Source organism: Isoptericola aurantiacus (assembly GCF_044769875.1).
Taxonomy (GTDB): domain Bacteria; phylum Actinomycetota; class Actinomycetes; order Actinomycetales; family Cellulomonadaceae; genus Isoptericola; species Isoptericola aurantiacus.
Genome location: NZ_JBJBAE010000006.1, coordinates 55,573 through 111,165, shown reverse-complemented (window position 1 = coordinate 111,165; position 55,593 = coordinate 55,573). Strand labels below are relative to the sequence as shown.

Annotated in this window: 58 protein-coding genes (1 of these 58 only partly in view); 24 read left to right on the top strand and 34 right to left on the bottom strand. The window is 73.8% G+C overall.

Annotated elements, in window-relative coordinates:
- On the bottom strand, nt 1–11 hold the 5' portion of the coding sequence (locus ACIQLL_RS15680; protein WP_402469101.1) for an Rne/Rng family ribonuclease. The gene continues 3,628 nt to the left of window position 1, outside the view; only the first 11 of its 3,639 coding nucleotides appear in the window; it begins with the start codon at nt 9–11; its stop codon lies off the left edge, out of view.
- Nucleotides 12–499: 488 nt separating this feature from the next.
- Here ACIQLL_RS15680 and ACIQLL_RS15675 point away from each other — a divergent pair, with 488 nt between their 5' ends.
- The 6 genes from ACIQLL_RS15675 to ACIQLL_RS15650 all read left to right on the top strand — a co-directional run bounded on the left by ACIQLL_RS15675 (nt 500) and on the right by ACIQLL_RS15650 (nt 8,442).
- Nucleotides 500–1,999 (top strand): cytochrome ubiquinol oxidase subunit I, encoded by a 1,500-nt coding sequence (locus tag ACIQLL_RS15675; protein ID WP_402469098.1) that lies wholly within the window; start codon nt 500–502, stop codon nt 1,997–1,999.
- A gap of 24 nt (nt 2,000–2,023) precedes the next feature.
- On the top strand, nt 2,024–3,073 hold the full coding sequence (cydB, locus tag ACIQLL_RS15670; RefSeq protein WP_402469096.1) for a cytochrome d ubiquinol oxidase subunit II: 1,050 nt from the start codon (nt 2,024–2,026) through the stop codon (nt 3,071–3,073).
- Nucleotide 3,074: 1 nt separating this feature from the next.
- Nucleotides 3,075–4,787, top strand: a complete 1,713-nt coding sequence (cydD, locus tag ACIQLL_RS15665) for a thiol reductant ABC exporter subunit CydD (protein WP_402469094.1) — start codon at nt 3,075–3,077, stop codon at nt 4,785–4,787.
- A complete protein-coding gene (cydC, locus tag ACIQLL_RS15660) occupies nt 4,784–6,493 on the top strand; it encodes a thiol reductant ABC exporter subunit CydC (RefSeq protein WP_402469091.1) in 1,710 nt (569 codons plus the stop codon). The genes cydD and cydC overlap by 4 nt, the downstream gene beginning before the upstream one ends.
- A gap of 192 nt (nt 6,494–6,685) precedes the next feature.
- Complete coding sequence (locus ACIQLL_RS15655) at nt 6,686–7,624, top strand: ABC transporter ATP-binding protein (protein WP_402469088.1); 939 nt, start codon at nt 6,686–6,688, stop codon at nt 7,622–7,624.
- Nucleotides 7,621–8,442 carry a hypothetical protein gene (locus ACIQLL_RS15650; RefSeq protein WP_402469086.1) on the top strand — a complete coding sequence of 274 codons (822 nt, stop codon included), beginning with the start codon at nt 7,621–7,623 and terminating at the stop codon, nt 8,440–8,442. The genes ACIQLL_RS15655 and ACIQLL_RS15650 overlap by 4 nt, the downstream gene beginning before the upstream one ends.
- A gap of 20 nt (nt 8,443–8,462) precedes the next feature.
- Here the strand turns inward: ACIQLL_RS15650 and ACIQLL_RS15645 are convergent, their stop codons facing one another.
- The 4 genes from ACIQLL_RS15645 to ACIQLL_RS15630 form a co-directional block, all read right to left on the bottom strand.
- On the bottom strand, nt 8,463–9,575 hold the full coding sequence (locus ACIQLL_RS15645) for an FtsX-like permease family protein (protein ID WP_402469084.1): 1,113 nt from the start codon (nt 9,573–9,575) through the stop codon (nt 8,463–8,465).
- Nucleotides 9,572–10,228 carry an ABC transporter ATP-binding protein gene (locus ACIQLL_RS15640; protein WP_402469082.1) on the bottom strand — a complete coding sequence of 219 codons (657 nt, stop codon included), beginning with the start codon at nt 10,226–10,228 and terminating at the stop codon, nt 9,572–9,574. Before ACIQLL_RS15640 ends, ACIQLL_RS15645 begins: the two co-directional genes overlap by 4 nt.
- Nucleotides 10,225–11,355 (bottom strand): peptidoglycan-binding domain-containing protein, encoded by a 1,131-nt coding sequence (locus tag ACIQLL_RS15635; protein ID WP_402469079.1) that lies wholly within the window; start codon nt 11,353–11,355, stop codon nt 10,225–10,227. Before ACIQLL_RS15635 ends, ACIQLL_RS15640 begins: the two co-directional genes overlap by 4 nt.
- Nucleotides 11,356–12,421: 1,066 nt before the next feature.
- Complete coding sequence (locus tag ACIQLL_RS15630; protein WP_402469077.1) at nt 12,422–14,047, bottom strand: phytoene desaturase family protein; 1,626 nt, start codon at nt 14,045–14,047, stop codon at nt 12,422–12,424.
- A gap of 36 nt (nt 14,048–14,083) precedes the next feature.
- Here ACIQLL_RS15630 and ACIQLL_RS15625 point away from each other — a divergent pair, with 36 nt between their 5' ends.
- Entirely contained in the window at nt 14,084–15,028 is a 945-nt protein-coding gene (locus ACIQLL_RS15625; RefSeq protein WP_402469075.1) for an NAD(P)-dependent oxidoreductase, read from the top strand.
- On the opposite strand, the gene ACIQLL_RS15620 is transcribed toward ACIQLL_RS15625, so the two are convergent.
- The 10 genes from ACIQLL_RS15620 to ACIQLL_RS15575 form a co-directional block, all read right to left on the bottom strand.
- Nucleotides 15,029–15,313 (bottom strand): hypothetical protein, encoded by a 285-nt coding sequence (locus ACIQLL_RS15620; RefSeq protein WP_402469073.1) that lies wholly within the window; start codon nt 15,311–15,313, stop codon nt 15,029–15,031. It abuts the gene before it with no gap.
- Nucleotides 15,314–15,374: 61 nt separating this feature from the next.
- Nucleotides 15,375–16,310 carry a bifunctional DNA-formamidopyrimidine glycosylase/DNA-(apurinic or apyrimidinic site) lyase gene (gene mutM, locus ACIQLL_RS15615; protein ID WP_402469071.1) on the bottom strand — a complete coding sequence of 312 codons (936 nt, stop codon included), beginning with the start codon at nt 16,308–16,310 and terminating at the stop codon, nt 15,375–15,377.
- Nucleotides 16,303–17,100 (bottom strand): ribonuclease III, encoded by a 798-nt coding sequence (gene rnc, locus ACIQLL_RS15610; protein ID WP_402469069.1) that lies wholly within the window; start codon nt 17,098–17,100, stop codon nt 16,303–16,305. Before rnc ends, mutM begins: the two co-directional genes overlap by 8 nt.
- A gap of 1 nt (nt 17,101) precedes the next feature.
- Nucleotides 17,102–17,296: a 50S ribosomal protein L32 gene (gene rpmF, locus ACIQLL_RS15605; protein WP_402469066.1), complete on the bottom strand. Its 195-nt coding sequence runs from the start codon at nt 17,294–17,296 to the stop codon at nt 17,102–17,104.
- 2 nt (nt 17,297–17,298) lie between these two features.
- Nucleotides 17,299–17,850: a YceD family protein gene (locus ACIQLL_RS15600; protein WP_402469477.1), complete on the bottom strand. Its 552-nt coding sequence runs from the start codon at nt 17,848–17,850 to the stop codon at nt 17,299–17,301.
- A 215-nt stretch (nt 17,851–18,065) separates the two neighbouring features.
- Nucleotides 18,066–18,623, bottom strand: coding sequence for an ATP synthase subunit B family protein (locus ACIQLL_RS15595; protein ID WP_402469063.1), 558 nt, complete (start codon nt 18,621–18,623; stop codon nt 18,066–18,068).
- Nucleotides 18,624–18,633: 10 nt separating this feature from the next.
- Nucleotides 18,634–19,125: a pantetheine-phosphate adenylyltransferase gene (coaD, locus tag ACIQLL_RS15590; RefSeq protein WP_402469060.1), complete on the bottom strand. Its 492-nt coding sequence runs from the start codon at nt 19,123–19,125 to the stop codon at nt 18,634–18,636.
- A 22-nt stretch (nt 19,126–19,147) separates the two neighbouring features.
- Nucleotides 19,148–19,750, bottom strand: a complete 603-nt coding sequence (gene rsmD / locus ACIQLL_RS15585) for a 16S rRNA (guanine(966)-N(2))-methyltransferase RsmD (RefSeq protein ID WP_402469057.1) — start codon at nt 19,748–19,750, stop codon at nt 19,148–19,150.
- 35 nt (nt 19,751–19,785) lie between these two features.
- Nucleotides 19,786–22,050 carry an ATP-dependent DNA helicase RecG gene (locus tag ACIQLL_RS15580; RefSeq protein ID WP_402469055.1) on the bottom strand — a complete coding sequence of 755 codons (2,265 nt, stop codon included), beginning with the start codon at nt 22,048–22,050 and terminating at the stop codon, nt 19,786–19,788.
- Nucleotides 22,047–23,768 (bottom strand): DAK2 domain-containing protein, encoded by a 1,722-nt coding sequence (locus ACIQLL_RS15575; RefSeq protein ID WP_402469052.1) that lies wholly within the window; start codon nt 23,766–23,768, stop codon nt 22,047–22,049. Before ACIQLL_RS15575 ends, ACIQLL_RS15580 begins: the two co-directional genes overlap by 4 nt.
- A 154-nt stretch (nt 23,769–23,922) precedes the next feature.
- Between ACIQLL_RS15575 and rpmB the strand changes: the two genes are divergently transcribed.
- On the top strand, nt 23,923–24,114 hold the full coding sequence (gene rpmB, locus ACIQLL_RS15570; protein WP_402469050.1) for a 50S ribosomal protein L28: 192 nt from the start codon (nt 23,923–23,925) through the stop codon (nt 24,112–24,114).
- A 142-nt stretch (nt 24,115–24,256) separates the two neighbouring features.
- Nucleotides 24,257–24,784, top strand: coding sequence for a GNAT family N-acetyltransferase (locus ACIQLL_RS15565; protein WP_402469047.1), 528 nt, complete (start codon nt 24,257–24,259; stop codon nt 24,782–24,784).
- Between the two features lie 474 nt (nt 24,785–25,258).
- On the opposite strand, the gene ACIQLL_RS15560 is transcribed toward ACIQLL_RS15565, so the two are convergent.
- The gene (locus ACIQLL_RS15560; RefSeq protein WP_402469045.1) at nt 25,259–26,302 is read right to left on the bottom strand and encodes a thiamine-phosphate kinase; all 1,044 of its coding nucleotides are present in this window, start codon (nt 26,300–26,302) and stop codon (nt 25,259–25,261) included.
- 51 nt (nt 26,303–26,353) lie between these two features.
- Here ACIQLL_RS15560 and ACIQLL_RS15555 point away from each other — a divergent pair, with 51 nt between their 5' ends.
- A complete protein-coding gene (locus ACIQLL_RS15555; RefSeq protein ID WP_402469043.1) occupies nt 26,354–26,821 on the top strand; it encodes a DUF3515 family protein in 468 nt (155 codons plus the stop codon).
- 33 nt (nt 26,822–26,854) lie between these two features.
- A complete protein-coding gene (locus tag ACIQLL_RS15550) occupies nt 26,855–27,283 on the top strand; it encodes a VOC family protein (protein ID WP_402469040.1) in 429 nt (142 codons plus the stop codon).
- Between the two features lie 3 nt (nt 27,284–27,286).
- Here ACIQLL_RS15550 and ACIQLL_RS15545 read toward each other — a convergent pair whose 3' ends face one another.
- Nucleotides 27,287–28,423 carry a D-alanine--D-alanine ligase family protein gene (locus ACIQLL_RS15545; protein ID WP_402469038.1) on the bottom strand — a complete coding sequence of 379 codons (1,137 nt, stop codon included), beginning with the start codon at nt 28,421–28,423 and terminating at the stop codon, nt 27,287–27,289.
- Between the two features lie 58 nt (nt 28,424–28,481).
- Nucleotides 28,482–30,062 (bottom strand): AMP-binding protein, encoded by a 1,581-nt coding sequence (locus ACIQLL_RS15540; protein WP_402469036.1) that lies wholly within the window; start codon nt 30,060–30,062, stop codon nt 28,482–28,484.
- A gap of 134 nt (nt 30,063–30,196) precedes the next feature.
- Between ACIQLL_RS15540 and ACIQLL_RS15535 the strand changes: the two genes are divergently transcribed.
- Nucleotides 30,197–31,351: an acyl-CoA dehydrogenase family protein gene (locus ACIQLL_RS15535; RefSeq protein ID WP_402469033.1), complete on the top strand. Its 1,155-nt coding sequence runs from the start codon at nt 30,197–30,199 to the stop codon at nt 31,349–31,351.
- A 12-nt stretch (nt 31,352–31,363) separates the two neighbouring features.
- Here the strand turns inward: ACIQLL_RS15535 and ACIQLL_RS15530 are convergent, their stop codons facing one another.
- Nucleotides 31,364–32,101, bottom strand: a complete 738-nt coding sequence (locus ACIQLL_RS15530; protein ID WP_402469031.1) for a TetR/AcrR family transcriptional regulator — start codon at nt 32,099–32,101, stop codon at nt 31,364–31,366.
- 74 nt (nt 32,102–32,175) lie between these two features.
- Between ACIQLL_RS15530 and ACIQLL_RS15525 the strand changes: the two genes are divergently transcribed.
- The 5 genes from ACIQLL_RS15525 (at nt 32,176) to ACIQLL_RS15505 (ending at nt 37,798) form a co-directional block, all read left to right on the top strand.
- Nucleotides 32,176–32,868 carry a DUF4386 domain-containing protein gene (locus tag ACIQLL_RS15525; protein WP_402469029.1) on the top strand — a complete coding sequence of 231 codons (693 nt, stop codon included), beginning with the start codon at nt 32,176–32,178 and terminating at the stop codon, nt 32,866–32,868.
- Nucleotides 32,869–32,918: 50 nt separating this feature from the next.
- Nucleotides 32,919–34,331 (top strand): MFS transporter, encoded by a 1,413-nt coding sequence (locus tag ACIQLL_RS15520; RefSeq protein ID WP_402469027.1) that lies wholly within the window; start codon nt 32,919–32,921, stop codon nt 34,329–34,331.
- Entirely contained in the window at nt 34,328–35,836 is a 1,509-nt protein-coding gene (locus ACIQLL_RS15515) for a pyridoxal phosphate-dependent decarboxylase family protein (RefSeq protein WP_402469024.1), read from the top strand. The genes ACIQLL_RS15520 and ACIQLL_RS15515 overlap by 4 nt, the downstream gene beginning before the upstream one ends.
- Nucleotides 35,837–35,912: 76 nt before the next feature.
- Nucleotides 35,913–37,070 carry a trans-sulfuration enzyme family protein gene (locus ACIQLL_RS15510; RefSeq protein ID WP_402469022.1) on the top strand — a complete coding sequence of 386 codons (1,158 nt, stop codon included), beginning with the start codon at nt 35,913–35,915 and terminating at the stop codon, nt 37,068–37,070.
- 47 nt (nt 37,071–37,117) lie between these two features.
- Entirely contained in the window at nt 37,118–37,798 is a 681-nt protein-coding gene (locus ACIQLL_RS15505; protein WP_402469019.1) for an AMIN-like domain-containing (lipo)protein, read from the top strand.
- Between the two features lie 30 nt (nt 37,799–37,828).
- Here ACIQLL_RS15505 and ACIQLL_RS15500 read toward each other — a convergent pair whose 3' ends face one another.
- From ACIQLL_RS15500 to ACIQLL_RS15475, 6 genes are all read right to left on the bottom strand, one after another.
- Nucleotides 37,829–38,839 carry an NAD(P)H-dependent glycerol-3-phosphate dehydrogenase gene (locus ACIQLL_RS15500; RefSeq protein ID WP_402469016.1) on the bottom strand — a complete coding sequence of 337 codons (1,011 nt, stop codon included), beginning with the start codon at nt 38,837–38,839 and terminating at the stop codon, nt 37,829–37,831.
- The gene (locus tag ACIQLL_RS15495) at nt 38,836–39,591 is read right to left on the bottom strand and encodes a lysophospholipid acyltransferase family protein (protein WP_402469015.1); all 756 of its coding nucleotides are present in this window, start codon (nt 39,589–39,591) and stop codon (nt 38,836–38,838) included. Before ACIQLL_RS15495 ends, ACIQLL_RS15500 begins: the two co-directional genes overlap by 4 nt.
- A gap of 93 nt (nt 39,592–39,684) precedes the next feature.
- Nucleotides 39,685–40,380 (bottom strand): class F sortase, encoded by a 696-nt coding sequence (locus ACIQLL_RS15490; RefSeq protein WP_402469012.1) that lies wholly within the window; start codon nt 40,378–40,380, stop codon nt 39,685–39,687.
- Nucleotides 40,380–41,168 carry a hypothetical protein gene (locus ACIQLL_RS15485; protein ID WP_402469010.1) on the bottom strand — a complete coding sequence of 263 codons (789 nt, stop codon included), beginning with the start codon at nt 41,166–41,168 and terminating at the stop codon, nt 40,380–40,382. The genes ACIQLL_RS15490 and ACIQLL_RS15485 overlap by 1 nt, the downstream gene beginning before the upstream one ends.
- A gap of 107 nt (nt 41,169–41,275) precedes the next feature.
- Nucleotides 41,276–42,592, bottom strand: coding sequence for a UDP-N-acetylglucosamine 1-carboxyvinyltransferase (gene murA / locus ACIQLL_RS15480; RefSeq protein ID WP_402469008.1), 1,317 nt, complete (start codon nt 42,590–42,592; stop codon nt 41,276–41,278).
- Between the two features lie 174 nt (nt 42,593–42,766).
- Nucleotides 42,767–44,446 carry a DHA2 family efflux MFS transporter permease subunit gene (locus tag ACIQLL_RS15475; protein WP_402469005.1) on the bottom strand — a complete coding sequence of 560 codons (1,680 nt, stop codon included), beginning with the start codon at nt 44,444–44,446 and terminating at the stop codon, nt 42,767–42,769.
- Nucleotides 44,447–44,533: 87 nt separating this feature from the next.
- Here ACIQLL_RS15475 and ACIQLL_RS15470 point away from each other — a divergent pair, with 87 nt between their 5' ends.
- The 4 genes from ACIQLL_RS15470 (at nt 44,534) to ACIQLL_RS15455 (ending at nt 47,337) form a co-directional block, all read left to right on the top strand.
- The gene (locus tag ACIQLL_RS15470; RefSeq protein WP_402469004.1) at nt 44,534–45,730 is read left to right on the top strand and encodes an NAD(P)/FAD-dependent oxidoreductase; all 1,197 of its coding nucleotides are present in this window, start codon (nt 44,534–44,536) and stop codon (nt 45,728–45,730) included.
- A gap of 142 nt (nt 45,731–45,872) precedes the next feature.
- Nucleotides 45,873–46,313, top strand: a complete 441-nt coding sequence (locus tag ACIQLL_RS15465) for a hypothetical protein (RefSeq protein ID WP_402469002.1) — start codon at nt 45,873–45,875, stop codon at nt 46,311–46,313.
- Nucleotides 46,314–46,318: 5 nt separating this feature from the next.
- The gene (locus ACIQLL_RS15460; protein ID WP_402469001.1) at nt 46,319–47,059 is read left to right on the top strand and encodes a DUF4389 domain-containing protein; all 741 of its coding nucleotides are present in this window, start codon (nt 46,319–46,321) and stop codon (nt 47,057–47,059) included.
- Nucleotides 47,056–47,337 (top strand): DUF1876 domain-containing protein, encoded by a 282-nt coding sequence (locus ACIQLL_RS15455; protein ID WP_402468998.1) that lies wholly within the window; start codon nt 47,056–47,058, stop codon nt 47,335–47,337. Before ACIQLL_RS15460 ends, ACIQLL_RS15455 begins: the two co-directional genes overlap by 4 nt.
- A 25-nt stretch (nt 47,338–47,362) precedes the next feature.
- Here the strand turns inward: ACIQLL_RS15455 and ACIQLL_RS15450 are convergent, their stop codons facing one another.
- The 5 genes from ACIQLL_RS15450 to ACIQLL_RS15430 all read right to left on the bottom strand — a co-directional run bounded on the left by ACIQLL_RS15450 (nt 47,363) and on the right by ACIQLL_RS15430 (nt 51,427).
- On the bottom strand, nt 47,363–47,839 hold the full coding sequence (locus ACIQLL_RS15450) for a hypothetical protein (RefSeq protein WP_402468996.1): 477 nt from the start codon (nt 47,837–47,839) through the stop codon (nt 47,363–47,365).
- A 202-nt stretch (nt 47,840–48,041) separates the two neighbouring features.
- Nucleotides 48,042–49,214: a MarP family serine protease gene (locus tag ACIQLL_RS15445; RefSeq protein ID WP_402468993.1), complete on the bottom strand. Its 1,173-nt coding sequence runs from the start codon at nt 49,212–49,214 to the stop codon at nt 48,042–48,044.
- 112 nt (nt 49,215–49,326) lie between these two features.
- A complete protein-coding gene (locus ACIQLL_RS15440; protein WP_402468990.1) occupies nt 49,327–50,112 on the bottom strand; it encodes an SCO1664 family protein in 786 nt (261 codons plus the stop codon).
- 43 nt (nt 50,113–50,155) lie between these two features.
- A complete protein-coding gene (locus tag ACIQLL_RS15435) occupies nt 50,156–50,725 on the bottom strand; it encodes a DUF3090 domain-containing protein (RefSeq protein ID WP_402468987.1) in 570 nt (189 codons plus the stop codon).
- Nucleotides 50,726–50,734: 9 nt separating this feature from the next.
- The gene (locus tag ACIQLL_RS15430) at nt 50,735–51,427 is read right to left on the bottom strand and encodes an MSMEG_4193 family putative phosphomutase (protein WP_402468984.1); all 693 of its coding nucleotides are present in this window, start codon (nt 51,425–51,427) and stop codon (nt 50,735–50,737) included.
- Nucleotides 51,428–51,568: 141 nt separating this feature from the next.
- Between ACIQLL_RS15430 and ACIQLL_RS15425 the strand changes: the two genes are divergently transcribed.
- Complete coding sequence (locus ACIQLL_RS15425) at nt 51,569–52,555, top strand: alpha/beta hydrolase (RefSeq protein ID WP_402468981.1); 987 nt, start codon at nt 51,569–51,571, stop codon at nt 52,553–52,555.
- 105 nt (nt 52,556–52,660) lie between these two features.
- Here the strand turns inward: ACIQLL_RS15425 and ACIQLL_RS15420 are convergent, their stop codons facing one another.
- On the bottom strand, nt 52,661–52,831 hold the full coding sequence (locus ACIQLL_RS15420; RefSeq protein WP_402468978.1) for a hypothetical protein: 171 nt from the start codon (nt 52,829–52,831) through the stop codon (nt 52,661–52,663).
- 62 nt (nt 52,832–52,893) lie between these two features.
- Between ACIQLL_RS15420 and ACIQLL_RS15415 the strand changes: the two genes are divergently transcribed.
- A complete protein-coding gene (locus ACIQLL_RS15415) occupies nt 52,894–53,508 on the top strand; it encodes a TetR/AcrR family transcriptional regulator (RefSeq protein ID WP_402468976.1) in 615 nt (204 codons plus the stop codon).
- Between the two features lie 375 nt (nt 53,509–53,883).
- Here ACIQLL_RS15415 and ACIQLL_RS15410 read toward each other — a convergent pair whose 3' ends face one another.
- The 3 genes from ACIQLL_RS15410 to ACIQLL_RS15400 all read right to left on the bottom strand — a co-directional run bounded on the left by ACIQLL_RS15410 (nt 53,884) and on the right by ACIQLL_RS15400 (nt 55,080).
- Entirely contained in the window at nt 53,884–54,342 is a 459-nt protein-coding gene (locus tag ACIQLL_RS15410; RefSeq protein WP_402468973.1) for a hypothetical protein, read from the bottom strand.
- A 140-nt stretch (nt 54,343–54,482) separates the two neighbouring features.
- A complete protein-coding gene (locus ACIQLL_RS15405) occupies nt 54,483–54,815 on the bottom strand; it encodes a hypothetical protein (protein WP_402468970.1) in 333 nt (110 codons plus the stop codon).
- Nucleotides 54,816–54,888: 73 nt separating this feature from the next.
- Nucleotides 54,889–55,080, bottom strand: a complete 192-nt coding sequence (locus ACIQLL_RS15400) for a hypothetical protein (protein ID WP_402468967.1) — start codon at nt 55,078–55,080, stop codon at nt 54,889–54,891.
- Nucleotides 55,081–55,226: 146 nt separating this feature from the next.
- Here ACIQLL_RS15400 and ACIQLL_RS15395 point away from each other — a divergent pair, with 146 nt between their 5' ends.
- On the top strand, nt 55,227–55,529 hold the full coding sequence (locus ACIQLL_RS15395) for a hypothetical protein (RefSeq protein WP_402468964.1): 303 nt from the start codon (nt 55,227–55,229) through the stop codon (nt 55,527–55,529).
- Nucleotides 55,530–55,593 lie beyond the last annotated feature (64 nt).

The window sequence follows — 55,593 nt, the reverse complement described above, 5'->3', positions numbered from 1 at the left end:
TCGGACGTCACGAAGTGCGCTCCTGCTCCCGGGTGCCGGCCCACACCTACCGGCCGCCGGGTGGTCGTCGTCGGGGTGGCAGCGCTGCTCAGCGCGCCGCCCGGACGGAAGTCTCGGTCGCGGTTGCCCCTCCCCCGTCTTCGCGGCCGCCGGCAGCCGGGCCCCTTCACGCCCGGCTGCGGCACCGCGTTCGGACGCGGAAGACGCAAGCATGTCGACCGTCCGGAGGATGTGGCCCCGGAAGGTCTGCCGTCCAGTATCGCACTGATGGGTGGGACCGCAGACCGAGCGCCCGGACGCGGCGTGGCGCCGCTCACAACGACCCTTCAGGACTTGACTCGTGAAGATCTTCACGAGAGCGTTCGTGAAAGTCTTCACAAGTCACGGATCGCGCCTCGCCGTGCGGACCCCCGACGGCGGACCTACCGTCGTTCTCACAGGTCCGCGGCCATGTCGCGGCCCCGTGCCGCTCCGGATCGCCCTCGAAGGAGTCTCCCCCGTGGACGCGCTCACCCTGGCACGTTGGCAGTTCGCCATCACCACCGTGTACCACTTCATCTTCGTGCCGCTCACCATCGGCCTGGCGCCGCTCGTGGCCGGCATGCAGACGGCGTGGGTCGTCACGAAGAAGGAACGCTGGCTCCGCCTGACCAAGTTCTTCGGCAAGCTGCTGCTCATCAACTTCGCGCTCGGCGTCGTGACCGGGATCTGGCAGGAGTTCCAGTTCGGGATGGCCTGGAGCGAGTACTCCCGGTTCGTGGGGGACGTCTTCGGCGCTCCGCTCGCCATGGAGGCCCTGGCCGCGTTCTTCGTCGAGTCGGTGTTCCTGGGCGTGTGGATCTTCGGGTGGGACCGGGTGTCCAAGAAGATCCACCTGGCCTCGATCTGGCTGTTCGCGCTGGCGACCAACCTGTCGGCGTTCTTCATCCTCGCGGCGAACTCCTGGATGCAGCACCCCGTCGGCACCGTCTACAACGAGGAGACCGGCCGCGCCGAGATGGAGTCGATCTGGGCCGTCCTGACGAACAACACGCTCCTGGCGGCCTTCCCGCACACGATCACCGCGGCGTTCCTCACCGCGGGGACCTTCATCGCGGGCATCGCGACGTGGTGGATGGTGCGGCTGGCGCGCAGCAAGCGGCCCGAGGACGTCGAGACGGCCCGCACCGTCTACCGGCCCGCCGTGCGCCTGGGCGTGTGGGTGATGATCGTCGCGGGCCTCGGCGTCGCGTTCACCGGGGACGTCCAGGGCAAGCTGATGTTCGAGCAGCAGCCGGGCAAGATGGCCTCCGCCGAGGCTCTGTGCGAGGGCGAGGAGTCCGCCGACTTCTCCATCCTGTCCGTCGGGCCGCTGTACGCCGGCTGCGAGGACGTCGACCACCTCATCACCATCCCCGGTCTGGCGAGCTACCTCGGCACCGGCCACTTCTCCGGACCCGAGTCCTACCTGCCCGGGGTCTACGACGTGCAGGAGGACTACACCGAGCGCTACGGCGACGTGACCGTCGACGGCGAGGCCGTCACCTACACCCCGCCGCTCGCGGTCGCGTACTGGTCGTTCCGGCTCATGATCGGGTTCGCCGCCTTCTCGGTGCTGCTCGCCCTGGCCGCGCTCTGGTTCACCCGCAAGGGTCGGGTCAGCGACAACGTCTGGTTCGGCAGGCTCGGCCTCCTGGCGCTGCCCATGCCCTTCCTCGCCTGCTCGTTCGGATGGATCTTCACGGAGGTGGGCCGCCAGCCCTGGGTCGTGGCACCCAACCCGAGCGGCATCGACCAGGTCCGCCTGCTCACCGACCGCGGCGTCTCCACCGCCGTCCCGCCGGGCGTGATCCTGACCTCGATGATCGTGCTCACGCTCGTCTACGCCCTGCTCGCGGTGGTCTGGTACCGCCTCATGCACCGCTACACGATCGAGGGTGTCCCCGACTCCGTGCGGGACGAGTCGCCGGAGGCGCAGGACCCCGACGACACCGACCGCCCCCTGTCCTTCGCCTACTGAGCCCCCGACCACTGGAGACCTGACGTGGACCTCGCGATCCTCTGGTTCGTCATCATCGCCGTCCTGTGGACGGGCTACCTCGTGCTCGAGGGCTTCGACTTCGGCGTGGGCATGCTGCTGTCCGTGCTCCCCCGCGGCGACGCCGAGCACCGGGAGAAGGAACGGCGCGTGCTCGTCAACACCATCGGACCCGTCTGGGACGGCAACGAGGTGTGGCTGCTCACCGCCGGCGGCGCGACCTTCGCCGCGTTCCCCGAGTGGTACGCCACGATGTTCTCGGGCTTCTACATCCCCCTGCTGATCATCCTGCTCGGGCTCGTGGCCCGCGGCGTCGCGTTCGAGTACCGCGGCAAGATCGCCGACGCCGCCTGGGCCCGCCGCTGCGACCTCGCCATCCAGGTGGGGTCCTGGATCCCGGCCATCATGTGGGGCGTCGCGTTCGGCAACCTCGTGCGCGGCCTGCTGCTCGACGAGGGCTTCCAGTACGTCGGCGGGTTCTGGGCCCTGCTCAACCCGTTCGCCCTGCTCGGCGGGCTGACCACGCTGATGCTGTTCCTGCTGCACGGCTCGGTGTTCGTGGCCCTCAAGACCGACGGGGACCTCCGCGAGCGCGCCGCCCGCCTGGCCTCGGGCCTCGCCGTCGTCGCGCTCGTGGTGGCCGGCGGCTGGGCGATCTGGGCGCAGGTCGCCTACTCGGTCACCTGGACCTGGGTGGCGGTGATCGTGGCGGCCGGCTCGCTGGTCGGCGTCGTCCTCGCGACCCGCGCGCGGCGGGAGGGCACCGCGTTCACGCTGTCGGCGGTAACGATCGTGGCGGCCGTCGTCCTCATCTTCGGGTCGATGTACCCGGACGTCATCCCCGCCGTCGACGGCGGCACGGCGCTCACCGTCGAGGCGGCGTCGTCCACGGACTACACCCTGACGATCATGAGCTGGGTGGCCGTCGTCCTGACCCCGCTGGTCATCGCCTACCAGAGCTGGACCTACTGGGTGTTCCGCCGCCGCCTGTCCACCCGGGACATCCCCGCGCCCGCCGGGCTGAGCTGGCGCAAGATCAAGGACGCGGCGTTCTGAGGTGAGACCGCTCGATCCCCGGCTGCTGTCGCAGGTCCGGGCCGCACGCTCGTACGTCGCCCTCACCGCCGCCCTCGGCGTCGCGTCGGCCGCTCTCGTGGTGGTGCAGGCCTTCGCGATCGCGCACGCCCTGGGCCCCGTCGTCGTCGCCACCAGCCCCGGCGGCGACGGGGTCGTGGACCAGGCCCAGACCGCCCGGTGGCTCGCCGTCCTGGCGGGGGCCGCCGTCGGACGCGCCGCGGTGGCCTGGGCGCAGGAGCGGTTCGGCCGGCGGGCCGCCGCGCTCGTGGTCGCGGACCTGCGCGAGCAGGTCGTGGCGCACGCCGTCGAGCTCGGACCGCGACCGCCCGCCGGAGCGGCGCCGTCGGACGTCGCGACGCTGACCACCCGGGGCCTGAGCGACCTCGAGCCCTACCTGGTGCGGTTCCTGCCGCAGCTGCTGCTCACGGCACTCGTCACCCCCGCTACCGTGCTCGTCGTCCTCGGGCTGGACTGGGTGCCCGCCCTGATCGCCGTCGTGACCCTGCCGCTGGTGCCGTTCTTCATGTGGCTGATCGGCACCATGACCGCCGGGACCTCCGAACGGCGCCTCGCCGCCGTCGAACGCCTCGGCTCCCAGGTGCTCGACCTGGTCGCCGGGCTGCCCACGCTGCGGGCGTTCGGTCGCGAGATCGGGCCCGGTGCGCGCGTCCGGGCGCTCGGTGAGTCGTCGCGGCGCGCCACCCTGGGCACCCTGCGCGTGGCGTTCCTGTCCGGTGCGGTCCTCGAGCTGCTGACCACGCTGTGCGTCGCGATCATCGCCGTGGGCGTCGGCCTGCGGCTGGTGGAGGGCGGCATCGAGCTGGTCCCCGCGATCGCGGTGCTCGTGCTCGCCCCGGAGATCTTCCTGCCGCTGCGCCGGGTGGGCTCGGAGTTCCACGCCTCGACAGACGGGCTCGCCGCCACCCGCCGGGCGTTCGCGGTGCTCGACCTGCCTGTCCCGCCCCGCACCGGGGCGCCGGTTGCGCCCGTGGCCGACGGCGAGCTCGTGCTCGACGACGTCTCCGTCCGCGCGCCCGGTCGGGAGGTGGAGGCTCCGGCGCACCTGTCGGCGCGCATCCCGCTCGGCACCGGCGCTCGGGGTGGTGGCCGCGTCGTGGCCCTGCGCGGGCCCAGCGGCGCGGGCAAGTCGACGCTGGTGCTGCTGCTGCTCGGTCTGCTGCGCCCCGACGCCGGACGCGTCGCGATCCGGACCGGGGACACCGCACCGTCCGACCTCGCGGACTCCCCGGCGTGGTGGGACCGGGTCGCCTGGGTGCCGCAACGGCCCGCGGTCGGCCCCGGCACCGTGCACGACGTCGTCACGGACGGCGTCGACGTGCCCCTGGCAGCGCTGGACGCGGCCGCGGCGACCACCGGGCTCGACGCCGTCCTGGCCGATCTCCCCGCCGGCTGGGACACACCGGTCGGGCTCGGCGGCGCCGGTCTGAGCGTCGGTCAGCGCCAGCGGGTGGCGCTGACCCGTGCGCTCGTCGGTACCGCCGACCGGCCCGTCGTCGTCCTGGACGAACCGACCGCGCACCTCGACGCCCGCGGCGAGCAGGTGGTGCTCGACACGGTGCGCGCCTGGCGTGACGCCGGACGGACGGTCGTCGTGGTGGCGCACCGGGCCTCGTTGCTGGCGTTGGCGGACCAGGTGGTCGACGTCGAGGCGAGGACGGCGGTGGGCTCGTGAGCGACCCGTTGGTGCGCATCGCACCGCTGCTGGAGATCCGCTGGCCCCGCGTGGCCCGGGCCGTCCTGCTCGGCACCGCCACGCTCGTGTGCGCGATCGGGCTGGCGGCGGCCGCCGCGTGGCTCATCGCCCGTGCCTCCCAGATGCCGCCGGTGCTCGTGCTGTCCGTCGCGACCGTCGGCGTGCGGGCGTTCGGCACCGGGCGGGCGTTCTTCCGCTACCTCGAACGCCTGGCCTCGCACGACGTCGCCCTGCGTGGCATGGCGGCCCTGCGCGCGAACCTCTACGACCGCCTGGCCCGTGGGGGCGCCGACGTCGTGGCCCTGCGCCGCGGGGACCTGCTCGCCCGCGTCGGGCGTGACGTCGACGACGTGGGCGACGTCGTCGTGCGAGCGCTCGTCCCCGGTGCGGTCGCCGTCGTGGCCGGGCTGGGCTCGGTGGTCCTGGTGGGGGTGTTCCTGCCCGCGGCGGGGGCCGTGCTGCTCGCCTGCCTGCTGCTGACCGGCGTGCTCGCGCCCTGGCTGGCATCGCGGGCGTCGGCGTCGGTCGAGCTGCGCGGCGCCGCCGCCCGCGGCGAGGTGTCCGCCCGGACGCTGGAGCTGTTGGAGGACGGTCAGCAGCTGAGGGTGGCCGGGCACCTGAACGCCCGGACCGCCGGGCTGCGGGCAGCGGACCGGCGCCTCGCCGCGGCCACCGACGACGGCGCCCGGATCGCCGGCGTGTCCGCGGCGATCGAGGCCGGCGCCCAGACCCTGGCGGTGCTGGGCTGCCTGCTGCTCGGCATCCCGGCGGCGCTGGCCGGCGACCTGGCCGCGACCGAGCTCGCCGTCGTCGTCCTGACACCGCTCGCGGTGTTCGAGGTGACGACGGCGCTGCCCGGGGCCGCGGTGCAGCTGCGCCGGTCCCGCGAGGCCGCTCGGCGCCTGCTCGAGCTGCTGCCCGCGGACGCCCCGCACCCCGCCGACCCGCCGGCGTCGGCGGCCGCAGACGCAGCGCTGCTGGAGCTCGACGACGTCGCCGCGGGCTGGTCGGGGACACCGGTCGTCAGCGACGTTGGTCTTTCGCTGCGTCCCGGCTCGGTCGTGGCGCTCGCCGGACCGTCCGGCGTGGGCAAGACGACGCTGCTGCTGACGGCCGCCGGTCTCCTGGCGCCGGTGAGCGGATGCGTCCGCGGCGCCGGGCTGTTCGTCGCCGAGGACGGGCACGTCTTCGGCACCACGGTGCTGGAGAACCTGCGGGTCGCCCGCGCCGACCTCACCGAGGCCGAGGCCCGCGAGGCCCTGGACGCCGTCGGGCTCACCGCCTGGCTGGCGGCGCTGCCCGAGGGGCTCGGGACGACGCTCGGCACGGGCGGGACCGACGTCTCCGGCGGGGAGCGCCGTCGGCTCCTGATCGCCCGCGCCCTGCTGGCCCCGCACAGGGTGCTGCTCGTGGACGAGCCCGCGGAGCACCTCGACGCCGCCACCGCCGACGCGCTGGTGGGGACGCTGGCCGCGATCGCTCGCGCGACCGGACGCGCCGTCGTCGTCGCCTCCCACCGGCTGTCTCCCCTGGCGGCTGCCGACGAGGTGCTGCTGCTCGGCCGTCCCGACGCCGACGGCCAGGAGGCACGCGTCGTCGCCCGGGGTCGCCACGACGACCTGCTGGCCGGCGTGCCGGACTACCGCTGGGCGACCGCCCAGGAGTCGCCCGCCGCCCTCGCCTAGCCCCACACCACGGCGCTGTGGGTGCACGACGCGCCGTCGTGCCCCACGGCCCGACGGCGCGTCGTGCACCCACAGGCGTCGGCAGGGCGGGGACGACCCCGAGGCCGGGCCCGGCGGGACAGCACGGGTTCAGGGTCACGACCAGGGTGTTCCCTGGTCCGCGCGGATTCTCGCGTCCGTAGCGTCGGCCCCATGATCAGGATCGACTCACTCGTCAAGCGTTACGGCGACTTCGCCGCCGTCGACGACGTCACGTTCACGGCGCTCCCCGGCCGCGTCACCGGGTTCCTCGGTCCGAACGGGGCCGGCAAGTCCACGACGCTGCGGATCCTCACCGGCCTGGCCGAGCCCACGGCCGGCCGGACGACGGTGCTGGGACGCCGGTACGCCGACCTGCCCAACCCCGGTCTCGACGTCGGCGTGCTCCTGGACGCCTCGGCCCAGCACGCCGGCCGGACCGGTCGCGAGACCCTCGTGCTCGCCCAGCGGACCATGGGCCTGCCCGACGCCCAGGTGGACGCCATGCTGGACCTCGTCGGGCTCACACCGGCCGAGTCGAAGCGCCGCGTGCGCGACTACTCGCTGGGCATGCGCCAACGCCTCGGCATCGCCACCGCCCTGCTCGGCGACCCGCAGGTGCTGATCCTCGACGAGCCCGCCAACGGGCTCGACCCGGCCGGCATCCGCTGGATGCGCGACCTGCTGCGGGGGTTCGCCGACGACGGCGGCACGGTGCTGCTCTCCAGCCACCTGCTGGCCGAGATCGAGATGATCGCCGACGACATCGTCGTCATCGGGCACGGGCGGATCGTGGCCTCCGGCACCCAGGCCGAGCTGCTGGCCGGTGCGGGCACCCTGGTACGGGCCGACGACGAGGCCTCGCTCGCCGCGGCGCTCACGGCGGCGGGACACCTGGCCGACCCCGGGCCGACGGGCGGCGTCGCCACGGACGCCGACCCGGCCGCCACGGGCCGGATCGCCCACACCGCCGGGATCCCCCTCACCGAGCTCCGCGCCGCCGACGGGGCGGGCCTCGAGCAGATCTTCCTCGACCTCACCGCGGACGACCAGCGCGACCCGGCCGCCCCGCGCGCCCACGCCCCCGCCACGACCGCCGGAGTCCCCGCATGAACGCCGCACCCGCCACGACCTCGCCCGCCAGGGCTCTGGCAGCCAGGCCCGCCCCGATCGCCCCTCGCCCGCCGATCCCGGTACGCCGGCTCGTCGACGTCGAGCTGCGCAAGCTGGCCGACACCCGGTCCAGCCGATGGCTCCTGGCCGCGGTGGGTGCCATCGTCGTCCTGGTCGTCGTCGCGCTCGGCGTCTGGGGAACGGACCAGGAGGTGGCGTTCTCCTCGCTGGTGAGCAACACCGCGTTCCCGCTGCAGCTCCTGCTGCCGCTGGTGGCCGTGCTCGCCGTCACCGGGGAGTGGAGCCAGCGAGGGGCGCTGACCACGTTCGCGCTGGTACCCCGGCGTGACCGGGTGATGGCCGCCAAGGCCGTCGCCGCGGTGCTGGTCTCGCTGGCGGCCACCGCCCTGTCGTTCGCGGCCGGCGCCGTGGGTACGCTCGTGACCGCCCAGGTTCGCGGCATCAAGGCCACGTGGGACCTTCCGCCCGACCTGGCGCTGCGCCTCGTGCTGGCGAACCTCGTCGCGGTGGCCTTCGGATTCGTCGTGGCCGTCGTGATCCGCAGCTCCGCACCCGCGCTGGTGTCCTACCTCGCGTTCATGCTCGTCGTGCCCATGCTGTCGGGCGTCGCCGCCGGACTGTTCGGATGGTGGGCCGAGCACGGCGCCTGGCTGGACCTGTCGTGGGCGATGCAGTTCGTCGGGTCGCCCGAGATCACCGGCGAGCAGTGGGCGCAGGTCGGGACGTCGGCCCTGCTGTGGATCGCCCTTCCACTGGTGCTGGGGATGCGGCGGCTGCTGCGCGTGGAGATCCGCTGACGAGCAGGCGCCGGGCCCCGCTACGGCACGCGCAGCTCGCTCAGCGGATCACGGCAGGCGGCCCACCAGGCAGGCACGGCACTGACGATCACGGGCGTCGTGGCCAGCACCATCGTCACCGATGCTGCATAGACGCCACCGGGAAGCGGGTGCCCTGCCTGCCAGAGCCAGACGGTACCGGCAGCGGCGCCGAGCCCGGCACCGACGACGGAGAGGACTGCGACCTGGGCCACGACCAGGGTGACGATCATGCGGCGTGTGGCGCCGAGTGCACGGCGGCGGCCGAAGTCCCGGCGGCGGATCAAGGCAGCACCCCAGACGACGAGGGTCACGACCGAGACGGCGGCGGCCAACGCGCCGAGCACCATCGTCCGGCTCTGCGCCGTCAGCTCACCGTCGACGACCCCGGCCGCCCGTGCCAGATCCTCGGAGGCCTGGATCATCAGGTTGGGCGCCGGAACCTCCCTGAGCTCCTGGGTGAGCAGATCCTTGACCACGGCGACATCGTCCGGGGTCCGAGCGACGACGACGAGGCTGGCGAGGCGGGCGTGCGGGGCGCTGGAGACATCCACCGTGCGGATCACCAAGGGGTCGTAGGAACGCAGCGCCTCGGGCAGTTCCTGCTCACCCACCACGAGGTAGTCGACACCGGTCATCGGTTCCCTCACGACCCCGCGGCCAGAGATGCCCAGCCCGGTGGCGGACGAGTCCGTCACGACGACCTGTTCGAGCCCCGCGACCGACGGACCGGCATGATTCGCTTGGAGACCGTAGACGGCTCGGAGCGCCACCAGGTTGCCGGCAGGATTCGCTGCTGCCCGGACGTCGACGGCGGGCCCCAGCCCGACCGCGGACTCGACGGCGTCGTACCCCTCCAGACGCGGCACGACGTCGGCGGTGAGCCCGGAAGCGTCGTCCCCACTGACCGCCGCCGTCAAGGTGCGCGTCGCGACCGTGTCGAGCCGCGCGATCACCTGGTCCTGTGCGCCGGCAGTTCGGCCGGCTGTGACGAGCACCGTGGTCGTCGCGCCGAGCACCACGAGGAGCGTGACCAGCGAGACGACCCGTTGAGCACGCACCGAGACCAGCGTCTCCCGAAGCATCGCAGCGGCGACGACGAACAGACGTCTCACCGCTCTTCGAACCTGACGTGGACGTCGGCCCGCGCCGCGACCTCCGCGTCGTGAGTGACGAGGACGACGCACCCCCCGGCTGCCGCGTGCGAGCGGAGCGCGGACAGGACGACGTCTGCGCTGGCCGGATCCAGGTTGCCCGTGGGTTCGTCGGCAAACACGATCTCCGGCGAGGTCAGGAGGGCCCGGCACAACGCGATGCGTTGGGCTTGACCGCCGGAGAGCTGACCAGGTCGGCGTCGCAACGGGACCTCGACTCCCACCGTGCCGAGCAGCTCCTGCGCACGTCGGAGGTATCGACGCGGATCCTCGTGACGGTACAGAGCGGACTCGACGACATTGTCGAGCACGCTGCGCGTCGGATCCAGAGCAGCGTCCTGGAAGACGAACCCGAAACGACGGGCTCGTACCCTGGCGCGGTCCGGGTCGGGGAGATGGTCGACTCGCCGCCCGTCGATCAGGACGCGCCCCCTCGCGGGCCGGGTGAGAAGGGCCAGCAGGTAGAGCCGCGTCGACTTCCCGCACCCGGACGGCCCGGTCATCGCCGTGAGAGTTCCCCGCTCGAAGGTCTGCGACCAGTTGCCCATGATGGGAGCCTGCGCGCCCGGGTAGCAGAACGACACGCCCTCGGCGGCAAGCGCTGCGGCGGTCACGGCGCGGCCGATCCCGAGACGGGCGCACGGTTCGAGGTGCCCTGGCCGACAGGTACGCGCATCCGTGTCCCAGGATCGATTCCCCCCACGACTGCTTCGCCACCCACGACCGCGTCGACCGTGACGTCGACGACCGTGCCGTCCTCCAGGGTGACGACCGTGGTCCCCTGCCCACCGACCGCGATCGCAGCAGCAGGCACCGTGGTGCCCGTCGTCGGCGGTGTCACCACAACCCGGGCGGGGACGATCTGATCACCGCCCACGGCCACGTCCTCGTACCACGTGTCACAGACGCTCTTGCGACCGTCGGCCGCTTCTATCCTCGCCGTGGCGGTGCCGGACGTGACGTCATCGCTGGTGACGATCTGCCCGATCACCCCGGTCAGCTCCTTCGGCCCGGAATCGATCTCGACCGTCATGCCCGGCTCCACGAGCCGCAACTGGTCCTCGGGGATCGTCAGGTCGAACCGCGCCTTGGAAGACAACACGGCAGCCACCTCGGTCCCTGGACCGACGTGAGAGCCGATGGCCCCCTCCTCCACCCAGTCGACCACGCCGGGCAGCCCCGGAACGAAGACGACCTGGCCGAGCGGCACATCACCCGTGCTGGGTAGCCCCACCTGTTCCTGCCACTCGCGGACCTCCTGCACGGTGCGCGCACCGAACTTCCCATCTGCCGGAGCTGACCGAATCCCGGCAGTGATCAACGCCTCCTGCAGCTGGCGAACGTCGGCTCCCTCGACGTCGCGGCGAAGCTCACGGAACGCCGGAACCCGCCCGGAGACGGCCACGACAGGAACGAGGTCCACGGAGTACAAGCGATCACCGGGCCGGACGATCTCACCTTGGCCCACGAGTCGTTCGGTGAGGACACCGTCCAGGGAGTTCGCCACCATGGCACCGACGTCCCTGCTCGCAGTGACATCGAGCCGGATCGACCGCGAGATGGTTCCCTCCGTGGCCTCGGCAACCGCGAATGCAGCATTCTCCACCGGAGCCGACGGAGGCGACAGGAGCACCGCGAGAGCCGCGCCGAGACCAGCACCCACCACGAGCAGGGCGACGAACAACAGCGCCGGGGGAAGGACACCCCGTCTGCGGAGCAGCCTTCGACCGAGCGTGCTCATGAGCGAGCCCCGCTCGCAGCGGGCGGTGTCACGGCTGCGGGCACGTCGCGGTCACCTCGCTCCAGTCGGCATCAGCGGGAAGCTCGGCATGCGGTAGCCAGGGTCCCCCGTCTCCGTAGTAGGAGTCGATGAAGACGTTCTCCGAGGGCGGATCGGAGATACTGAACCCCATGCCCTCAAGACACTTCTTCGACTGGAGCTGGGAGCGGTAGACCGCTCCCAAGTCCGCCCTGGACAAGGGAACCGCGCCCGGTTGCGAACCGGCCTCCTGCTCGCACGCGGCCAAGACGTCGTGGAATGCGTCGCGCTGCTCCGTCGGTAAGGAATCGACCGAGATGCTGTTCTGAGGGCCGACCTCGACACCTTCCCAGCCCTGGTCTCGGGCGCATCGCGCCACGGTCTCGACCCATTGCCCTGCGCCCGGTTCCTCGAGACCAGATCCGCATCGGCCCGCTCCGCCGAGACGTCCGCCTCGTCGTTCGCGACGAGCGAGCTTCCTTGATCGAGACCAGGGTCTGGCTGCGGGCTCTCACTCTCCGTGCTGGCGGCGCAACCCGCCACAAGAAGGAGGCCGACCAGGGCGGTCGCCAGGCGTCGCACTTATACCCTCACGCAGGTTCCGCTCGCGGACTGCATTCCACCGTCGGTCGTGACGCTCCACCAGGACTCCCAGTTCGGGCTGTCGCTGTGGCGAGATCCATACTTGCTCGTCGACTTGTAGGTCAGGCCGTTGTAGAAGACGCCGTACCCACCGCCGGGCGGGTAGTGATGGGTCGTGCCGTAGCTGGTGGCGTGTGTCCTGCCGATCTGGTTGTAGGCACAGTTCCTGGTACCGCTCTCGGAGGCGGCCTGGGTAACGGTCGCACCTCCGACGACCATGGCGATCGCCACGACGCCGGTCAGGATCCTTCGAGCACGCATGCGTAACTCCCACTACGTGGAATCACATTGCCGCACTCACAATACTGACAATACAGACAATAATCAATCAAGCAGGCAAGAAACCCCAGGTAGGGCGCCGAGGTGTGCCGACCCTCGCACCGGCAAGGAGGCGCTCCAGACTTCGTCACGCTCCCAGCAGCACCATCGCCGCCGACCGTCCCGGGATCCCGCTGACTCCCCCGCCGCGGCGTGCGCCGGCTCCGGCGAGCAGCACCCGCGGGTGCACGGTCTCGACGCCCCACGATCCCGGGGCGTCGAGACCGGCGTCGACCAGCCCCGGCCCGTCCGCGTCGTCGTGGGCCCACGGCCACGACAGGTCACGGTGGAAGATGTGCCCGCCCGGCAGCCCCACCGATCGTTCGATGTCCACCGGCGTGCGGGCCTCCACGCAGGGCTCGCCGCCGGGGCCGTGCCACAGCACGTCCTCGATCGGCTCGGCGAGCACGGAGTCCAGCGATCGCAGCGTCGCCGCGAGCGCCGCCTCCCGAGCGCCGTCGTCGTCCGCGCGGAAGAGCCGGGCCGGCATGTGCAGCCCGAAGAGGGTGAGCGTCTGCGCCCCGGCCGCGCGCAGCTCCGGTCCGAGGATCGAGTCGTCGGTCAGGGAGTGGCAGTAGATCTCGCAGGGCGGCACCTCGGGGATGCGTCCTGCCGCCGCCTGGGCGTGGGCGGCCTGGAGCTGGTCGTACGACTCGTTGACGTGGAAGGTGCCGCTGAACGCCGCGACCGGGTCGACGTCCTCGCGCAGCCGTGGCAGCCGCCGCAGCAGCAGGTTGACCTTGAGCTGGGCACCCTCGGGCACGGCGGCAGTGCTGCGGCCCGACGGCGCCGCACCGGCGGCGTCGAGCAGCGCGTCCAGCGTGGCGGGTGCCGCCCCGCTGAGGACCGCGCCGGCCACGGCGCCGTGCGTGACGCCGTCGTCGTCCGTCCAGCTCACCTGCGCGTCGGTCGCCGCCGTACCCGGGTCGACGGCGGTCACGGTGGCGCCGGTGACGATCGTCGCCCCGGCCGCGAGCGCCGCGTCCCGCAGCGCACCGGACACGGCCCCCATCCCGCCGACGGGCACGTCCCAGTCCCCCGTGCCGCCGCCGATGACGTGGTACAGGAAGCAGCGGTTCTGGATCAGCGAGGTGTCCTCGAGGTCGGCGAACGTCCCGATGAGCCCGTCGGTCGCGGCCACGCCCCGCACGACGTCGGAGGCGAACCGGGAGCGCAGGGTCTCGCCGAGCGGTTGCTCGACGACGGCGCGCCAGGTGGCGTCGTCGTCCACCCGCGCGCGGGCCTCGCGGCGGCTGAGCAGCGGCTCGGTGACGGACCCGAACAACCGGGCGGCCATCCGCCCGAGGTCGGCGGAGAAGGACTGCCAGGCCGCGTGGTCGGCTCCGGCGCCGAGCGCCTCGAACGAGGCCCGCGTGACGTCGTCGGACCCGGTGTCCACGAGCAGCCCGCGGTCTCCGACGGGGGTGTACGAGGAGTACCGGCGCCGGCGCAGGGTGAGGCCCAGGCCGAGCTCGTCGACGACCTGGCGCGGCATCAGCGAGACCAGGTAGGAGTACCGCGACAGCCGCGCGTCCACCCCGTCGAACACCCGCGCCGAGACGGCCGCCCCGCCCACGTGGCCCAGACGTTCCAGCACCAGCACCGAGCGGCCGGCCCGCGCGAGGTAGGCGGCGGCGGTCAGTCCGTTGTGGCCCCCGCCGACGACCACGGCGTCGTAGCGGGCGGCGGTGCGGGACGCGGTGGCGGGTTCCATGCGAGTCATCGTGGCACGGCGGGTAACGTCACCGGCGTGAAGATCCTCGTGCCGAGCAACGTGCCCTTCGACCTGACGATCGACGTCGAGGGGGTCGAGGTCGCGCCGTACGTGATGCGCGACCCCGTGCCCGAGGAGCACACCGACGCCGAGGCGATCGTCACCTGGGCGAGCCCGCAGCGCGTCATGGACGACGCGGCGCGACGGCTGACGGACCTGCGCTGGGTCCAGACCCTCAACGCCGGGCCGGACCAGGCGCTCGCCACCGGGTTCGCCCCGGGGGTCGTCATCGCCTCCGGCCGCAGCCTGCACGACGCCACCGTGGCCGAGCACACCCTCGCCCTGCTCCTGGCGTCCGTGCGGCGGATCGACCGCACGCTGGCGGCGCAGCGCCACCACGAGTGGGATCGGGACCTGGGCCGCGAGCAGGCGCGCGACGAGCGGGCGTTCACGCTGCACGGCGCGCACGTGGTGGTCTGGGGGTTCGGGTCCATCGCGGCGCGCCTGGCCCCGCTGCTGGAGGCGCTCGGTGCGCGGGTGTCCGGTATCGCGTCGTCCGACGGCGAGCGGTACGGCCACCCGGTGGCCGGCCGGGACCGGCTGGCCGAGGTGCTGCCCAACGCCGACGTGCTGATCTCGCTGCTGCCCGCCACCGAGGCCACCCACCACGCCCTGGACGCCGACGTGCTCTCGCTGCTGCCCGCGCACGCCCGGTTCGTCAACGCCGGACGCGGCGCCACCGTGGACGAGGCGGCGCTCGCCGCGGCGCTGCGCGCGGGGACGCTGGCCGGGGCGGCCCTTGACGTCACCGAGACCGAACCGCTGCCGGCGGACTCGGAGCTGTGGGACGCGCCGCACCTGATCCTCACCCCGCACGTGGCCGGCGGCCGGCCGCAGGGCGCCGCCGCGTTCGTCACCGCGCAGGTGGAGCGCTGGCTCGACGGCGGGGCCGCAGCGCTGGAGAACGTCGTCGAACGCTGATCAGGCGGCGACGCGGCGGCGCTTGCGGTGCCGGCGCTCCTGGACCGCCGTCGCGATGATCGTCACGGCGAAGAGCAGGCCGACCGACCGCAGCCGGTCCTCGGGCGAGGTGGTGGCCAGCACCATGACGAGCAGGCCGAGCACCACCCCGAGGTAGAGGACGAACCAGCCGTGGCGCCGCGGGTCGCCGTCGTCGTGGGCCGACCAGTAGCGGGTCGTGAGCGCCGACGCCGCCGTCGGGCCGAGGATGGTCATGAGGGAGCCGAGGCTGTCGGCGTCGAGCACGGGGTCTCCCGTCCGGCGCGAGGGGGGGAAGGGTCGCCGCCGAGCATAGTGGCCGGGCCCGCTACCAGCGGCCGTGGCGCGGGCGCGGCTGGCACCGCGGGCAGGTGAAGGAGGAGCGGTTCATGAACTCCTCGCGGCGCACCGGCGTCCCGCAGCGCAGGCACGGCTCGCCCGCCCGGGCGTAGACGGCCAACGACCGCGAGAAGTAGCCGGAGGAACCGTTGACGTCGACGTACAACGCGTCGAAGCTCGTCCCGCCCTGGCCCAGCGCCTCGGTCATGACCTCGGTGGCGGCGTCGAGCACGCGACGCACCACCGGACGCGTCATGGCGTCGGTGGCGCGGGCGTAGTGCACGCGGGCGCGCCACAGCGCCTCGTCGGCGTAGATGTTGCCCACTCCGGAGGTGACGGTCTGGTCCAGCAGCGCACGCTTGATGCCGGTCCGACGACGGCGGATCCGCTCCACGAGGCGGTCCCGGTCCAGCGCGGGGTCCAGCAGGTCGCGCGCGATGTGGGCCACCGGCTCCGGTACGGCGGCCAGCGGGCTGCCGTACCCGCCGGGCGCACCGTCCGGCGTCGGGGCCAGGTCCGCCACGGACAGGTGACCGAAGGTCCGCTGGTCGACGAAGTCGAGGTAGCGGGCCCCCGACGGCGCGCCGTCCAGGTGCAGCCGGACACGGCGGTGCGGGTGCGCCCACTCCCCCGCGACCGCCGGGTCGCGCACGAGGAGCTGCCCGGACATGCCCAGGTGCGCCAGCAGCGCGGACGCGGGAGCGCCGTCGGGGCCGGTGCCGGCCAGCGGGAGCCAGAGGTACTTCCCGCGGCGGGCGGCACCGATGATGCGAGCGCCGCGGAGCTGGTCGGTGAACGCGGCCGGGCCGCCGTCGTGCCGCCGCACCGAGTAGTCCCGGAACACCTCGGCGTCGCGCACCACGGCACCCACGACGAGTCGGTCGAGGCCGTCGCGGACGGTCTCGACCTCGGGGAGCTCAGGCACCGGAGGGCTGCTCCGCGCCGTCGTCGGACGTGCCGCCGTCCGGGGCACCGCTGTCCGGCGCACCGCCGGGGGCCGCCTCGCCCGGCAGGGGCAGCGCCGTCACGGCACGGTAGGCCTGCTCGGCCGCCGCCTGCTCGGCGTGCTTCTTGGCCGTACCGACGCCCATGCCGATGACCGGCCCCGCGGTGACCTGCGCACTGAACCTGCGCGCGTGCTCGGGCCCCTCGCCCGTCACCTCGTAGACCGGGGCGGTGAACCCGCGCTCGGCGGCGGCCTCCTGCAGGGAGGTCTTCCAATCCAGGCCCGCGCCGAGATCGGCCGCGGCGTCCATCGTCGCGTCGACCAGCCGGTGCACGAGCTCGCGTGCCGTCTCCAGGCCGTGCGACAGGTACGTCGCGCCGAGCAGGGCCTCGACCGTGTCCGACAGGATCGAGTCCTTGTCGAAGCCGCGCGTGCGCAGCTCGCCCTTGCCCAGCAGCACGTAGCTGCCCAGGTCGAGCCGGCGCGCGACCGCCGCCAGGGACCGCTGCGAGACCGTCGCCGCCCGCATCTTCGCCAGCGCACCCTCGGACTTGTCCGGGTGCCGCCGGTACAGCGCCTCGGTCACCACCAGTCCCAGCACCGTGTCCCCGAGGAACTCGAGCCGCTCGTTGGTGGGGATGCCGCCGGCCTCGTGCGCGAACGACCGGTGCGTCAGCGCAAGCACGAGAAGCTCGGGATCCAGGTGGACCCCGAGCTTCTCGAGAAGAGCGGTCGGCTCCGGACGATTCCGGGTGCCGCGCGGGTGCATGTCAGCCCGCGTGCTCGGTGCGCAGCGCCTCGGCGTACTGGCGGTCCTTGTACGCGCCGCAGGTGGGGCACGCGGCGTGGGACAGCTTCTGCCCCTTGCAGTTCGGGCAGGTGGCGAGGGGCGCCGCGGTGGTCTTCCACTGCGAGCGGCGCGCACGGGTGTTGCTGCGCGACATCTTGCGCTTGGGAACAGCCACGGTCAGCTCTCTTTCGTCTCGTCGGACACGCTCGACTCCTCGAGCATGGTCTGCAGCGCCGCCCAGCGAGGGTCGACGACGTCATGGTGGTGCTCGGGGTCGTCCTCGAGCCGCGCTCCGCACTCGGAGCACAGGCCGGGGCAGTCCTGCCGGCACAGCGGTTGAAATGGTAGTGCAGTCACGAGCGAATCCCGAACCACGGGTTCGAGGTCCGCCAGGTCGTCCGTCAGCTCGGGCTCGTCCTCGGCGTCCTCGTCACCGGCGTCGTCGGCCGCCTCGGCCCGCTCCGGGTAGACGAACAGCTCCTGGACGCGCACCGTGACCTCGTCACGGACCTCGTCCAGGCAGCGGACGCACTCGCCCACCGCCGTGCCGCGCACGACCCCGGTGACCAGCACACCCTCCAGCACGGCCTCGAGCCGCAGCCCGAGCGTGAGGTCCGCACCCTCGGGCACGCCGATGACCGCCGTCCCCAGGTCGGCAGGTGCGGCGACGACGCGCGCGACCTCCCGCATGGTGCCGGGACGCCGCGAGAGCTCGTGCGTGTCGAGCACGAGCGGCGAGCGCTTCTCGGTGGTGATGACGAACTCCTGGGATGACAGGCCGGGCGCGCCGATGACGGCGTGCGGCCGGTGGGGTGGGTGCACCGGTGGTTTCCGGTGGTGGGCGGCCCGAACGGGCCAACGCCACAGTCTACGCGATCGCCCGACGGCGTCCAACGGGCCGTGGACGTGATCTGTGCAACGCCGCCGCCGGCGTCGCGCGCCGCTCAGGCGGTGCGGCGGTCCGCGCCGTCGCCCTCCCCCGGCCAGTCCGGGTCGGGCACCGCGTCCCAGCGCACCCGCGGCGCGTCGCGCAGCCGCTCGGCGAGCCGGGCGCGCCCGGCCTGCACCTGGCCGCTCAGCCGGCCCAGGTCCGCCTCGAAGTCGGCGAGCCGGCTGTCGCAGTACTCGTCGGCGTCGGCCCGCAGACCCTCGGCCTTCTGCCGGGCCTCGGCGACGATCTCGGCGGCGCGGGACTCGGCCTGCACCACCACCTGCTCGTCCTGGACCAGCTCGAGCGCCCGGGCCCGCGCGGTCGCCAGGATCTCCTCGGCCTTGCGGTGCGCCTGCTCCAGCGTGTGCTCGGCGTCGGCGAGCACCTGGTCGGCGCGGGCGACCTGCGTCGGCAGGTTCTGGCGCAGCTCGTCGACGAGGCCGAGCGCCTGGTCGCGGTCGACCTTGACGTTCGTCGACAGCGGTGACGTCCGCGCGTTCTCGACCAGGGCGGACAGGTCGTCGATGATCTCGAGCAGACCGGCCGTCGGGTTCTGGGTGGTGTCGGTCATCTCGTGCTCCTCACGCTCGGTGCGCGATCGCGGCGCGCACCGCCTCGGCCGCGGCGGGCGGCACCAGGTCGTCGATCGGCCCGCCGTGCCGGGCGATGTCCTTGACCAACGACGACGCCACGTGGGCGTAGCGCTGGTCCCCCGGCACGAACACGGTCTCCACGCCGCTCAGGTGTCGGTTCATCAGGGCCATGGGCAGCTCGCCGTCGAAGTCCGCCCCGCCGCGCAGGCCCTTGACGACGGCGGCGGCCCCCACCCGGCGGCAGAAGTCGGTCAGCAGGCCGGGAACCTGCTCCACGCGGACCTCGGCGAGCTCGGGATCGTCGTCCAGGGCCGCACGGGCGAGCTCGACACGCTCCTCGGCCTCGAGCAGGGCGTTCTTGGCGGCGTTGCGGGCCACGCCCACCACCACGACGTCGAACAGGCGGTTCGCGCGCCGCACGACGTCGAGGTGACCGAGCGTGATGGGGTCGAAGGACCCGGGACAGACTGCGATGCTCACGCGGCCACCGTAGGCGGACCGGTCACGAATCGGCGGGATTTGTCTCGGCGTCGCGCGGTTCGGCGTAGTGCACCGTGGTGTCCCCGTAGGTCTTGGCGGCGAACGGTGCGAGGCCGGGCGGCCAGCCCGGCTCCCCGCTGCGCCGGGCCCGCTCCACGACCACGACGGCGTCCGACCCCAGGACGCCCGGTGCCGCCAGATCGGCGAGGATCGCGTCCAGCGCGGGGCCGGGCAGGTCGTAGGGCGGGTCCAGGAACACCAGGTCGAACCGGGGCGCACCGCCACCCCCGTCGGCGGCGAGCCGCGCCACGCAGCGTTCGGCCGGTTCGGCGAGAACCCGCACGGTGTGCCCGAGCCCGAGGGAGGACACGTTGCGGCGGGCGACGTCCGCCGCCCTGCGGGCCGCGTCCACGAGCACGACCTCGGCCGCGCCGCGGCTCGCGGCCTCGATGCCGAGCGCCCCGGAACCCGCGAACAGGTCGAGGACACGGGCGTCGGCCAGCACCCCGAGGTGCTCCAGCCGGGAGAACAGCGCCTCGCGCACCCTCTCGCTGGTGGGCCGCGTGCCCGACGGCGGGACGGCGAGCGAGCGCCCGCCGAGGGTTCCGGCGACGATCCTGGTCATGGCCACGAGGGTAGCCGCGCACCGGCGCCGCGCCCTCACGTCCGCTCCAGGAACTCCTCCTGCTCGGAGTCGAGCTGGACGGCGATCGCGCGGGCCAGCTCCGGGTGGCCTTCCAGGTCCGGGTCGGCATCCACGACGCCGGCAGCCTCCGTGCGGGCCTCGGCGATGAGATCGGCGTCCTTGACGACCCGCAGCAGCCGCAGCGAGCTGGTCCGCCCGGACTGCGCGGCGCCCAGGACGTCACCCTCGGACCGCAGCTCCAGGTCGAGCGTGGCCAGCTCGAACCCGTCCGTGGTGTCCGCGAGCGCCTCCACCCGGGCGGCCGCCGGTGTCCCCGGCCGGGCCGTGGAGACCAGCAGGCACAGACCGTGGTCCCTGCCGCGCCCGATGCGTCCCCGCAGCTGGTGGAGCTGGGAGATGCCGAACCGGTCGGCGTCGAAGACCACCATCACGGTCGCCTCGGGGACGTCCACCCCGACCTCGACGACGGTGGTCGAGACCAGCACGGGCGCCTCCCCCGCGGCGAAGCGGGCCATGGCGGTGTCCTTGTCGGCCGCGGCCATCTGGCCGTGCAGCACCCCGATCTCGACGCCGTCGAGCCGTGGGGTCGAGCGGAGCATGTCGGCCACCTCGAGCACGGCGCGCAGCGGTGCCCGGTCCGGCGCCTCGCCGTCGGAGATCTCGAGGAACTCGGGCACGTCGTCGAACTCCGCCGCGGCCCGGCGTGACCGCCCGGGTGCGCCGTCGTCCCCGTCGAGCGCGACGTCGTCGTCCGGGTGGATGCGCGGGCACACGACGTAGGCGCGCCGCCCGGCGTCGACCTCCTCGCGGACCTTCTCCCAGACGCGTTCCATCCAGCGCGGGTTGTCCGCGGGGACCACGTGGGAGTCCGTACCGGACCGCCCGGCCGGGATCTGGGTCAGGGTCGACGTCGTCAGGTCGCCGAACACCGTCATCGCGACCGTGCGCGGGATCGGGGTGGCCGTCATGACGAGCAGGTGCGGGGCCACGCGCGCCTTGGCCCGCAGGGCGTCGCGCTGCTCGACCCCGAAGCGGTGCTGCTCGTCGACCACGACCAGTCCGAGGTCGGCGAACTGCACCTGGTCGCCCAGCAGGGCGTGGGTGCCGACGACGATCCCGGCCTCCCCGCTCGCGGCCTCCAGCAGCGCGCTCTTGCGGGCCGCGGCCCCCAGGGACCCCGTCAGGAGCGCGACCCGGGTGCCGTTCGCGGCGCCGCCGAGCAGGCCACCCTCGGCCAGCGGACCGAGCATCGACCGCAGGGTCCGCGCGTGCTGGGCGGCCAGCACCTCGGTGGGCGCGAGCAGCGCGGCCTGACCGCCGGCGTCGACCACCTGGAGCATGGCGCGCAGCGCGACGATCGTCTTGCCGGAGCCGACCTCGCCCTGCAGGAGCCGCTGCATGGGCCGGGCACGGGCCAGGTCGGCGGCGATCTCGGCGCCGACGGCGTGCTGCCCGTCGGTGAGCGTGAAGGGCAGGGCGGCGTCGAAGTCGGCCAGCGTCCCGTCGGCCCGGGCGGGCCGTGCCGTGGCCTCCTCGGCGGCGGCGGCCGCACGTCGCTGCGCCAGGGCGGCCTGCAGCACGAACGCCTCCTCGAAGCGCAGGCGGCGGCGCCCGGACTGCCAGTGCGGGGCCGAGTCCGGGACGTGCACGGCACGCAGGGCGTCCAACCGGCTCGGCAGCCCGAGGCGGGCGCGCACCTCGTCCGGGACGGGGTCGGGGACGTCCTGCGCGCCCAGCGGGTCCAGCACCGTGCGCACGGCCCGCTGGATCCGCCAGGTCGGCACCGACGCGGTCGCCGGGTAGATCGGGATCGGCCGGGAAGCCTCGGTGAGGGCCTCCTCGTCGTCGTCGGCGTCGACGCCGACCAGCACGTAGTCCGGGTGGGTGAGCTGGCGTGTCCCGCGGTACTCCGAGACGACGCCGGTGAACAGTCCCGACCGACCGGGCCGCAGCTTGTCCTCGTGCGGACGCAGGGCCCCGGCCCGCTTGGCGAAGAAGGTCAGCGCCAGCTCGTGCCGCCCGTCGGTGACCGTGGCCTGCAGCAGCGCCCCGCCGCGCGAGCGCATCTGCCGCACCGTGGCGCTGGCCACGCGAGCCATGACGGTGACGTGCTCACCGAGCTGGAGCCGGTCCATGTCCGTCAGGGTGCCCGGGTCGCCGTAGCGGCGGGGGTAGTGGCGGAGCAGGTCGTCGACCGTGACCAGGCCCATCTTCTCCAGCGGACCGGCGGCCCGCTTGCCGAGGGACGTGGCCAGCGGCTCGGCCAGGCGCGGCGTCACCACGAGCCCTCGCCCGACGAGCCCAGGACCGGCTCGGTCGCGTCCACCGGTTCGACGCCGACGGCCACGTCGGTGCCGGGGCGCCCCGTCGCCAGGACGACGACGTCGGCACCGGCCGTCGCGCGCTCGGCGCGGGCGACCAGGTCGTCCACCACGCCGGGCGGGACGTCCTCGTCGGGCAGGATCGCCACGATCCCGGCCTCGTCGCCGTCGCCGACCAGATCGTCCAGGAGCGTGCCGACGTCGGCGGCGGCCCCGCGGACGGTGCGCAGCCGGCCGAGCACGGAGCGCACGACGCCGGGCAGGTCCGCACCGGCCGGACCCGAGGCGTCCGCCGCGTCGGCCAGCGCCGAGACGGCGGACGCGAGGTGCACGTCGCTGCGGACGGTCACGACGTCGACGACCGGCGGCGCCTCTGCCTCGCCGCGGGCCGCGAGCGCCGCGTCCAGCGCCGGACCGACGAACGCCTCGCCGGCCAGCACGAGCACGTGCGGCGTACCGGTCCCGAACACCGTCTGGGCCAGGTCGTCGACCGTCGGGGCGGTGCCCAGGTCGAGCAGGACGACGGCGCCACCGCGCGCGAGCTCGCCGGCCAGGGCGGGGGCGGACGTCGTCACCACGACGGCCCAGTCGGCGGGGGGCACCGCCAGGTGCCGCACGTACACGTGGGAGATCTCGCCGCGGCGTGCCCACCGACGCGCCACCGCGAGCGCCTCGCCCAGGTCGGGCGCGTGGACGTGCGCCTGCCACAACGAGTCGACGGCGTCTCCGGGATCGCCCTCGCTGCCGCCACCGACGACGACGACGGAGTTGCCGACCTCGTCCAGGTCGGCGCGCAGCGCGTCGGCCACGGCGCCGGGTCGGAAGCCCTCGGCCGCGGCGGAACGGTGCAGCACGAACATCAGCTCGACCTCGTCGCTGCTGCCGGGCGCAGGCTCGGCCACGGCACCGGCGTACGGCGGCGGCTGGTCCGCGGTGGGCGCCCAGCCGCGCAGGTCCAGGTCGAGCAGCACGGGCGCCATGCTGCCGGCCGCCTCCGACACGGCGGCGGGGTCCGCGGCGCCGTGGGCACCGGGCGCGCCGTCGGCGACGTGCCGCTGGGCCTGCGCGAGCGAGGCGAGGACCAGCACGAGGCCGCACGCGCCGGCGTCGAGGACCCCGGCGTCGCGCAGCGGCGCGAGCGAGCCGACGCTGCGCAGCGCCGCCTCCCGCGCCCCGCGGCGCGCGGCGTCGAGCACCGGCAGCCGTTCGGGGGATCCCAGCGGTCCCACCATCCCGCCGGCCTCGGCGTGCCGGGCCGCAGCGGCCGCGGCGTCCGCGGCGGTGAGGATCGTGCCGGGTGCCGGGTGCGCGACGGCCCGGCGGGCCGAGCTCGCCGCGACGTCGAGGCCGACGCCGAGGCTGTCGCGCCGGCTGGCCGCCACGGCCAGTCCGCGCAGCCACTCGCTGAGGATCACGCCCGAGTTGCCCCGTGCTCCCAGCAGGGCGGCCCGGGCGGCGAGCCGCAGCAGGCGAGCAGCGCTCACACCGGCGTCGGCGGCGTGCACGGCGGCCGCCGCCTCGCGCACGGTGAGGAACATGTTGGTGCCGGTGTCGCCGTCGGCCACGGGGAAGACGTTGACGCCGTCGAGCTCGCTGCGGGCGGCAGCCAGGGCGTCGACGGCGGCCCGCGCCCAGGTGCGCACCACGGCGGCCTCGAGGAGCTCGGGCTGTTCCACGCCCCCACCGTAGCGGTGACCGAGGGCACGTTGAGGGCGGTCTCGCCGATCGGCTATGATCTTGTGGTTGCCCGGACTTCGGGCGCCCCCAAGACCACCACATTCACGTCCTGCTGCCCTGGCGCGGGACGTGCTCGACGATTCAGGAGACACCGTGGCTGCCAACTGCGACGTCTGCGGCAAGGGCCCGAGCTTCGGGCACAGCATCTCGCACTCGCACATCCGCACCAAGCGCCGTTGGAACCCCAACATCCAGCGCGTGCGCGCCGTCGTCGCGGGCACCCCCAAGCGTGTGAACGTCTGCACGTCGTGCCTCAAGGCCGGCAAGGTCCAGCGCCAGGCCTGACGCCTGGGCGCCGCACGGCGCACCGCACGATGCGAAGCCCGTCGGGTCGGACCCGGCGGGCTTCTCGTCGTGGTGCAAAGAGTTCGTGAAGCGTTCACCAATACCCATTGGCGTGGCGCCGGTGCCGTGGCAGGCTGAGCCCATGATGGTGGAGACCGACAACGACGTGCTGATCCGGCCCGCGACCCCGTCCGACGCCGCGGCCATCGCCCGCGTCCACCTCACGTCGTGGCGGGGTGCCTACGCCCACGTGCTGCCGGCCGAGTACCTCGACTCCCTCGACGTCGACGAACGGGCCTCCCGGTGGGAGAAGATCCTCGACGCCGGCCGCGGCACCACGCTCGTCGCGGAGGCGGACGGGCGCACCCTCGGGTTCGCCAGCTACGGTCCGTCGCGGGACGAGGACGCCGAGAACGGCTGCCTGGAGCTCTACGCCATCTACCTCGACCCCGAGTCCTGGGGGCGCGGGGTCGCGCGGGACCTCATGCGCACCGTGCTCGCGGACGTGCCGACCGACGTGCAGATGACGCTGTGGGTGCTCTCGGAGAACGACCGCGCCCACCACTTCTACCGGCGGCACGGGTTCCAGCCCGACGGCGTCGAGCGCATGGAGGACATCGCCGAGGTGCCGGTCACGGAGATCCGCTTCTCCCGCCCGCCCGAGCGCTGACCCGCAGCACAGCGGACGGTGCGGGCCAAGGCACGAGGCACGCGCCGGGAGCGCAGCACAGGGACAGCGCGACCACGGGCCCGAGCGCTGACCCGCAGCGCAGCGGACGGTGCGGGCCGAGGCACGAGGCACGCGCCGGGAGCGCAGCACAGGGGCAGCGCGACCACGGGCCCGAGCGCTGACCCGCAGCGCAGCGGACGGTGCGGGCCGAGGCACGAGGCACGCGCCGGGAGCGCAGCACAGGGGCAGCGCGACCACGGGCCCGAGCGCTGACCCGCAGCGCAGCGGACGGTGCGGGCCGAGGCACGAGGCACGCGCCGGGAGCGCAGCACAGGGGCAGCGCGACCACGGGCCCGAGCGCTGACCCGCAGCACAGGGGCAGCGCACCCCGTCGCTGTGGGTATGAAATTGACGGCCGCGGGCCAGCCGCGACCGTCAATTTCATACCCACAGCGACGGGGTGCGGGGTGGCGGTCAGGGCCGGAAGTGGTCCCAGCCCGGCGTCGTGTCGGGCAGCCGCCCGTCGAGGAGCACGGCCGGTCCCCGATCGGCCGACGTCGCCACGACGTCGCCGATCACCCGGAACCCGTCGGGCAGCCCACGGTCGGCCGTCTCGGGGCCGAACGTGGCGAGCAGCCCGTGGTCCTCGCCCCCGGACAGCACCCAGTCCTGGGCCCGGCGCGGACCGTCCACGGAGTCGTCGACCAGGGCCAGCTCGACGGCGGCCGGCACGAGCCGGGTGACGTCCCACGCCAGGGCGCCGCCGGCGAGGTCGACGACGACGCCGCTGCTGCGGGCGAGACGACCGGCGTCGCGCAGGAGCCCGTCGGAGACGTCGAGCATCGCCGTCGCCCCGGCGTCCGCCGCGGCCGGCCCCGCCGACAACGGCGACGTGGGCCGCAGGTAGCCCGCCACGAACGGGTGCCACGGACCCGAGGCGCCGGGCGCCCCCGCGGCCGGCTCGGCCGCGCCGTGCGACAGCAGGTCGAGACCCGCGGCCGACACGCCGAGCGAACCCGCGACGGCCAGGACGTCACCGGGCCGCGCGCCGGAGCGGAGCACCGGTGCCCGCCCGGCGAGGTCGCCGTGCGCGGTCACCGCGACCACGACCCGTTCCCCCCCGGACAGGTCGCCGCCGACGACGGCCGCACCGGCGGGCGCCGCCGCCGCGGCCAGCCCACGGGCGAGCCCGGTGACCCAGTCCACCTCGAGGTCGGCCGGCACGACGAGCGAGACCACCAGACCCGTCGGCCTCGCCCCCATCGCCGCGACGTCGGCGAGGTTCTGCACGGCCGCCCGGTGGCCGACGTCGTACCCCGTCGACCAGGCACGGCGGAAGTGGTGGTCCTCGACCAGGACGTCGGTGGTCACCACGTAGCGGCCGTCCGGCGCCCGGACGACGGCGGCGTCGTCCCCGGGCCCGACGTCGGTGAGGTCGCCGGCGGGCAGCAACGGGAAGATGCGGCGCAGCAGCTCGGACTCGTCGAGGTCACGGACGCGCGGCGTGGGGTCGGTCACGACCGAACCCTAACCGGCGGAGCACGCCCCGCCGCCAGGTAGCGTGGCCCCGTGCTCGTCCGCCGCCTCCTCGTGCTGCTCGCCGTCCCCTGCGTCGCGCTGCTCGCCGCCTGCACCCCGACGATCGGTGCGGAGCCGGCCGTGGACGCGACGAACCCGGACTGCGCGCCGGTCATGCTGGCGCTCCCGGACGTCCTCGGCGGCGACCTGGACAAGGCACGGACCAACGCGCAGGCCACGGCCGCGTGGGGAGAGCCCGGGGCCGCCGTGACCCTGCGCTGCGGCGTCGCCCAGCCCGACCCGTCGCCGGAGTGCCAGAGCGTGGAGACCCCGCAGGGCACGGTCGACTGGATCGTGCTCGACGACGGCGAGGGCACCTGGCAGTTCACCACCTACGGACGCGACCCCGCGATCCAGGTCACGGTCCCGCCCGCGATCACCGCGGACCACTCCACCTCGTTCATCACCGACCTCACCTCCGCCGTCGTCCTGGTGCCGGCGGACAAGGAGTGCACCTGAGCGGTGTCGGCGGCCCGTGGCACCGTCAGCGGTATGGATCCACGTGTCAGTCTCGTCACCCTCGTCGTCGCCGACCTCGAGGCCGCCCGGCGGTTCTACGTCGCAGGTCTGGGCTGGGAGCCGCTCGTCGACGTCCCCGGTGAGGTCCTCATGTTCCGCACCGGCGAGCGCCTGGTGCTGTCCCTGTGGGACGAGCGGGCAGCCGTGGAGGAGATCGGGCCGGTGGTCCGGGGCGGCACCCCGCCGATGACCCTCGCGCACAACCTCGGCTCCCGGCGCGCGGTGGACCGGGTGCTCGACGACGCGGCGCGGGCGGGTGCCGAGGTCCGGTCCGCGACGGCGCGCGACTGGGGCGGCTACTCGGGCTACTTCACCGACCCGAACGGGTTCCTGTGGGAGGTGGCCCACGCCCCCGGGGAGCTCAGCGAGCTCCTCGTCCCGCCGGGCGACGAGCCGGCGTAGCCCTCACCGCAGGCCGGTGGGCCGTTCGAGGGCGAGCTGGATGAGCTCGTCGACCAGCTCGGCGTAGGTCACGCCGGACGCCTCCCACATGCGCGGGTACATCGAGAACGGCGTGAAGCCGGGCATCGTGTTGATCTCGTTGACGATCACGCGCTGCTCGGGAGTGACGAACACGTCGACGCGGGACAGCCCCTCGGCCTCGACGGCCTCGAAGGTCCGCACGGCGGCGTCGCGGATCTCGGCGACGACGGCGTCCGGCAGGTCGGCCGGGCAGGCCAGCTCCACGTGGGCCTCGTCCAGGTACTTGGCCTCGAAGTCGTAGAAGGCGTGCGTGCCGTCGACGACGATCTCACCGGGCAGCGAGGCCCGGGCCCGGGCACCGTTCCGGCCGCCGAGCACGGCGCACTCGATCTCGCGCCCCTCGATCCCGGCCTCGACCACGACCTTCGGGTCGTGCTCCCGGGCGGCCTCGATCGCGGCGGGCAGGTCGGCGAGGTCGTCGACCCGGGTGATCCCGAGCGAGGACCCGGCGCGCGCCGGCTTGACGAACAGCGGCAGCCCGAGCTTCTCGACGCGGGCGACGCAGGCCTGCGGGTCCGCGACCCACTCGTGCGGCTTGACCACCTCGTACGGACCGACGGGCAGGCCGTGCCCGGCCAGGACCAGCTTCATGAAGTGCTTGTCCATGCCGACGGCGGAGGCCAGGACCCCGGCGCCGACGTAGTGCACGTCGGCGAGCTCGAGCAGCCCCTGGACCGTGCCGTCCTCGCCGAACGGACCGTGCAGCAGCGGGAAGACCACGTCGACCTCACCGAGCACGCTCGGCACCTGACCGGGTTCCAGCACGCGCAGCGAGCTCTCCCCCGTGGTCAGGGACAGCACGACCTCGGCGCCGTCCTCGGAGGTGACCTCCGGCAGGCGGCCGTCGGCGATCTGCCACCGCTCGGCGCGGTCCTCGGCGACCACCCAGCGGCCGGCGCGCGTGATCCCGATGGGGACCACGTCGTAGGCCGTGCGGTCGATGGCGCCGAGCACCCCGGCGGCGGTCGCCGCGGAGATGGCGTGCTCGCCGGACCGCCCGCCGAAGAGCAGGGCGACGCGCGGCTTGCGCGCGGGGGCGGAGGGTCGGGTCTCGGACATCGGCCCGACCCTACCGGACCGGCCGGCGCCGGCTCCCCGCCGCCCCCGCGCGCACCGGTCAGGCGGCCTTGAGGTCCTTGCGCAGGATCTTTCCCGCGGCGGACTTCGGGATCGCGTGCGTGAACTCCACGAGGCGCACCTTCTTGTACGGGGCGACCTTGGCGGCCACGTACTCCATGACGTCCTCGGCGGACATCTCGGCACCCTCGGCGAGCACGACGAACGCCTTGGGCAGCTCCTCCCCCGCGCCGTCGGGCACGCCGACGACCGCGGCGTCGGCGATCTTGGGGTGCGCGATGAGCAGTGCCTCGAGCTCGGCCGGCGGCACCTGGTAGCCCTTGTACTTGATGAGCTCCTTGAGCCGGTCGACCACGTAGAACACCCCGTCGGCGTCGATCGTGACGATGTCCCCGGTGTGCAGGAACCCGTCGGAGGTGATCGTGTCGCGGGTCTCCTGCTCGTTGCCGAGGTAGCCGACCATGACGTTCGGGCCGGCGCAGAGCAGCTCGCCGGGTGCGCTCATGCCCTCGCTCGGCTGCTCGATCTCCTCGCCGGTGGCCGGGTCGACGATCTTGGCCTGCATGTTGGGCACCAGCAGGCCGATCGACCCCGGGGAGATGTCGGGACGGTCCACGGGGATGGTGTGGGACACCGGCGACATCTCGCTCATGCCGTAGCCCTGCATCACGCGGGCGTGCGGCAGCCGCTGCTCGACGACGTGCGCGAGGTGCTCGTCGAACGGGGCCGCGCCGGACATCATCATCCGCACGCTGGACAGGTCGGACTCGAGGGCCAGCGGGTGCTTGGCCACCGCGAGCGCGATCGGCGGCGCGACGAACAGCACGGTGGCGCGGTGCTCGGCGATGATGCGCAGGTACTCCGGCAGGTCGAACCGGGGCATCGTGACGACGGACGAGCGCTGGTAGAGCGCGCCGTTCATGAGGACCGTCATGCCGTAGATGTGGAAGAACGGCAGCACGGCCGGGATGACATCCTCGCGGGTGAGCGGGATGTACGGCTCGGCCTGCACCACGTTGGCCACGAGGTTGCGGTGGGTGAGCATGACGCCCTTGGGCAGGCCGGTGGTGCCCGAGGAGTAGGGCAGCACCGCGAGGTGGGTGGACGGGTCGAACGACACCTCGGGCGCGGGCGCGCCGGCGGCCAGCAGGTCGCGCAGGCTCGGGTGCCCCTCGGCGCCGTCCAGCACGACGACGGCGTCGTCCGCCAGGCCGGCGTCCTTCGCGCCCTCGGTCGCCTGCGCGAGCAGGGGCGAGACGGTGAAGAGCGCCGTGGCCCCGGAGGCCACGACCTGCTTGCCGACCTCGGCGCCGGAGGCCAGCGCGTTGATCGAGGTGACGGTGACCCCGGCACGCAGGAGGCCGTGGAAGACGCTGACGAAGGCCGGCACGTTCGGGCTGTGAAGGGCGACCACGTCCCCCACGCCGAGTCCTCGCGCGGCCACGGCCCCGGCGATCGCGTCGACCTGGGCGCGCAGGGCGCCGTAGGTGGTGGTCTCGCCCGTCGGCCCGTCGACGACGGCGACCTTCTCGAGGTCCTGGTCCGTCAGGCCGGCGAACAGGAAGTCGTAGAGGCTGACGTCGGGGATCTCGACGTCAGCATGGGGGCTGCGGATGGCCAACGCTGGCTCCTCTCGTCGGTGCGGTCGTCGTCGACCGCGCTGGCCCCCAGCGTAGCCGACAGAACCGACCGGCCGGTATGTGACCGGCCTCACCAGGTGCCGCGGGCCACCTGATCGGTGCTTGAATCGACGTCATGACCTCTCTCCTCAGCGACGACCTGCTCGCCACCGTCCGCGGCCGTGCCGCGATCCACGACCGGGAGAACTCCTACTTCACCGACGACCTGGCGGACCTGGTCGAGGCCGGGTACCTCGCCGCCCTCGTCCCGACGTCGATGGGCGGGGCGGGTCTCACGCTGCGCGAGCTCTGCCACGAGCAGGCGCGCCTGGCCGGCGCCGCGCCCGCCACGGCGCTGGCCGTCAACATGCACCACGTGTGGACCGGCGTCGCGCGCTACCTGCACGAGCGCGGGGACGGCTCGCTCGACTGGCTGCTCGCCGAGGCCGCGGCCGGCGAGGTGTTCGGGTTCGGCTACTCCGAGGCCGGCAACGACCTGGTGCTGCTCGGGTCGCGCACCGAGGCCCGGCCCGACGGCGAGGGCGGCTACACGTTCCACGGCCGCAAGATCTTCACGTCCAACTCCCCCGGCTGGACGCGCCTCGGCGTGATGGGCCTGGACTCGACCACCGACCCGGACGACCCGCGGATCGTGCACGCGTTCGTCACCCGCGACGGCGGCGGGTTCGAGATCCTGGACGACTGGGACACGCTCGGCATGCGCGCCTCGCAGTCCTGCACCACCGTGCTCGACGGCGCCCACGCCCCCGCGCAGCGCGTCATGCGGCGCATCGCACCGGGACCGAGCCTGGACCCCTACGTGCTGGGCATCTTCACCAGCTTCGAGATCCTGCTGGCGTCGGTGTACGCGGGGATCGCCGACCGGGCGCTCGAGCTCGCCGTCGAGACGGTGGGCCGCCGCACGTCGATGAAGACCGGCAAGGCCTACGCCCAGGACCCGGACATCCGGTGGCGTATCGCCACCGCGGCGCTGGCCCAGGACGGCATCTGGCCGCAGATCGACCAGATCGCCGGCGACGTCGACGCGCTGGAGGACCGCGGCGCCGGGTGGTTCCGGGCGACGGCGGGACTCAAGGTGCGCGCCACCGAGACGGCCCGGTCCGTGGTGGACGAGGCGATCCGGTGCTCCGGCGGCTCGACCTACTTCAACCGGTCCGAGCTCGGCCGCCTCTACCGGGACGTCCTGGCCGGCATCTTCCACCCGAGCGACGACGAGTCGGCGCACTCGACGGTGGCGCAGTCGCTCCTCGGCCCGGTGGACCAGGACTGACCGGAACCGGCGTTACGCGGCGGCGTGCCGCTGCCGCTCACGCTCGAGCCCGTCCAGCAGCAGCCCGAGGGTGAACTCGAACTCGGTCTGGCTGTCGCACCAGCCGAGCATCGGGTCGTCCGCGGCATGGACCTCGGAGGCGACCATCGCGGCCACGTAGGGCAGCGCCCGGGCCATCGCCTCCATCTCGGCCTCGGTGGCGTCGGCGTCACCGGCGTCGCCGGGGCTGAAGAGCTCCTGCGAGAACCCCAGCACCATGCTGCCGAGCGCGTGCATCGCGCGGTGCGCCAGGTGGTACGAGCAGCCACCGCGGACCATCACGCCGAGCACGTCCTCGTAGAGCTGGAAGATCCCCGGCCGGATGGACGTGCGTGACCCGAGCAGACCCGGCACCCACGGGTGGCGCAGCATCACCGTCCGGGCGGCGAGGCAGCGGTCGCGGACCTCGGCGACCCATCCGCCGTCGCGCACCGGAGCGGCGTCCGGCCCCGCCCCGACGTCGACGGTGGTCACGTCGATCTGACCGGCGACCTCGGCCGCCACGACGTCGATCAGGCCGTCGAGCAGCTCGTCCTTCTTGCCGGGCAGGTGGTGGTAGAGCGACATCGCCTCGACGCCGAGCTCGCCGGCGACGGCACGCATCGTCACGGCGGCGAGCCCCTCGGCGTCGGCCAGCCGGACCCCGGTGGCGAGCACCTGGTCCCGGCTCAACGAGCCCCGCGTGCGTGTGCTGGTCCGCCCCTCTTCCATCCGGCCACCTTACGCCGTATGGTTGCCTTACGGCGTAAGGATGCGCCGCTCCCCCTCCACGAAGGAGCTCCGACATGGACCAGCGACTCTCCCGCCGCGACGCCCGCACCACCGCGTGGCTCTACCTCGCCATGGCCGTCACCGGCATGGCCGGCTTCCTGACGGTGCGCCCGCGGCTCTACGACGCCGCCGACCCCGGCGCCACCACCGCCAACCTCGTCGACGGCGAGCTCCTGGCCCGCCTCGGGATCAGCCTCGAGCTCGGCCTCGTGATCAGCCAGGCGCTCGCTGCCCTGTGGTTCTACCGCCTGTTCCGCTCCGTCGACGCGTTCGCCGCCGGCGCGGTCGCCGCGTTCGGCACGGTCAACGCGATCGCGGTCCTCGGCAGCGCAGCGGCCCTCGGGGTCTCGCTCGAGACGGCGCTCGCGGGCGACGCCGCCGCCCCGCACCTGATGTTCCTGCTCGCCGAGAACTTCTGGGCGGTCGGTGCGGTGTTCTTCGGTCTGTGGCTCGTCCCGATGGGCGTGCTGGCCCTGCGCTCCGGGATGCCGCGGGCCCTCGGGTGGTTCCTCGTGGGCGGCGGGGTCGGCTACGTCCTCAGCGCGTTCGTCGGCTACCTGGCACCGGCCGCGGACGCCGTCGCCGAGGTCCTCACGATCCCCGCGACGATCGGCGAATTCTGGATGATCGCCCTGCTGCTGTGGATCGGGTTCCGCCCGGCACCCGCGGAATCCCCCGGCACCCGCGAGACCGTCCTCGAATCGTGAGGTCCGCACCCCGGGCAAAGGGACGGTCCGGGAGCGTCTAAGATCCCGCCATGACACTGAGCCGGGGCACCGTCGCCCGCTACGCCGTGGGATCGGTCGGCACGGGTGGCTTCAGCACCCTTCCCGGCCTGGTCCTGGTCTACTACCTGACCGACACGCTCGGGGTGGCCGCCCTGACGGCGGGGCTCATCGTCACGCTCGCGAAGGTGTGGGACGTCGTCATCGACCCGGTCATCGGCGCGGCGAGCGACCGCGACCGCGCCCGGCACGGCTCCCGGCGCCGCCTCATGGCGCTCGGCGGTCTGCTGCTGCCGCTGTTCTTCCTGCTCACCTTCGCGGTGCCGGCCTCCTGGGACCCGGCCGCGGGCGCGGCCTGGGTCCTGCTGGCGTTCCTCGCCGCGGCGACGGCCTTCTCCCTGTTCCAGGTGCCCTACATCGCCCTGCCGGCCGAGCTCACCGACGACTACGACGAGCGCACCCGCCTGCTCACCGCCCGCGTCGTGGTGCTGACCGTCGCGATCCTCGCCTTCGGCGGCGGTGCGCCCGCCCTGCGCTCGGTCCTGCCGGACGAGCACGCCGGCTACCTGCTCATGGCCGCCGTCGCCGGCCTCGTGCTGGGCCTGTCCCTGCTGGTCGCCGCCGGGGTGGAGCAGGGCGTGCGACGACGGCGTGACGGCGTGCGCCCGGAGCCCGACCGGGACCGCACGCCCACGCAGGAGGAGCCCTCCGGTGCCCGCCGCCACCCGCTCGCGTCCTACCGCGACGGCCTGGCCGTGCTGCGCACCAGCCTGCCGTTCCGGATGCTGCTGACGACGTTCGTCCTGCAGGCGCTGGCCACCGGCACGATGCTCGCCGGGGCGCAGTACGTGGCCCGGTGGGTGCTGGACGACGAGGCGGCGGTGACGTTCCTCTTCGCGGCCCTGGTCGGACCCGCGGTGGTCTTCGCGCCGGTGTGGGGCGCCGTCGCCCACCGCCTCGGCAAGGAGCGCGCGTTCCGGCTCGCCTCCGCGCTGTTCGCCGTCGCGGCGCTGGCCCTGCTGGGGCTGGCCTGGTCCCCCGGCGCCTGGGTGTACGCCGTCGTCGCCGTGGCCGGCGCCGCGTACGCGGGCCTGCAGTCGCTGCCGATGGCGATGCTGCCCGACGTCGTCGCGCACGACGCCCGGACCCGCGGGCCGGGCCGGGCGGGCGCCTTCTCGGGCGTGTGGACCGCCGGGGAGACCACCGGCTTCGCCCTCGGCACGGCGCTGCTGTCGGTGACGCTCGCCGTCACGGGCTACGCCGCGTCGCGGGCCGAGGAGCTCGTGGCGCAGCCCGACAGCGCGGTGCTGGGTATCGTGCTCGCGTTCTCGGTGCTGCCCGCCGTCCTGGTCGCGCTCAGCCTGATCACCCTGCGCCGCTACCCGCTGCGCAAGGACGACATCGAGGCCGCGCGGGTCGCGGCCACCCGTGAGGAGTCCGCATGAGGTTCGCCACGTCCCCCGACGACGTCCTGGCTCGGCTCGCCGCCCTGCGCGAGCACGACGCCCCCACGCACGGCGGGCACGTCCTGAGCTACGTGTACGACTCGGGTGAGCCGGAGCTCGACGAGCTCGCGGGTGCCGCGGTCCGCGCCATGCAGCCCGTCAACGGGCTGGACCCCACCACGTTCGGCTCCGTGGCCGCCCTGGAGCGCGACCTGATCGCCTTCACCCGGGACCTGCTCGGCGGCGACGAGGACGCCGCGGGCCCGGTGGTCGGCACCGTGACGTCCGGGGGCACGGAGAGCTGCCTGCTCGCCGTCAAGACCGCCCGCGACGCCTGGCTCGCCGCCCGCGGGCTCGCACCGGGCGCCGCACGCCCGCGGCTCGTGGCACCGGTGACCGTGCACGCCGCCTTCCAGAAGGCCGCGCACTACTTCGGCCTCGCGCTCGACCTCGTGCCGGTGCAGCCCGGCGGCGCCGTCGCCGCGGACGACGTCGCGGCACGCCTCGAGGACGCCGACGACGTCGCGCTGGTGGTCGTCTCCGCGCCCTCCTACCCGCACGCCGCGCTCGACCCGGTCGCCGAGGTGGCCGCTCACGCCGCGCAGCGCGGGGTGCCCGTGCACGTCGACGCCTGCATCGGCGGCATGGCGTTGCCGTTCTGGCCCGGCCTGCCCGCCTGGGACCTGCGGGTGCCGGGCGTGACCAGCCTGTCCGTCGACCTGCACAAGTACGGCTACGCGCCCAAGGGCGTCTCCGTGCTGCTCCAGCGCGGCCGGGACCGCCAGCGTGGCCAGTACTTCGCCACGACCCGCTGGCCCGGCTACCCGGTGGTGAACCCGACGCTGCTGGGTTCCCGCTCCGGCGGACCGCTGGCCGCCGCGTGGGCGATCACCCAGGCGCTGGGCCGGGAGGGGTTCGCCACGCTCGCCGAGCGCTCCCGCCACGCCACCGACGCCCTGCGCGACGCCGTCGGGCGGGTCGAGGGCCTGCGCGTGGTGGGCGAGCCCGTCGGGCCGCTGCTCGCCGTCGCCACCGACGACGCCGTCGCCCCGGAGCGCCGCGTCGACCCGCACCTCTGGGCGGACGCCGCCACCGCCCGCGGCTGGGTGATCCAGGCGCAGCCGGCCTTCCCCCAGGCCGACGGCACCGTGCTGCCCCACACCACCCACCTGACCGTCACGCCGGTGACGGCACGGGTCCTCGACGACCTCGTGCCGGCGCTGACCGCTGCGGCGGACGAGGTGCGCGGTGCGTCGCGACCCGACGCGGGTGCGTTGCTGGAGCAGCTCGCGGGCTCCGGGGTGCCGCTGGACGGGCCCCCGGACTCGGCGACGGCGGCGGGGATCCTCGGCGGCCTCGGGCTCGACGCGTCCCGGATCGGCGACGAGGGGCCCGGCGTCGGCCCGATGGCGCCCCTGCTCGCCGCGATCGAGGCGCTGCCCGCGCCCCTCGCCGAGCGGCTGCTGGTCGAGCTGCTGGCACGGCTCGCCGAACCGCGCGGATGACCGTCCCGGGGCCCGGTGGCGTGCCGGTCGCGGCACCGGCCGGGGCGTCTCCCGACGCCGCGTAGGCTGGGGCGCCATGACGCACGAGCACGGCGCCCCCGAGCCCTCGCACGCCCCCGGCACGATCGCCGTCACCGCCGGCCGGCCCGCCCGCGTGCAGGGCGGACCGGTCAACCCGCCCGTGGTGCTCAGCTCCACCTACGTCTCGCGGGGCGTGCCCGGTGACGAGCTGCTCTACGCCCGCAACGGCACCGAGACCTGGGAGCCGTTCGAGGCGGCGCTCGCCACGCTGGAAGGGGGGCGGCACGGCCTCGTCCTCGCCTCCGGGATGGCCGCGATGGCGGCGGCGATCGGCGACCTGGCCCCCGGTGCCGTCGTCGTGGTGCCACGGCACGCCTACCAGGTCACGCTCGGCTTCCTCGACGACCGGGCGCGGCGCCACGGCGTCGAGGTGCGCCGGGTCGACGTCGCGGACACCGAGGCGACCGTCGCGGCCCTGGACGGCGCCGACCTGCTGGTGGCCGAGTCGCCGACCAACCCGATGCTCGAGGTGGCCGACCTGCGCGCCGTCCTCACGGCCGCGCGCGAGCGCGGGGTGCGCTCGATCGTGGACAACACGTTCGCCACCCCGCTCGGGCAGCGGCCCCTCGCGCTCGGTGCCGACGTCGTGGTGCACTCGGTGACCAAGTACCTGGCGGGTCACTCCGACGTCGTGCTCGGCGCCGTCGTCACCGACGACGACGCGATCGCCGCCGAGATCCGTGCCTATCGGACCATGCACGGCGCGATCGCCGGCCCGATGGAGGTCTTCCTCGCGCTGCGCGGGCTGCGCACGCTGCACCTGCGGGTCGAGCGGGCGGCCACGAACGCCGCCGAGCTCGCCCGCCGGCTGACCGCGCACCCCGCCGTGGCAGAGGTGCGCCACCCCTCGCTGCCGACCGATCCCGGGCACGAGCGGGCCGCCGCCCAGATGACCCACTTCGGCGCCGTCCTCGGGCTGCGGCCCCACGGTGGACCCGACGCGGCCGACGCCGTCGTCGCGGCCGTGCGGCTCTGGGTGCCCGCGACGTCCCTGGGCGGCGTGGAGTCCACGCTCGAGCGACGCCGCCGGTTCGCGACCGAGTCGGCGACGGTCCCCGAGGACCTGCTCCGGCTCTCCGTCGGGGTGGAGGACGTCGAGGACCTGTGGGCGGACCTGGAGCGGGCGCTCGCCGGGCGCACGGCACACGCCTAGGGTGAGGTCAGGGCTACCGGCCCGAGCCGCCACGACCGGGAGGCACCATGCGCACGCTGCACCGACGTCGGACCCTGGCCGTGCTGCTCGCTGGCGGCGCGGCCCTGCTGGTCGCCGGCTGCGACGGCGCCGACCTGCCCGGCTACGGCACGGGCGGGGAGCCCGCGGCGTCGGCCACCGCCACGGAGCCGACGGACCCGGGGACGAGCAGCCCGCCGGCCTCCGACGAGGAGAGCGCGGAGCCGACGGACGCGGGGACCGACGACGCCGCGTCCGACGAGCCCGACGAACCGTTCGAGGGCGGCACCGCCCTGGCCGAGGCCGAACCCGGGGACGGTGCGATGCTCACCGTGACCGACGTCCGCGCGGCGGCGCACGACGGCTACGACCGGGTGGTGTTCGAGCTCGACGGTGAGGGCACCCCCGGCTGGCGCGTCGAGTACGTCGACGAGGCGCTGGACGACGGCAGCGGGAACCCGGTGGAGGTCGACGGCGACGCCGTCCTGCAGGTCGTCCTGACCGGCACCGCGATGCCGATGGACTCCGGGGTCACCGAGTACGGCGGCGACCCGGTGGACGGACCGGGGACGTCGATCGACCAGGTCGTCTACCGGTTCGTCTTCGAGGGACAGACGACGGCGTTCGTCGGCGTGGACGGCGAGCCGCGGCCCTTCCGCGTCTTCGGCCTCGACGACCCCGCCCGCGTCGTCGTCGACGTCGGGCACTGAACCCCGGCAGGACGCCGCCGGCCGGCGCGGTCAGTCGGTGCGGTCCTCGGCCTTCTGCGGCCGGGACAGCAGCGCCCGGGCCATGTCGTCCACCGAGAGCCCCTCGTGGAGGACGGCGACCACGCCCGCCGTGATCGGCATGTCGACGCCGTGCTTCTGCGCGAGCTCCAGGACGGACCGGGAGGACTTGACGCCCTCCGCGGTGGTGCCGGTGGCCACCAGGGCGTCGTCCAGCGACATCCCCTGACCGATGTGCTTGCCCAGCGTGTGGTTGCGGGACAGCGGGGAGGCACAGGTGGCGACCAGGTCCCCCATGCCCGCCAGGCCGGCGAACGTCTCGCTCTGCGCGCCCAGGGCCCGTCCCAGCCGGGTGATCTCGACCAGCCCGCGCGTGATCACGGTGGCGGTGGTGTTCCAACCGAAACCGCGTCCCTGCGCCATGCCGATCGCCAGGGCGATGACGTTCTTCACCGCACCGCAGAGCTCGACCCCGACGACGTCGGAGTTCGTGTACGGGCGGAAGTAGGAGTTGGAGCAGGCGTCGGCCACGAGGCGGGCGTTCGCCTCGTCGGTGCACGCCACCACGGTCGCGGTGGGCTGGCGGGTGGCGATCTCCAGGGCGAGGTTCGGACCGGAGACGACGGCGACGCGACCGGGGTCGATGTCGAGGGCTTCCGAGACCACCTGGCTCATGCGCTTGTCGGTGCTGAGCTCGACGCCCTTCATGAGGGACACGACGACGGCGTCCGGCTCCAGGTGCTCGCGCAGGCCCTCCAGCGTGGTGCGGGCCACCTGCGACGGGATCGCCACGACGACGAGGCGAGCCCCGGCCAGCGCGGCCGCGGCGTCCGTCGTCGCGCCCATCGGCGGCAGCTCGACGTCGGGGAGGTACCGGGGGTTGCGGCGGTCCGTGGCCACCTGACGCACCACGGCCTCGTCCCGGCCCCACAGCGTGACCTCGCAGCCGGCGTCGGCCAGGACCGCGGCGAACGTGGTGCCCCAGGAGCCCGCACCGAGCACGGCGGCGCGCGGCGCGCTCACGGGCGCTCCACCGGGGGGTACTCGCGCTGCCTGGTCTCGTACTCAGGGTGCTTGCGCAGGTCGAAGCGGCGCGCGGGCGGCTCCTCGGCACGGATCACGGCCAGCTCGGCGGTGATGGCGTCCATCACGCGGTTCATGGCCTCGCGCAGGGTCGTGGCGTCGATCGGCCGGTCGTAGAGGTCCGACAGGTCGACCGGTCTGCCGGCGTGCACCTGGACCCGCTTGCGGCCGAACGGCTTGGGCAGCTTGCCGTAGCGGGGCAGGATGCGCTCCGCACCCCACTGCGCGACCGGTACCACCGGGAGCTTCGAGGCCAGGGCCACGCGGGCCAGTCCCGTCTTGGGCTCCATGGGCCAGCGGTCGGGGTCTCGCGTCAGCGTGCCCTCGGGGAAGATCGCCACGCAGGCGCCGTCCCCGAGCTCGCGGCCGGCGCGTTCCAGGGAGGCGGCCGCGGCCGCGCTCCCCCGCTCGACCGGGATCATGTTGGTGCCGCGCAGCACCCCGCCGACCACCGGGGCGTCGAACAGGCTGCGCTTGGCCAGCACGCGCGGCTCGTAGCCCTGGTCGAACAGGTAGTGCACGAACGTCAGCGCGTCGAGCTCGGTCACGTGGTTGGCCGCGGCGATGAATCCGCCGGTGGTCGGCAGGTTCTCGGCGCCGCTCCACTCGTAGCGGCACACCGAGAACATCAGCGGGCGGACGATCTTCGCGATGAGTCGGTAGGTCCGCGACTCGGGTCTGGCGATGGGCACGGCCACTGAGCCTACCTGCCCGACGGCGGCCGGGGCCTCCCGGGACCCGGGGCCGGGCCGGGACCGCCGCCGTCGGGCACCGCACCGGGGACGTCACACCTGGTGGGCGTACACGACCGTGTTGTCCTCGTAGTGGCCCACGCTCGGGTCCCAGTCGCCGCCGCAGGTGATCACGCGCAGCTCGGGGCGGTCCGCGTTCGCGTAGACCTGCCGGGTGGGGAACTCGTCCTTGTCGTACGCCGCCACGCGATCGACCTCGAAGGTGACGGTGCTGCCGTCCTTGCGGTCGACGTGCACCCGCTGACCGGGTTCGAGCTCGGACAGGTGGTAGAAGACGGACTCGCCGTTCGGGCTGTCGACGTGCCCCTCGATCACCGCGGGGCCGTCGTCGCCGGGACGCGGCGACCCGTCGAACCAGGCGGCGCTGTCGATGTCGTCACCTGCCGGCACCTCGAGGGTGCCGTCACCGTTCAGGCCCAGGTGCAGGAGCGTGGAGTCGACGTCGATCGCGGGGATGCGCACCCGCACGGGGGCGGCGCTCCTCGCCGTCGGTTCCGCGGAGGGTTCGGCCTCCTGCGCGGTGGGAGAGGGGCTTCGCGTCGGGTCGGCGACCGGGCCCGGCAGCGCCTCCCCGGACGGGGTGGGCGACGGCGCCGGCCGCGCCGAGGTGTCCTCGGCGGCGACCGGCGCCGGTGCCGGCTCCTGGGTCCCCAGCCCGACGGCGACCGCCGTCCCGCCGCCGACCAGCAGCCCGGCGGCGACGACGACGGCCACGCGTCGGGACGGCATCAGGAGTCCTGGTTCGCGGTCCGACGGCGGGCGACGAGACCCGCGGCCACGCCGGCGCCCGCGAGGAGAGCGACGCCACCACCGGCGATCAGGCCGACGTTCTCGACGCCGGCGGTCTCACCGGAACCGGTCTGGACGCCACCGGCAGGCATCTCGTCCATCTGCGAGGCGGTCAGGATGCCGCACAGGGCGGGGTCGGTGGCCTCGGCCGGCAGCGACGGGTCGAGGTCCGACTCGGTGTCGCCGTCGTAGGCACCGCTGCCGTCGTAGTCGACGCCGTGCACGACGAGCGCGACGTCACCGGCGAGGATGTCGTCCGCGATGTCCTGCGACACCTCGATCGAACCCCGCTGGTAGTCGATCTCACCGTTCTTCGCGGTGTCGAAGCGGTCGACGGCCAGGGCCGAGTCGCCCGAGGTGTCACCCTTGGTGGTCAGGGAGACCTGCACGGACCCGTAGGAGGGCACGCCCTCCGAGGTCGTGATGGTGCCGGACCCGTCGGCGTCGTCGCCCTCGACGGGGCACTGGTTCTTGGCGTCCTCGCCGTAGTGCAGGTGCGCGGCGTGCGGGCTGCCGGCCAGCAGGCCGGAGGCCGCGAACTCGACGGTGAGGGTCGTGCCGTCCACCCACACCATCGCGTCGCCGCTGCCGTCCACGCCGTTGAGCGGGACCGGCGTGAGGTCGCCCTGGGCGGTGCCGTCCGCGGCCGAGGCCGGTCCGGCGACGGCGAGCAGTCCGGCGAGCGAGAGAGCGGGCGCGACGAGCGCGGCTCGGGTACGTGCCTTCATGATCGATCCCTTCGTCACGGACCACGACGTTCGCGGCCCATGACAAGGGTTCGGAGCACTCCCCGGAGCGGATGGGTCCGGATCTCGACCGATCCGGACCCGCGCGCTCAGTCGCGCGAGACGTCGGCCCCGAGCGCGACGAGCTTGTCCTGGAAGGACTCGTAGCCACGGTCGATGAGGCTGATCCCGCGCACGGTGGACGTGCCCTTCGCGGCGAGCGCCGCGATGAGGTGGGAGAACCCGCCCCGCAGGTCGGGGACCTCGATGTCGGCGGCCTCGAGCGTCGTCGGCCCGGACACGACGGCGGAGTGGTGGAAGTTGCGCTGACCGAACCGGCAGTCCCCGCCGCCCAGGCACTCCTTGTAGACCTGGATCGTGGCGCCCATCTGGCGCAGCGCCTCGGTGAACCCGAAGCGGTTCTCGTAGACCGTCTCGTGCACGATCGACAGCCCGGTGGCCTGGGTGAGCGCCACCACGAGGGGCTGCTGCCAGTCCGTCATGAAGCCCGGGTGGACGTCGGTCTCGAGCACGATGGGCCGCAGGTCGCCGCCGGGGTGCCAGAACCGGATGCCGTCGTCCTGGACGTCGAACTGGCCCCCGACCTTGCGGAAGGTGTTGAGGAACGTCATCATCTCCGGCTGCGAGGCGCCCTTGATGGTGACGTCGCCGCCGGTGGCCAGGGCGGCCGAGGCCCAGGAGGCCGCCTCGATGCGGTCGCCGAGGGCCGTGTGCGCGTACCCGTCGAGACGGTCCACGCCCTCGATGCGGATCACACGGTCGGTGTCGACCGAGATGATGGCACCCATCTTCTGCAGGACGGCGATGAGGTCCATGATCTCCGGCTCGGTGGCCGCACCGGTCAGCTCGGTGATGCCCTCCGCCCGGACGGCCGTCAGCAGGAGCTGCTCCGTGGCGCCCACGGACGGGTACGGCAGCTCGATCCGGGTGCCCTGCAGGCGGCGCGGGGCGCGCAGGTGGATACCGTTGGGGCGCTTGTCCACCACGGCGCCGAACTGGCGCAGGATGTCCAGGTGGTAGTTGATCGGCCGGTCGCCGATGCGGCAGCCGCCCAGGTCCGGGATGAACGCCTCGCCGAGGCGGTGCAGCAGGGGTCCGCAGAACAGGATGGGGATGCGGCTGGACCCGGCGTGGGCGTCGATGTCGGCCACGTGCGCCGACTCGACGTTCGAGGGGTCCAGGTCGAGGATGCCGGCGTCCGGGTCGTACTTGACGTTGACCCCGTGCAGCTCCAGCAGGCCGGAGACGACGCCGACGTCGCGGATCTGCGGCACGTTGCGCAGGACGCTGGCCGACTCGCCGAGCAGGGAGGCCACCATCGCCTTGGACACGAAGTTCTTGGCCCCACGCACCTCGATGGTGCCCCGCAGCGGCGTACCGCCGTTCACGTACAGCAGATCAGTCATGGCTTCGTCGTTCATCCTGTCGTCACGGGGTTCTCCGGCAGCACGGTGGCGCTGCCGCGGTGCGGGCCCGGGGCTCGCGTCGCACGGATCGTGCGCAGCGGGACCGATCCTGCCCCCGCCGACCCGGTGGTGCCAACCACCGGCGCACCCGCGTTATTCACGTTCACCACACCTTCACGCGCTGGGCGCGGACTCGCGCGGGGGCGCGCCGGAGTCGACGCGATCGTGACCGGGTCGCTGGTCCGCCGACATGAACGCCGCGCACACCACGCCGACGAGGAGGACCGCCCCGACGAGCAGCAGGGACTGGCCGGCGGCGGTCGCGAACCCGGAGCCCACCGCGTGCTGGGCCGCTGCACCGAGCTGCGCCGCGACGTCGTCGGGCACCCCGTCCGGCACCTGGAACCCGCCCTGCCCGGCCTGCTCCGCCGACCCCGCCGCCTGCGCGACGCCGTCGACGAACGCCTGGCGGTACTGCTCGGGCAGGTCGGCCGCGGCGTCGGAGGCGGCCGCCGGGATCGTCACGCCGAGTCGTGAGCTGAGCATCGCCACGATCGCCGCCGACCCGATGACGCCGCCCACCTGCCGGTTGGTGTTGAACGCGCCGGCGCCCGCGCCCGCCGTGCGGTGGTCCAGGCCGGAGGTGGCGAGGTTCGACAGCGGGGAGAACGTCAGTCCCGTCCCCAGGCCGAAGAGCCCCATCGGCCACAGGAAGGTCCAGGGCGACATGTCGGCGTCCATGACCCCGGCGATCCACACCACGGCACCGGCGATCGACACGAAGCCCGCCGCGACCACCCACTTGGCCGGGACCCTGTCGGAGAGCCGCCCGGCGAACGGCGCGACCACGCCGGAGACGAGCGACCCGGGGACCATCACCAGCGCGGCCTGGATCGGCGTCAGTCCCAGCACCGACTGCAGGAAGATCGTCAGCGGGAAGAAGATGCCGATCATCGCGAACGTGACGACCATGCCGTCCACGTTCGCCAGCGAGAAGTTGCGCGAGCGGAACAGCCGCAGCGGCAGCAGCGCGGCGTCCGCCTGCCGGTGCTGCCACCACACGAAGATCCCCAGGACCACCAGGCCGCCGCCGATGACGTTCCAGACCGTCAGCGGACCCCACAGCGTGCCCCAGTCGTACGTGGACCCCTCCTGCAGCCCGAAGACGATCGCGCCGAGGCCGAGCACCGAGAGCACGACGCCGAGCGAGTCGATCGTCGTGTCGCGGGAGGCCAGGTGCGGCAGCCGCGCGAACGAGAACCACAGCGCCGCCACCCCGATCGGGATGTTGACGTAGAAGATCCACTCCCAGCCGATCGTCTCGACGAGGATCCCGCCCAGCAGCGGCCCCGCGATCGTGGCGACCCCCGCCGTCGCCCCCCACAGCCCCAGCGCCCCGCCACGCTGCTGCGCCGGGAAGACGCGCGTGATCATGGACATCGTCTGCGGGGTCATGAGCGCCGCCCCGACGCCCTGCGCCACCCGGAACCCGATGAGCCAGCCGATCTCCGGCGAGCTGCCGATCTCCCCGGAGAACCCGCAGAGGAACGAGAACACCGTGAAGACGACCAGGCCGGTCACGAACACCGCCTTGGGGCCGTACCGGTCACCCAGACGGCCCGCCAGCAGCATCAGCACGGCGTACGAGAGCAGGTAGGCGCTGTTGACCCACCCGACCTCCACCAGGGAGGCCGAGAACGCGTCCGTCAGCGTCGGGATCGCGATGTTCACGATCGTGGTGTCGACCATGATCATGAAGAAGCCGAGGATCAGCGGCGGCAGGACGCTCCATGCGGAGCGTCCGTGCAGGTCGACGAGCGGCTGGACGGTCCCTGGACCGGTCGCGGAGGTCATGGTGGACATCATGCTCCCCCGGGGGCGGCGCCATCTCCGCGGTGATACCCTGAGGGGTATCGGGGGACGGTCGACGGAGGAGTCACCATGTCCGCTCGAGTCCTGGTCCTCGGCAGCAGCTTCGCCGGGTTGACCGCGGCACTGTCCGTGAAGTCCCACCTGGGCCGCGCCGCCGACGTGACCGTCGTGTCGCCGTCGGACCGGTTCGTGTTCAACCCCTCGCTCATCTGGCTGCCCTTCGGCCGCCGCGGGCGCACCGACGTCTCGTTCCCGGTCGCCCCCACCCTCGCGAAGCGTGGCGTGCCGTTCGTCCACGGCGCGGCCACCGCCGTCGACCCGGGAGAGCATCGCGTCGAGACGACGCAGGGAACGCTCGACTACGACTACCTCGTCATCGCCACCGGGTACCGCAACGACCTGGACGTCGTGCCGGGGATGCGCGAGACCCCGACCATCACGACCCTGCCCGACGCCGAGCGGACCTCCGACGCCTGGCGCCGGTTCCTCGACGACCCGGGCGACGTGGTGATCGGGGCCACGCAGCGCGCGAGCTGCTTCGGGGCGGCCTACGAGTTCCTGTTCAACACCTCCTACCAGCTGCGGCGCGCCGGGCTGCACGGCGAGGTCGGGCTCACCTACGTCACCTCCGAGCCCTACGCGGGGCACTTCGGCATCGACGGGATGCCCGGCGCCCGCACGCTCATGAGGATGTTCGCGAAGAAGGAGGGCATCACCGTCGAGACGAACCAGTCGATGAAGGCGATCCGCCCCGACGCCGTGGAGCTCGCCGACGGACGAGAGATCCCCTACACGTTCGCCATGATCGTGCCGCCGTTCCGGGGCCAGGACTTCCTCGCGAGGACGCCCGGCCTCGTCGACGCCGGCAACTACGTCCCCGTGCGGCCCACGTACCAGTCGGAGCGCTGGGACGACGTCTACGCCGTCGGGATCGCCGCCGCCGTCCCCGTGCCGTGGACCACGCAGGTCGCCACCGGCATCCCCAAGACCGGGTTCCCCAGCGAGCAGCAGGCCCACATCGCCGCGAAGAACATCGTCTCCCAGGTGCGCGGCGAGGAACCGACCGCGGCCAAGGAGTTCGCGAAGATCCCGGCGCTGTGCGTCATGGACGCGGGCAACAACGGTGTCGCGATGGTCGCCGACCACATGCTGCCTCCGCGCAAGGCGGCCGTCATGGTGCCCGGGCCGCAGAACCACGCGTTCAAGGTCGGGTTCGAGAAGTACTCGCTGGCAAAGATGAAGGCGGGCAGGGTCGGGCTCCCCTGACGTTCCCCGCGCCGAGCCGGCTGGGGGTGGCGGCCGCCGAAGGTCCCGGGACGGACAGGTCCGACGGCCCGTGACGGCGGACGCGCGGCGCGCGACGATGGCGGTGGACGCACAGGGCGACCGGCCGATCGGAGGTCGAGCCATGGAGACAGCACCCGCCGCCCGGGCCGGCGAGCGACACGCCACGGGTGCCCGACGGGTCGGCTACCTGTTCGCCGTCGGGGCCAACCTCGTCATCCTGCTGCTGATCCACGCCTGGCCGGGGTGGGAGGCGGTGCCGTTCCTCACCGCACGGACCGTGGAGGTCCTGCCGGCGGTCGACGCCGCGATCGTCGTCGGCCTCGTGGCCGACCTCGTCTACGTCGTGGCCGACCCGCCGCGCCTGCGGGCGCTCGGCGACATCGTCGTCACCGCCGTCGGCCTGGTCGCGATCGCGACGGTCTGGGGGGTCTTCCCGTTCGCCTTCCCCGGGCACACGTTCGACTGGGAGCTCCTGGTCCGGATCCTCCTCGTGGTCGCCGCCGTGGGCAGCGGGATCGGGATCATCGTGGCCCTCGTCCGGCTCGTCGACGGGACGAGGTGACCGGCATGTCCGCCTCCTCGACGTCCTCCGCCCCGGACGCCGCCGTCCCGCCCCCCGTCCTCGTGGACGCCGACCCGCCGGCGGACCTGTCCCGCGGGCTCTGGCTGATCAAGTGGCTGCTCCTCGTCCCGCACGTCGTCGTGCTGGTCTTCCTCTGGCTCGCCCTCGCGGTGCTGACCGTGGTCGCCTTCTTCGCGATCTTGTTCACGGCCCGGTACCCCCGGTGGATCTTCGAGTTCGCCGTCGGCGTGCTGCGCTGGAGCTGGCGGGTCTCCTACTACGGCTACGGGGCGCTCGGCACCGACCGCTACCCGCCGTTCACTCTCGCCGACGTGCCCGACTACCCGGCCCGCCTCGAGATCGCCCCGCCGGGACGGCTGTCGCGCGGACTCGTGCTGGTCAAGTGGTGGCTGCTCGCGCTACCGCACTACGTGGTCGTCGCCCTGTTCCTCGGCGGAGGCAGCAGCCAGACGATCGACACCGCGTCGGGAGGCACCGTCGTCGTCGACACCCCGCCGTACGCGGGCCTCGTGAGCGTGCTCGTCCTCTTCGCGGCGGTCGTGCTGCTGTTCCGGAACCGCTACCCGCGCGGCATGTTCGACCTGGTGATCGGGATGCAGCGGTGGGTGTTCCGCGTCGCCGTGTACGCCGGCCTCATGACCGACGTCTACCCCCCGTTCCGCCTCGACCTCGGCGGCCGGGACCCGGCCCGGCCGCCGGCCCCATCGACAGGAGAACTCCCATGACCCACACCTGGAACATCGCCGTCCAGCTCTTCGACTCCGACGACCTGGTGCGCGAGGGCCGCCTCACCTCGGCACACGCCACGCTCACCACGTCGGCCGGCACTTCTCTCGAGGGCCGCGGCGAGGCCCGTCGCAACCCCGACGACCCGTCCGTCCCCGAGATCGGAGAGGAGCTCGCCACCGCCCGTGCGCTGCGCGACCTGGCGGACCGGCTGCTGGCGGCGACGTCGGACGACATCGCCGCTTTCGAGCACCACCCGGTGCACCTGACCGCCTGAGCACCTCCCGCTGTTCCCGGTCGGGTCACCTGCCGGGCGATCGTGCGGCCACCCGCCACCAGCCGTCGGCGGCCTCCGCGGCACCGACCGGGACGGGCCGGGCCAGGGCGTCGTCCCGAGTCAGACCGGGCACGACCCGGTAGTCGATCGAGCCTCGTTCGCTCACGAGCTCGAGCACGCGCCACAGGGAGCAGGCGTAGGCCTCGGCGCGCTCGGCGCCGTCCCACTCGTACAGGCCGCGGTAGAGGTGCCGCTCGTCGGCGGCGAGCCACAGCTTGGACACGAACCCGGGGAACCCGACGAACAGCGGGGTGTTGAGCAGGCTCTCGGCGCGGAAGAGCGCGTGCCCGCGATCACCACGGATCCCCCGGAGCCGGAACGCGACGGCGAGGAAGCAGGGCTCGCTCGGCGACCGGGCCGCGACCGTCTCCCGGTAGACGCGGCCCTGCGTGCCGTCGGCGAACCGCACGACCCGGCCGACGGCGGACCGCGGCTGCCGCACCCGGCCCCTGACGAGCAGGGGGACACTGACGACGACGCAGCGACCGACGGCGCGCCAGGCCGCGGGGCGGGGTGCCGGGCGAGAGGCAGAGGCCGGGCCCATGACGTCTCCCTTCCACCTCCCAGGCTCGGCGCGACGCCGCTCGGCGGACAGGGCCGAAGGTCCCCCGGCGGGGACCGGACGGTCCCAGGGACGGCCGGGTTCAGGCGGCGCAGCTCCCCGGCGTCACGGCGGCGTCCAGGTCGGGGGCCCGGGCGGCCACGGGCATCAGCTCCGTGGTGGTCACGCCGTAGGCCAGGTCGTCGCCCGACGCCGAGCGGGCGAAGATCACGCCGACGACGTCGCCGTCCGTGGACAGCACCGGTCCCCCGGAGTTCCCGGGCCGGACCTCGGCGGCGAGCACGTAGATGTCGCGGTCGGCACCGCCGATGCCGCCGCTGGTCGGGATGCGGGCCGAGCCGACGTCGAGCACCTCGGCCCCCGTGGAGGTGAAGGGTCCGCCGTGGGGATACCCCTGGACGACGGCGGGGTCACCGACGTCCAGCACCGGTGCCACGTCCAGCGGCTCCGCGTCCAGCCCGTCGACGGCCACGACGGCGAGGTCGGCCTCGGGGTCGAAGTAGACGACACGGCCCTCCAGCGCGGCACGGCCGGGCAGCTCGACGAGCGGCCGCTCGACGCCGGCCACGACGTGCGCGTTCGTCACCACCCGGTCCGGCCCGACGGCGAACCCGGAACCGGTCACGCCCGTCCCGCACGCGTACGCCGTGCCCCACACCTTCGCCACGGACTGCGCCGCGGCCTCCAGCGCCGGGTCGTCGAGGTCGACGTCGGGGGCCGTCGTCGTACGGCGCGGGTCCAGGAGCCCGTCCAGCCGGGGCAGACCGTCGTCGAGCACCATGGCCTGGGCCTGGGCGAGCGCGCGACCGACCGGCGTCGGCGTGTGGTCCTCGATCGCGCGCAGCACCGCGGAGGACGACACCGCGGAGGCGACCCCCGGCGCACCCGTGGCCGTGAGCGTGGCCCCGACGAACGACAGCGCCACGGCCGCCACCAGGACGTTCGCCACCCCGCCCAGCAGTCGCTCGACCGGACGCAGCGCGGTGCGGTCCACCTGCCGCCGCAGGCTGTGCCCCACGCCGGACCCGATCGAGGCGCCGACCAGCGGCAGCGCGACGGCCAGGAGCACCGAGACCGGCCCGCGCCACTGCGACGTCGGCAGGGCGTCGACGGCCAGCGGGACCAGCAGGAACGCCGCCACGCCCCCGACGACGAGCCCCACCAGGCCGCCCAACGTGGCCAGCAGACCGCGGCTCAGCCCGGACAGCAGCGCGACGACCAGGACGGCGACGAGCAGGAGGTCGAGCAGGGTCACGGGGTCCCTCCGCGGGTGTGGGGCTGCGAGGACGCCGGAGCATACGCGGTCGTCCTGGGTGCGCGCTGGGAGGCACGCGGCGGGTGCCGACGGCGTCGCCCCGCCCGGTCGGTCAGAACAACGGCCACGGGACGGACGGCATGTCGCCCTCGGGCGACGGGAACCGCGCCGTGCGCAGCAGCCGGTCGCAGCGGTCGGCGAGCGCCGCGACCTCGTCCGGGGCCAGCAGCGACGCGAGACGGCCGCCCAGGCCGGCACCGCCGTCGTCGTCCAGCCCGGTGCGCACCCGCCGGACGCCGTCGAGCTCGTCGGCCAGCAACGGCTCGCCCAGCCACCCCCACAGCACCGTGCGCAGCTTCGGCTCCACGTGGAAGGTGACGCCGTGGTCGACGCCGAGGCGGCGCCCGTCCGGCAGGGGCAGCACGTGGCCGCCCTTGCGGTCGGCGTTGTTGACGACGGCGTCGAACAGGGCCATGCGCCGCAGGGACGGCGAGTCCTCGTGGACCAGGCAGACCGGCCCGCCGTCGTCGCCGCTGCCCTCGAGGACCACGCGCCACCCGTCGCCCGGTGCGTCGGACGACGGGACGACGTCGACCGGGCTCTGGTCGCGGTCCTGCTCCTGCCAGAGCTGGACCATGCCCGGGCCGAACGGTCCGTCGCGCAGCCAGGTCCGGGGCACGATCCCCCCGCCGAACGACTCCGAGACCAGGTAGGCCGCGACCTCGCGGTGGGCGAGCGTGCCGCCCGGGAAGTCCCACAGCGGCTTCTCACCGGCCACGGGCTTGTAGACGACCGGGGCGCGGCCGATCCGCCCGACGAACGTGGCGTTCGAGGCCGTGGGGATGCGGCCGACGACGTCGAGGGTGTCGTGCTGGAGATCGGCTCGCGCGCCGGTCACGGCGCCGTCGACGGGCTCGGGGTGCTCGGTGCACCCACGGTGCTCACGCGTCGTCGTCCGGGGGGCACTCGTGCCCGTCCTCGTCCATCGGCAGCCCGCAGTCCGGGCACGTCGGGCGGCCGGCGTCGACGACCTGGCGGGCTCGCTGCGCGAACGCCCGGGCGGTGCCGACGGGGATCCGCACGAGCAGCATCTCGCGGGGCTCGGCGTCGTCGTCCCCCGCGCCGTCGAGGCCGCCGGCATCGGCGGCGTCGGGCGGGTCCTCACCGACGGGATACGCCTCGATCACCAGCTGCGCGGTCCGCGGGTCCCAGCCCAGCCGCATCGACCCGGTCCGGAAGTCCTCCTCCACCGGCTGCTCCAGGGGCTCGTCGTCGGCGAGCCCCGCCGGAGCCTCCGACGGGATCGACAGCGTGTCGTCCTTCGCCATCAGCTCGTCGAGCATCCGGTCGATCATCTCCGCCAGCACGGCCGACTGCTGCTTCTCCAGCGCGATGCTGGACGTGCGGGTGCCCGCACGGGCCTGCAGGTAGAAGGTGCGTGATCCGGGACGTCCGACCGTCCCGATCACGACCCGGTCGGGCCAGTCGAACTCGTGCACGAGGGTGGGCATGCCACCACTCTAGGAGGCTCCCGCGCCGGGTCCACCGCCGACGGCGGCATCGCCGGCCGGTCCGGCGTCACGCAGCCACGCGAGGTCCCCGGCGTCGGTGCTGGTGGCCACGACCTCGGGGCGGTGCGGGCCGTACCGCACGATCGAGACCGAGCCGGGTCCCACCGCGATGCGCTGGAAGAGGTCGAGGTGCATGCCCAGGGCGTCAGCGAGCACCGCCTTGATGACGTCGCCGTGCGCGACGGCGGCCCACACCGCGCCCTCGCCGTGCTCCTGCGCGAGCGCCGCGTCATGGCGGCGCACCGCCGCCACCGACCGGGCCTGCATCGCCGCGAGCGACTCACCCCCCGGGAAGGTCACCGCCGACGGCTGCGACTGGACCTGCGGCCACAGGGGGTCCTTCGCGAGGTCGCGCAGGGCGCGGCCCTGCCACCGACCGTAGTCGCACTCGCACAGGCCGTCCTCGGTCACGACCGGTGGCGCCCCGGCCTGCTGGTCGACGACGGCGCGGGCCGTCTCCCGGCAGCGTTCGAGCGGGCTCGACACGACCGCGGCGAGGGGCACCGCCGCCAGCCGCTGCGCGGTCCGGGCCGCCTGGTCGCGACCGACGTCGTCGAGCCGCACGCCGGGAGCGCGGCCCGCCAGGACGCCGTCGGCGTTCGCGGTGGTGCGGCCGTGACGGACGAGCAGGACGGTGGGCATGGTCCGGAGCCTACGACGTCGGGCACCCGTCGGGCACGACGCGCGGCACGCCGTCGCACGCGCCGTCCGGGCTCGCGAAGCGTGACGGACCCAGCACGAGCGCCGGTGCCGCGCCGCCCGGCCATGGGCGACGATAGGTCCGTGACCCGCTCGGAACAGCACCCGCCGAAGACCACCGACCCCGTCCGCCCCGCCTGGCTCACCTGGACCGTCCGGGCGGTGGCCGCCGCCGGCCTGGCCGTCGTGGCGTGGGCCTGCGCCACGGCGTGGGCCGCCGTCGTCCACGGGCACCCTGCCTACGCCGTGTGGCTCGCCGTGACCGCGGTGGTCTGCGCGCTGGTGCTGTGGCGCTCGACGCGCCCGCGGCCCGCACACCGCGGCTGGCGACGGGCGGCCGACGTCGTCCTGGTCGTCGGCGCGGCGCTGTGGATCGCGGCGACCGCCTGGCTGCGCCCGTTCAGCGCCGTCGAGCCCGCCCTGACCGCGCTGGAGTCCGACGCCCAGGTCACCGTCACCGAGTCACCCACCCGGATCGAACTGACGCCCGCCGACGGCGGCGACGGGACCGCCGTGTTCTTCCAGCCCGGCGCGAAGGTCGAGGCGCGGGCGTACGCCGCGGTGCTGCGACCGCTCGCCGAGGCCGGGCACACCGTCGTCGTCGCCCAGCAGCCGCTGGGCATCGCGTTCCTCGCCACCGGAGCGTTCGACGACGCCCGGGCGCGGCATCCCGAGGCCGAGCAGTGGGTCGTGGGCGGGCACTCCCTCGGCGGGGTCGTGGCGTCCGCCGACGCCGACGCCGCGGACGAGCCCGACGACGGCTCGGCGCCCGCCGTCGGCCTGCTGCTGTACGCGTCCTACCCGAACGGGGACGTCAGCACCAGCCTGACCGCCGCCGTCCAGTCGATCTCGGCATCGCAGGACGGCCTGTCCACGCCGGCCACGATCGACGCGTCGCGGTCCACCCTGCCGGCCGGGAGCAGCTTCACCGTCGTCGACGGCGCCGTCCACGCCTTCTTCGGCGACTACGGCCCCCAGCCCGGCGACGGCGTGCCGACCATCTCCCACGACGACGCGCGGGAGCAGATCTCCGCCGCCTCCGTGCGGTTCGTGGACTCGCTCGCCGACTGAGCGGCGCGGGCGCGCCGTCGGCCGTCACACGTGCGGCGACGCCTCTGGGGGGCGGAGCTCTGACCGGTCGGACGCCCCACAGCCGGAGCGTGACCGGCCCGGCGCCTACGGGTGGTCTCCGCCAGGGGCGCGGTGCCGGTCGCCGGCGAGGGCAAGCCCCACGGCGGTGCCGATCGGCACACCGAGTCCGGCGTCGAGCCCGGGAAGGAGAAAGGCGGCGAGCCACCCGGCGGCGGCGCCGAGGGCGATCCAGACGTACTGACCGTACCTGTCCATGGGCTGCCTCCACATTTTTTCGTCACACCGTACCGTAACAGTGTTGCAGTACGATGAGAACCATGGGACGACCACAGCTGCATGACGAGCACACCCGCCGTTCCTTGCTCGACGCGGCCGAGTCGCTCGTCGAGCGGGAGGGCCTCGAGGCGCTCTCGGTGCGCGGCGTCGCCGGCTCGGCGGCCACCACCACCCGTGCCGTCTACAGCCTGTTCGGGTCCCGGGAGGGCCTGCTCGACGCGCTCGGTGCACGCGCCTTCGACCACTTGGCGGCCGCGCTGGACGCCCAGCCGCTGCGGTCCGAGCCGAGATCGGGGCTGATCGATGCCGGCGCCGACGCGTTCCGTCGCCTCGCCACGGAGCGTCCCGGCCTGCTGCGCGCTGCGATACAGCGCGCCAAGGCCGGTCCGGGAACCCTCACTCACCGGTCCGGGCAGCGTGCGTCGGCCCGGCTGCTCGTCCGGCTGGAACGCTTGGAGGAGGCCGGGCTGCTCCCTCATCGAGACCCGCACGAGGCCGCCCAGGAATTCCACGCCCTCTGCGAGGGCCTCGCGTCCCTGCAGCTGCGCGGGGCGCTCCCGCCCGACCAGAGCGAGCGCGTCTGGCGTGCCGCACTCACCACCATGGTCGACGGGCTCGCCGTCGATACGGACGCCGTCTCCGGAGCCACGGGCTGACGACGGCCGGGCGGTGTCGGCGCGGCGGGTCGGAACCGGCGCCCCAGCGACACACCCGCACCGGGTCCACGCCCCGACCGAGCAGCGCCCGCAACGGCGCCGGCGTCACCGTCAGGGCACCGTCGCCGAGGTGCCCGACGCCTTGGCCCATCCACACGCCGGGCGGTGTGCACGCCCCGGTGAAATACCTGGTGAACGCTGACGCCTGCAGCTCGTTCCCGTCACCGGTCACGACCCACCACAGTCGATAGGCGGACCTCTGCCCGACGGAGATCACGCGCATCGAGACCGTCACACGTGGCAGGTGTGCGGCGGACTCCACGAACGATCAACGCCAGGATCACACCGCCGATCCGCAGCGATCGATCTCCGACGTCAGTTGGCGTACGCCCTCGCGCTGACCCAACGCATGCGGGGCTTCCACGGCATCTCGAAAAGCGAAGCGAGCACGCCCTTCGCGCTGTCCTCCAAGACCGTCCCATCGGGCAGCGCGACCCGGTACGAGCGCACCTTCCACCCCTTTCCGACCTCGACCCTTCCCGCCACCACCGCATCGACGACCACTCGGACCACGTCCACACTCGACGGCGTCCGCGGCATCTGCCAGCCCGGGCATCCCTCAAGCCCGACGATGATGCCGTCCGCGTCGTGCATCAGCCAGACCTCCAGCGCGCCGTCCGTCGCAGGTCGCACGGAGAAGCCTTCGACGTCACTGTCGACGCTGGGCCCAGACACCTCGGCGCTGGTGGCCAAGTCGCTGCGCAGCATGGACGCCAAGCAGCGAAGCTCGATCGTCTCGCGATCGTTGGGCACTTCGCCACCGGCGCTCGTCACGGACGGAATGATGCCGCAATCGCGCCGACTCGCGAAACCTGCGACCGGACTCGGTCGGCCTGGGGTGCCAGACGTGTGAACGCGCGCGTTGCGCGTCCGCAACAGGTCGTGACCGAAGGCCCCAGGCCGCGCCGTTCGGATCACGCCATGGACGCTGCCGGGAAGTAGACCGTCGGCCACTTCCCGCCGTCGGGGTACTGGAGGCTCCGGCGCCGCACGTACACGCCGACACTCCACTTCGTCCCACGCTCGTCGCGCGGCTCCCCCACGGCGATGTAGCCACGGTACGGCGGCGTCCAGAACTGGTAGCCACCCCACCCCGCACCACCGTCGATCCCGTCGATCGCGTCGACCAACCAGGAACGAAGCCACGGCGCGTCGAAGCCAAAGTCCTTCAGGGCGTCGTCGAAGGTACGCGGTCCATGGTCATAGCGCGGGGTCGTGTCGGCGACCGAGTGGCTCACGGCGTTCATGGCGACATCGTCGCCGGGCTCGTCGCCGTCGTCATCTGTTCAAGCGGGCGAAGTTCGCGCCGAGGGCGGGTCGTCACCAGTCGAAGGCGCGCGCCACGACGCTCCCGGCGCCGCGGACGAGCCAGACGATGCCGCGTCCGACGTTCACGACGACGCTGATGAGGTCAAAGAACTCCGCGACTCTCGCGATGCCGCGCCCGAGGGCCCGAAAAGGTCGCCACACCTGATGCCAGAAGCCCCGTCGCGGGCGATTGGGCACGTTCACGACCGCAGAGTGCCACACATATCCCTCTCTCGGACCCGCCCGAGCACGGGTGCTGGTCGCGCGGGCCACCACGGTCGCGTCCCACGTCGCCGCGACGACCACGATCCCCGACCGCGCCGATCGGGCGCGTCCGGCTGATCCTGCGGGTGCTCGGCCCCGCGACGGCCCGGGTGCTGGGCTACGTCCCCGGCCGCCGCCTCAGCCTCGGGGAGGACATGCCCGCCGCGGCGATGCGCGAGTGGAGCCGCTGGTCGACCATGCCGGGCTACTTCTTCGAGGACTCGACCATGACTGCCGCCGCCGACGCCGCGCGTGTCACCGGCGACGTCCTCGCCGTCGGTGACACGCTGTGGCCCGAGCTCCTCGCCTGGCTCGACGCACGCGCCGGCGCTGCGCCTCCCCAGGAGGACGGCAACGTCCGCTTCCGCGCCAGGAAGCCGCGACGATGACACACCGCACGCCACGGCTGGTGTTCCTCACCGTCGCGGCGGCGGAACTCCAGATGCGGCGGTG

Excerpts from the sequence above, each read along its gene's own strand:
- ACIQLL_RS15655 (WP_402469088.1), top strand. The coding sequence starts at position 6,686 with ATGATCAGGATCGACTCACTCGTCAAGCGTTACGGCGACTTCGCCGCC.
- ACIQLL_RS15650 (WP_402469086.1), top strand. The coding sequence starts at position 7,621 with ATGAACGCCGCACCCGCCACGACCTCGCCCGCCAGGGCTCTGGCAGCC.
- ACIQLL_RS15635 (WP_402469079.1), bottom strand. The coding sequence starts at position 11,355 with ATGAGCACGCTCGGTCGAAGGCTGCTCCGCAGACGGGGTGTCCTTCCC.
- ACIQLL_RS15630 (WP_402469077.1), bottom strand. The coding sequence starts at position 14,047 with ATGGAACCCGCCACCGCGTCCCGCACCGCCGCCCGCTACGACGCCGTG.
- rnc (WP_402469069.1), bottom strand. The coding sequence starts at position 17,100 with ATGCACCCGCGCGGCACCCGGAATCGTCCGGAGCCGACCGCTCTTCTC.
- ACIQLL_RS15595 (WP_402469063.1), bottom strand. The coding sequence starts at position 18,623 with ATGACCGACACCACCCAGAACCCGACGGCCGGTCTGCTCGAGATCATC.
- rsmD (WP_402469057.1), bottom strand. The coding sequence starts at position 19,750 with ATGACCAGGATCGTCGCCGGAACCCTCGGCGGGCGCTCGCTCGCCGTC.
- ACIQLL_RS15565 (WP_402469047.1), top strand. The coding sequence starts at position 24,257 with ATGATGGTGGAGACCGACAACGACGTGCTGATCCGGCCCGCGACCCCG.
- ACIQLL_RS15550 (WP_402469040.1), top strand. The coding sequence starts at position 26,855 with ATGGATCCACGTGTCAGTCTCGTCACCCTCGTCGTCGCCGACCTCGAG.
- ACIQLL_RS15545 (WP_402469038.1), bottom strand. The coding sequence starts at position 28,423 with ATGTCCGAGACCCGACCCTCCGCCCCCGCGCGCAAGCCGCGCGTCGCC.
- ACIQLL_RS15535 (WP_402469033.1), top strand. The coding sequence starts at position 30,197 with ATGACCTCTCTCCTCAGCGACGACCTGCTCGCCACCGTCCGCGGCCGT.
- ACIQLL_RS15530 (WP_402469031.1), bottom strand. The coding sequence starts at position 32,101 with ATGGAAGAGGGGCGGACCAGCACACGCACGCGGGGCTCGTTGAGCCGG.
- ACIQLL_RS15525 (WP_402469029.1), top strand. The coding sequence starts at position 32,176 with ATGGACCAGCGACTCTCCCGCCGCGACGCCCGCACCACCGCGTGGCTC.
- ACIQLL_RS15520 (WP_402469027.1), top strand. The coding sequence starts at position 32,919 with ATGACACTGAGCCGGGGCACCGTCGCCCGCTACGCCGTGGGATCGGTC.
- ACIQLL_RS15515 (WP_402469024.1), top strand. The coding sequence starts at position 34,328 with ATGAGGTTCGCCACGTCCCCCGACGACGTCCTGGCTCGGCTCGCCGCC.
- ACIQLL_RS15510 (WP_402469022.1), top strand. The coding sequence starts at position 35,913 with ATGACGCACGAGCACGGCGCCCCCGAGCCCTCGCACGCCCCCGGCACG.
- ACIQLL_RS15505 (WP_402469019.1), top strand. The coding sequence starts at position 37,118 with ATGCGCACGCTGCACCGACGTCGGACCCTGGCCGTGCTGCTCGCTGGC.
- ACIQLL_RS15490 (WP_402469012.1), bottom strand. The coding sequence starts at position 40,380 with ATGCCGTCCCGACGCGTGGCCGTCGTCGTCGCCGCCGGGCTGCTGGTC.
- ACIQLL_RS15485 (WP_402469010.1), bottom strand. The coding sequence starts at position 41,168 with ATGAAGGCACGTACCCGAGCCGCGCTCGTCGCGCCCGCTCTCTCGCTC.
- murA (WP_402469008.1), bottom strand. The coding sequence starts at position 42,592 with ATGACTGATCTGCTGTACGTGAACGGCGGTACGCCGCTGCGGGGCACC.
- ACIQLL_RS15475 (WP_402469005.1), bottom strand. The coding sequence starts at position 44,446 with ATGACCTCCGCGACCGGTCCAGGGACCGTCCAGCCGCTCGTCGACCTG.
- ACIQLL_RS15470 (WP_402469004.1), top strand. The coding sequence starts at position 44,534 with ATGTCCGCTCGAGTCCTGGTCCTCGGCAGCAGCTTCGCCGGGTTGACC.
- ACIQLL_RS15465 (WP_402469002.1), top strand. The coding sequence starts at position 45,873 with ATGGAGACAGCACCCGCCGCCCGGGCCGGCGAGCGACACGCCACGGGT.
- ACIQLL_RS15460 (WP_402469001.1), top strand. The coding sequence starts at position 46,319 with ATGTCCGCCTCCTCGACGTCCTCCGCCCCGGACGCCGCCGTCCCGCCC.
- ACIQLL_RS15455 (WP_402468998.1), top strand. The coding sequence starts at position 47,056 with ATGACCCACACCTGGAACATCGCCGTCCAGCTCTTCGACTCCGACGAC.
- ACIQLL_RS15435 (WP_402468987.1), bottom strand. The coding sequence starts at position 50,725 with ATGCCCACCCTCGTGCACGAGTTCGACTGGCCCGACCGGGTCGTGATC.
- ACIQLL_RS15430 (WP_402468984.1), bottom strand. The coding sequence starts at position 51,427 with ATGCCCACCGTCCTGCTCGTCCGTCACGGCCGCACCACCGCGAACGCC.
- ACIQLL_RS15420 (WP_402468978.1), bottom strand. The coding sequence starts at position 52,831 with ATGGACAGGTACGGTCAGTACGTCTGGATCGCCCTCGGCGCCGCCGCC.
- ACIQLL_RS15415 (WP_402468976.1), top strand. The coding sequence starts at position 52,894 with ATGGGACGACCACAGCTGCATGACGAGCACACCCGCCGTTCCTTGCTC.
- ACIQLL_RS15405 (WP_402468970.1), bottom strand. The coding sequence starts at position 54,815 with ATGAACGCCGTGAGCCACTCGGTCGCCGACACGACCCCGCGCTATGAC.